The sequence below is a fragment of the Streptomyces sp. NPDC059564 genome (genome assembly GCF_042735575.1).
GTDB lineage: Bacteria > Actinomycetota > Actinomycetes > Streptomycetales > Streptomycetaceae > Streptomyces.
Genome location: NZ_JBHWBP010000006.1, coordinates 1 through 56,689, shown reverse-complemented (window position 1 = coordinate 56,689; position 56,689 = coordinate 1). Strand labels below are relative to the sequence as shown.

The window sequence follows — 56,689 nt, the reverse complement described above, 5'->3', positions numbered from 1 at the left end:
GTACACCCACGGCACCCCGTTCCGCCGCGCCGTCGAGGAGGGCATCCTCGACACCGAGGCGCTCTCCCACGTCGGCACGCGCGGCCCGCTGTACGGCAAGCAGGACCTGGACGACGACGCCAAGATGGGCTTCGGCATCGTGACCTCGGCGGACGTCTACCGCCGCGGCGCCGACGAGGTCGCCGACCAGCTGCGCCAGCGCATCGGCGACCGCCCGCTCTACATCTCCATCGACATCGACGTGCTCGACCCGGCCCACGCGCCCGGCACCGGCACCCCCGAGGCGGGCGGCATGACCTCCCGCGAGCTGCTGGAGATCATCCGGGGCCTGTCCTCCTGCAACCTCGTTTCCGCCGACGTCGTCGAGGTCGCCCCGGCGTACGATCACGCGGAGATCACCTCCGTCGCGGCCTCGCACACCGCGTACGAGCTCACCACGATCATGAGCCGGCAGATCTCTGCCGCCAGGCAGGGTCGATAAGCGCAGCGCCGCTGCGAAGGCGAAGGGCAACTAAGCACCGTGACGCACGACCACGACCTGGTACTCCGCCCCACCGAAGCCCAGACGGCGGCCGCCCTCGCGCCGCCACCGGGCCGCACGGGCGGGGACCTGGTCGTGGAAACGCTGCGCGGACTCGGCGCCACCACCGCCTTCGGGCTCCCCGGCCAGCACGCGCTGGCCCTCTTCGACGCCGTCGGCCGCTCCGACCTGCGCCTCGTGGGCCTGCGTACGGAGAACAACGCGGGCTTCGCCGCCGACGCGTACGGCCGCGTCACCGGCGAGGCCGTCCCGCTGCTCCTGTCCACGGGGCCGGGCGCGCTGATGTCCCTGCCCGCCCTCGCGGAAGCGGCGGCGGCCTCCGCGCCGGTGCTCGCGATCTGCTCGCAGGTACCGTCGGCGGGCCTGGGCGGGGGCCGGCGCGGCCACCTGCACGAGCTGCGCGACCAGTCCGCCTCCTTCCGCGAGGTGGTGAAGTCCGTCCACTGCGCCCGTACCCCCTCCCAGATCCCCTCCGTCATCGCCGAGGCCTGGGAGTCGGCCCTCACGGTCCCCTTCGGCCCGGTCTGGGTGGAGATCCCGGAGGACGTGCTCCGCGCGGAGACGGTCATCCCGCAGGTCACCGGCATGGACGCGACCCCGCACGAACTGGCGCCCCGCCCCGAGCTGACGGCCCTCGCGGCGCACTGGCTGTCGCACGCCTCCCGCCCGGTGATCATCGCGGGCGGCGGCGTGATCCGCGCGGACGCGGCGGGCAAGCTGAAGCAGCTCGCGGAACGCCTGAACGCCCCGGTCGTCACCACCTTCGGCGGCAAGGGCGCCTTCCCCTGGACCCACCCGCTCTCGCTGCGGTCCTGGCTGGAGGACCGGCACACGACGGACTTCCTGGAGGACGCGGACGTCGTCCTGGTCGTCGGCTCCGGCCTCGGGGAACTCTCCTCGAACTACCACACGTTCTTCCCCACGGGCCGGGTCGTCCAGATCGAGGCCGACCTCGGCAAGCTGGAGTCCAACCACCCGGCGCTCGGCATCCACGCGGACGCCCGCCTGGCCCTCCAGGCCCTCCTGGAAACGGTCTCCGAGCGCGAGGACCCGGGAGCCCCCGAGCGGGTCCGCCTCCTCCTGTCCTCCATCGAAGCCCGCCTCGCCCCCCAGGACGTCACCCTGGAACGGGACCTCCTGGCCGCGGTCCGCGCCGCCCTCCCGCCCCGCTCCCCGTCCTTCTGGGACATGACGATCCTGTCCTACTGGGCCTGGTCGGCCTTCGACCCCAAGCACCCGAACACCATGCACTCCGCCCAGGGCGCGGGCGGCCTCGGCTACGCCTTCCCGGCGGCCCTCGGCGCGGCCGTAGCCGAACCGGGCACCCCGGTCCTCGCGGTCTCGGGCGACGGCGGCGCGATGTACTCGATCGCCGACCTGGCCACCGCCCGCCAGCACGACCTGGACGTCACCTGGCTGATCGTGGACGACGGCGGCTACGGCATCCTCCGCGAGTACGGCTGCGCCACCGGCACCGACCTCACGGGCCCCGACTTCGCCGCCCTGGCCGCCTCCTTCGGCGTCCCGGCCACCACGACCACCCCGGAGTCCCTCCGAGCGGACCTCACCAAGGCCCTCGCCCAGCCGGGCCCCTCGGTGGTCATCCTCCCCACCACCCTCAAGATGTTCGCCCCGACGCACGTTTAGGAATGTGAACGGGGCTCGTTAGGGTGGGCGGGGTCGTGGTCGTGGTCACGTCCGGAACGAAGTCCGAGGGGGAGCAGTGGCGTTCGAGCAGGAGTGGGCCCAGCACAAGCAGGCGGCGGCCGCGGACCCGTCGCCCCAGACGCGGCTGAACCAGCTCCACGCCGACCCGGGCGGCGGCGAGGGACTCCTGGCCACGGCCGCTCCGGAGAAGAAGAAGGCGGCCAACACCATCCAGAACGTCCTGCAGCCCGGCACGACGAAGGCCGCGGACGCCGCCGACGAACCGACGAAGACCGCCGTCAAGGCCTTCAGCGGCTGGGCGACGGCGGCGGGCCTGACGAAGGCACACACGCAGTGGGACGACCAGGTGAAGCGCCTGATGGGTCGGCTGAACTCGGAGAAGACGGCCCTGCGCGGCGCGTCGAACCTGTTCACCGGGAACGACCAGCTGACGGGCCAGGGCTTCCAGCCGGTCCAGTCCAAGGTCGCGGGACTCTAGGGGAGCGGGGAGCGAGCCGTGCCGAACTACCACGAGGTCATGACCACGGACCTGTCCGCGCTCACCACGGCCGCCGACGGCTGGGCGTCCATGGCGAAGCAGTTCAAGACGCTCGAGGACGTCTACGAGAAGGAAGTCCAGAGCGTTTCCAAGGGCGACGGCTGGATCGGCAGCAGCGCGAACGTCTCCGCCAACAACTCCGCCATCACCCGGGGCGAGTTCGACGCGGCCCAGACCGAGGCGCTGGCCATGGAGTCGCTGCTCCGCGACGCCTTCGCCCGCTTCACGGAGCTCAAGGGCAGGGTCACCTCGGCCGTCTCGGACGCCGTCGCCGCCGGCATGAAGGTGTCGGAAGCGGGCAACGCGACCTACGACTTCAGCAAGACCGACCCGAACACCGCGAAGGCGATCCGCCACGACCCCGACCTCCCGGAGGTCGAGCGGTCCTGGTCGGCCAAGATCGCGGACGCGGTCAAGGCGGTCACGGAGTTCGACGAGGACGTCAAGACGGCCCTGCTCAACGCTTCGGGCGCGGACGGCACGGCCATGTTCGGCTTCAACTCCAAGGCCGTCAACGACGTCGAGGCGGTGGAGGCGCTCGCCCTCACCCACAAGATCCGCCACGGCGACGCCTCCCCCGAGGAGCTCAAGCACTACAACGACCTCCTCAAGCAGAACTCCGGGGACAAGCACTTCAGCGAGGCCTACCTCCACTCCCTCGGGGCGAAGGACACCCTCCAGCTGGCCGACCAGATGAACCTGGCGTCGAACGAGCGGGGCGCGTCGGCGGCCGACAAGAAGCTCTACGAGTCGATCAACACCGGCCTGGCGAACACGATCGCCTCCGGCACCAAGGACCCGGACGGCTACGCCTACAAGCCCTTCGTCAACGGGCTCAAGGAGCAGGGCCCCGAGCTGGTAGCCAAGGGCCTGCGGCCGACGTACGGCTACCAGACGCTGGTCACCCTCATGTCGAACGGCGGCGGCTACGGCAAGCAGTTCCTCAACGACATCGGCGACGGCATGATCGAGGCCGAGAAGTCGAAGCCGCACATGTACGACCACGCCTACGACTCCCAACGCCCCAACCTGGTCTCCGACCCCCTCGACGGCCTGCTCGGCATCATGGCCAAGGACCCGGACTCGGCGACGTACTTCCTCGACCCTCAGGCACCTCGCAACAAGAACGAGCACCTGAAGTACATGCTCACCGACCGGGACATGCCGGACCCCTGGATCTCGACGGCCGTCGGCCCGCCGATGGAGATGCACGGCGACAAGACGGCCGGCCTCGGCGCCGCCCTCCAGGCAGCCGCCACGGGCCACACGGACGGCGAGAAGCTGGGCCCGCCCGGCCCCCACACGGAGGGCCAGGCCCGCGTGATGCACCACGCGATCCGCTACCTGGACGACGAGATGGGCGGCGACGAGTTCCCGGACGACCTGCAGGGCTTGCAGCAGCCGATGGCGAGGGCGCTGGTCGACTACGTGGAGGACACCCACGTGATCCTCGGCGGCCAGAACTCTGACCTGGGGGGCATCAAGGGCAGCGACGCCATCCACGGTTCGGGGGACGAGGCCCATATCGCGGTCGGCCAGGGCAGTCTGATCCGTGTCATGCGCGGGATCGCGGACGACGGCCCGTCCTACGGCTTGTTGGTCAAGGCGGAGCAGGTGTACTCGGCGGAGCAGCTCGTGACGGCTGACCGTTACGAGGCCGACCCGCAGCGGGCCGGCGTTGACTGGGACAACCGTGCACATGACATCGGGGCGGCAACGGGTGCCCTCAACGGCATCGGGGCCGACGTCTACAAGGACAAGGAAGACGACCAGGTCAAGTGGGCTGAGGGCACGGCCGAGTACACGGCTGCCGGAGTGAACGGACTCATCGGGGAAATCCCGGTCGTGAGCACGATCGGAGGCTCGCTGATCGACGGAGCCAAGTACAACTGGGTCGAGGGCGTCAAGGACGCGGCCGAGGAGCAGAGCAAGCAGGATTCCAGCAACAACTACGCGGCGGGTATGGACGGGACCAACAAGCTGTTGGATGCGTGGAGAGATGAACGGAAAATGGCAGGCAATCTCGCGTTCGACCACGCCAAGGACGGGGCCGGTGACGCGTACTCCGCAGGTCGGGAGGCTGCCCGTGCGCACCTCCGGCCGTGACGTGCTCAAGGCTTTCGCGCGATCGACGACTGCCCTGCTCTCCATGGTGATGCTGGCGTCGTGCACGTCGGGGGAGCCCGAGGCGAAGAGCGAGCAGCCGTGTGGGATCAGCAGTTCCTCGGAGGAGGGCGTCCTCCTGCGGGGGATTCTTCGTGCGGAAGAGTTCGAGACTCTGATCTACAACAGCACGGGCGAAGTGGCGACGGCGCTGCGGCACGCACTGCTGGAGACGAGCCCGGAAAAGCGGCTGTATCCGAAGCCGACGTGCGCCCTGTGGGCGGCCGGCCAGAATGGCGGTGACCGCGTGACATTCAGTTTCGGATGGGTCTCGCGTGCCTCGAAGGATGTGGAACAGCCGCTGCCCAACGGCGTTCCGTTCGAGGCGGACGGCGGCGCCTTCGGCCAGGCCAACGACACCGATACGACGTTGTTCGTCGGTTGCGAGATGCCCGGCAAGCTCGGCGGGCCGTCGAAGTCGGCTTGGTTCAACGCGAAGGCTTCGCACAACGTCAGCCCCCCTCGGACGAACATCGACCAGACGGTCCGCGACCGGCAGACCGCCCTCACCTACCTCATGGGCCGCCGCGTCACCGAAGCCCTCGGCTGCGAGAACAAGCCCCTCGAGAAGCCCCCCGTGGTGAAGCAGCGCCCTACGCCCTGAAGGCGACGACGGACGTCTCGCCGACGAGCTTGAGGTTCAGCTCGGACTCCATGGCCCGCGCCAGGCGGGCCAGCATCGCCACGGTCGGTGTGATCACGCCGAGCTCCAGCCTGGACAGGTCCGCCTGCGTCATGCCGACCCGCCGGGCCAGCTCGGTCTGCGAGATCCCGAGCTCGGTCCGCCGGTCGTAGACGGCCTGGCCGACCGCGAAGGCGAGCCGGATCACGTCCCGGTGCTTCAGCATGCGGGTGCCTCCGGGGTCCAGCCGATCTCGGCCCAGACGGTCTTGCCGATGCCGTGCAGTCGGGGGCAGCAGCCCCAGCGCTCGGCCAGGGCCGCCACGATGGCGAGGCCGCGGCCCCGCTCGTCCCACTCCGCCACGACCTGCGGCGTGAGCTTGACGGCGGGGCCGGCGTCGGCGACCTCCACCCGTAGCACCCCGTCGTACCGGGCGATCCGGATCCCGATGTCCCGCCCCTGCGGAGCCCGGGCGTGCCGGACGGCGTTGGTGACCAGCTCGGAGAGCAGCAGTTCCGCCCTGTCGGCGGGCTCCGCGTCGACCGTCCACTCGGCGAGCTGCGCACGCAGCAGCGCGCGGGCCCGGCCGGGGGCGCGGAGGGTGCGGGGCACGATCCAGAAGACCTCGTGGGCATGGTGCGATGCCATGGAACCTCACTTATCTAGATACCTGAGAACAGTGAAGCGGGTCCCGCGATCCTGCCGCAAGAGGTATCTAGATATGTTCGATGCTGACGGGTAATGAGCGAAGCGCGCCCCTGGCGCCGTGACGCGCCCCCTAGGCTGGCGCGAGGTGATCCAGGAGGAGTGCATGCCGAAGGACGTCGCGGGGCGGCAGCCCAAGTACCAGCGCATCGCCGCCGCGCTCAAAGACGCCATCGCGTCCGGCGAGTACGGGCCCGGAGACCGGCTCCCGGGCGAGAGCGACCTGATGAGCCAGTACGGTGTCGCCCGCATGACCGCCCGCCAGGCGTTCGGGGTTCTTCAGGCCGAGGGGCTCACGGAGGCGCGCAAGGGCGCCGGGGTCTTCGTCCGGGAGTTCAAGGTCGTCATCCGGCGGCGGGGCATCCAGCGACTGGCCGTCGAGGTGTGGGGTGCGGGCGGATCCATCTGGGGCGTGGACGGGAAGGGGCGCGACCCCGTGGTCGAGTTCCTCGGCGTCGACGAGGGGGAGGCCCCGGGCCGGATCGCCTCCGCACTCGGCCTCGCCGCGAACGCCCCCGCCTGTATCCGCCGCCGCAGGTTCACGCTCGACGGGAAGCCCGTACTGCTCGCGACCTCCTATCTCGACGCCGCCCTCGTGGCCGGAAGCCCCATCGCGGAGCCCGACAGCGGCCCCGGCGGCATCTACGCACGCCTCGCGGAGCTGGGCCACAAGCCCGCTCGGTTCCGGGAGGAGATCCGGTCGAGGATGCCCGGTCCGGATGAGGCCGAGCGGCTGGCGCTGACCGCCGGGACGCCCGTCGTGCTGATCTGCCGGACGGCCCTCACCGCAGACGCCCGCGTGGTCGAGGTCAACGAGATGGTGCTGGACGCCTCCGCCTACGTACTGGAGTACGAGTTCGACGCCCCGTAGGACCCGAAGGGCCCACCCGTCCCCCGGACGGTCCACCCGTCGTGCGCCGCCCCGCGGAAACCCGTTCGATTGTTGCGGCGGGATGAAATCCGCCGGTCGGAGCGTTGGGGGTGGCGGCAGGACAGGAACGACGGGGAGGCATCACGTGACGGCGGCTGGGGAGAAACAGGGCTGGGGCAGGCGGCTTACGGCCTACACCTGGCGGTACAAGGTCAACGTGCTGCTCGCGCTCGGGTCCTCGCTGGCCGGGATGGCCGTCATGGCCCTCGTACCGCTGGTCACCCGCGTGATCATCGACGACGTCGTCGGCGACAAGACCAAGGGCATGGCCCCCTGGGCCGGCATGCTCATAGGCGCGGCCGTGCTCGTGTACGTCCTCACCTACATACGCCGCTACTACGGCGGCCGCCTCGCCCTCGACGTGCAGCACGACCTGCGCACCGACATGTACGACACCATCGCCCGCCTCGACGGGCGGCGCCAGGACGAGCTGTCGACCGGGCAGGTCGTCGGGCGGGCCACCAGCGACCTCCAGCTGATCCAGGGCCTGCTGTTCATGCTGCCCATGACCATCGGGAACTTCCTCCTCTTCGGGATATCCCTCGGCATCATGCTGTGGCTGTCCCCGCTGCTCACGCTCGTCGCGCTGCTGATGGCTCCCGCCCTGTGGTTCATCGCCAAGCGCAGCCGCAAGAAGCTCTTCCCCGCCACCTGGTACGCCCAGGCCCAGGCCGCCGCCGTGGCCACCGTCGTCGACGGCGCCGTGACCGGCGTCCGCGTCGTCAAGGGCTTCGGGCAGGAGGAGCAGGAGACCGGCAAGCTCCGCGAGGCCGGCCGCAAGCTGTTCGGCGGGCGGATGCGCACCATCCGCCTCAACTCCCGGTACACCCCCGCCCTGCAGGCCGTCCCCGCCCTCGGGCAGGTCGCGATGCTGGCCCTGGGCGGCTGGATGGCCACCCGGGGACACATCACCCTCGGCACCTTCGTCGCCTTCTCCACCTACCTCGCCCAGCTCGTCGGCCCCGTCCGCATGCTGGCCATGGTCCTGACCGTCGGCCAGCAGGCCCGCGCCGGCGTCGAGCGCGTCTTCGAGCTCATCGACACCGAGCCCGTGATCCAGGACGGCACCCGCGAGCTGCCCGCCGACGCGCCCGCGACCGTCGAGTTCGACGACGTCCGCTTCGGTTACGACCCCGAGCGGCCCGTCCTCGACGGGTTCTCCCTCTCCATCGCCGAGGGCGAGACCGTCGCCGTCGTCGGCTCCTCCGGCAGCGGCAAGTCGACGGTGGCGCTGCTCCTGCCGCGCTTCTACGACGCCGACCAGGGCGCCGTCCGCGTCGGCGGCCACGACGTCCGCGAGCTGACGTACGACTCCCTGCGCGCCGCCATCGGACTGGTCCCCGAGGACTCGTTCCTCTTCTCCGACACCATCCGCGCCAACATCGCCTTCGGCCGCCCCGACGCCTCCGACGAGGACGTCCGCGCCGCCGCCCGCGCCGCCCAGGCCGAGGGCTTCGTCGAGGCCCTCCCCGCCGGGTACGACACCAAGGTCGGCGAGCAGGGCCTGACCCTCTCCGGCGGCCAGCGCCAGCGCATCGCGCTCGCCCGCGCCATCCTCACCGACCCCCGGCTGCTGCTCCTCGACGACGCCACCTCCGCCGTCGACGCCCGCGTCGAGCACGAGATCCACGAGGCGCTGCGGGCTGTCATGGCGGGCCGCACCACCCTCCTCATCGCCCACCGCCGCTCCACCCTCGCGCTGGCCGACCGGATCGCCGTACTCGACCACGGGCGGCTCGCCGACATCGGCACCCACGAGGTGCTGGAGCGCCGCTCCGCCCTGTACCGCCGGCTGCTGACCGACCCCGACGCCCTCGGGGCGGCCTCGCCGCGCACCCCTGACGCGCCGGCCATGGCCGAGTTCGAGCGGGACATCGAGCGGGACCTGGAACTCGAAGCGGAGATCGACTCCGAGCAGGTCAGCGCCAAGCGCCGGGTGTCGGACGGGGTCACGCCCGAGCTGTGGCGCCGCGAGGAGAGCGGCAAGTCCGCCGCCCCGGCCGCCCCCGGCATGCCCGCCACCCCCGAACTCCTCGCCCAGGTGGCGGCCCTGCCGCCCGCCGACGACGAGCCGGCGGTGGACGAGGCCCGGGCCGCGGCCGCCGAGGAGAGCTACGGCCTGCGCCGCCTGCTGAAGGGCTTCTGGGCCCCCCTCGCCATCAGCCTCGGCCTCGTCGCCCTCGACGCGGGGTCCGGGCTGCTGCTGCCCGTCCTGATCCGGCACGGCATCGACAAGGGCGTCGAACAGGCCGCCCTCGGGGCCGTCTGGGTCGCCGCCGGGCTGGCCCTGGTCGTCGTCCTCGGCCAGTGGGCGGCACAGTTCGCCGAGACCCGGATGACCGGACGCACCGGCGAGCGCGTCCTGTACGCCCTGCGCGTCAAGATCTTCGCCCAGCTCCAGCGCCTCGGCCTGGACTACTACGAGCGCGAGCTCACCGGCAAGATCATGACCCGGATGACCACCGACGTGGACTCCCTGTCGAGCTTCCTGCAGACCGGGCTCGTCACCGCCGTGGTCTCCGTCCTGACCTTCTTCGGGATCCTGATCGCCCTGCTCGTCCTCGACGTCGAGCTCGCGCTGATCGTCTTCGCCACCCTGCCCGTGCTGGTCCTCGGCACGGTCGTCTTCCGCCGCAAGTCGGTCGCCGCGTACGAGCTCGCCCGCGACCGGGTCAGCGTGGTCAACGCCGACCTGCAGGAGTCCGTGGCCGGGCTCCGCCTCGTCCAGGCCTTCCGCCGCCAGTCCACCGGTGCCACCCGCTTCGCCGGGCGCAGCGACGCCTACCGCCAGGCGCGGGTCCGCGGCCAGTGGCTGATATCCGTCTACTTCCCCTTCGTGCAGCTGCTGTCCTCGGGCGCGGCGGCGGCCGTGCTGATCGTCGGCGCGGGCCGGGTGGAAGCGGCCACCCTCACCACCGGCGCGCTGGTCGCGTACCTGCTGTACATCGACCTGTTCTTCGCCCCGGTCCAGCAGCTCTCCCAGGTCTTCGACGGCTACCAGCAGGCCACCGTCTCCCTCGGCCGGATCCAGGATCTGCTGCGCGAGCCCACCAGCACCCCGCGCTCCGCCGCCCCCGCCCCGGTGCCCGCGCTGCGCGGCGAGATCGCCTTCGAGGACGTGCGCTTCCAGTACGGCACCGCCGAGGAGCGTGGCGAGAACGGCGAGGCGCTGGCCGGGATAAGCCTGCGCATACCGGCCGGGCAGACCGTCGCCTTCGTCGGCGAGACCGGAGCCGGCAAGTCCACGCTGGTCAAGATGGTCGCCCGGTTCTACGACCCGACCTCCGGCCGGGTCACCGCCGACGGCGCCGACCTGCGGGAGCTGGACCTGACGGCGTACCGCCACCGCCTCGGCGTGGTCCCCCAGGAGCCGTACCTCTTCCCGGGGACGGTCCGCGACGCCATCGCCTACGGGCGGCCCGCCGCGAGCGACGCCGAGGTGGAGGCCGCCGCCCGCGCGGTCGGCGCCCACGACATGATCGCCACCCTCGACGGCGGCTACCTGCACACCGTCGCCGAGCGCGGCCGCAACCTCTCCGCCGGGCAGCGCCAGCTGATCGCGCTGGCCCGCGCCGAGCTCGTCGACCCGGACGTACTGCTCCTCGACGAGGCCACCGCGGCCCTGGACCTGGCCACCGAGGCGCAGGTCAACCAGGCCACGGACCGGCTCGCGGGCAAGCGCACCACCCTGGTCGTCGCGCACCGGCTGACGACCGCCGCCCGCGCCGACCGGGTGGTGGTCATGGACCGAGGCCGGGTCGTCGAGGACGGCAGCCACCTGGAACTGCTGGCCCGCGGCGGCCGCTACGCCGAGCTGTGGCGGACCTTCGCCGGGGAGGACGAGCCCGCCGCGGCCGCGTAGGGCGGCCGGGGCGAGCGCTCAGAGCTCGCCGAAGAGCAGGTTGCCGGGGGCGTCCTCGTCGTCCCCGGTGTAGTACTCGCGTACGGCGTCGAGGAGTTCGTCCACCGACAGGTACCCGTCGTGGTTCTTGTCGATCTTCGCGAAGAGGGTGTCCGCGTCGGCGGGCTCCAGCTCGGTGTCGAAGGCCAGCTGCGCCTTGTGGAACTCCTCGGGGCTGATGTGCCCGTCCCCGTTGGTGTCGGCGACCGTCAGGATCGCCTTCATCATCGGGCGGAAGGACTTGTCGTACGCGGGCCCGCCGTCCTTGTAGAGCCGGGTCATGCCGTCCCGGTACTGCGCGGGCGTGAGCTTCTGGTCCTCGCCGACGCCCAGCTCGTTGAACAGGTCCACCCAGAAGTCCGTGAGACCGCGGAAGACCTCGGCCGCCTTGGGGGAGGTGGCGGGCTCGGAGAGCGCGGAGAGCAGGCGCGACCCGAGGGCGATCATGTCCTTCTCGTCGATCACGCCGTTGGAGTCGGCGTCCAGGTGCGCGAACGCACGCTCCAGCTTGCGGTCGAGGAGGTCGTTCGTCATGGCAGATGCCCTTCGCGGCTGATCGGAACTACGGTGAGCGTTTGCTCGGCCACCTAGCGTAATCTCCTCGTTGATCGCGAACTCCCGCTCTCCCGCAAGGAAGTTGTGGATGCACTCTTACGAGGTATGGGCGGCCGGCGCCGAGGAGCCCGGCTGGGCCCGCGTCCCCCTCGCCACCCGGCCGGAACTGCTGCACGGCGTCTGCCGGGCCGTCGCCGAACGCGCCGACGAGCTGACCGCCCTGCTGGTCGCGGAGGGGCATCCGGTGCGCCTCGCCACCGCCCTGCGCCCGAGGGGGGCGGTCTTCGACCACGCGGCCTCGGCGGCGCTCTGACCCCCGGGGCGGCCGTTGCCCCGTGCAACCTTCCGGCACACCCGGGCGTCGTACGTGCGTACGTGTTACGTACGACTGATCGGGGGGCCGTGGTGGTGTGGCAGGGGCGGAAGGCGCGGAGCGCGTGGCGGCGGACCGTGTCGCTCGGGGTGTTCGGGGCGGCGCTCTGGCTGGCGGTGGGAGGGGTGTTCGCGGCCGCCCCGGCGCACGCCGCGACCGGCGGGTGCGAGGGCAGGCTGGTCAAGGCGCTGCCCTTCGTCACCGGCGAGGTGCGGGTGTACAAGAGCCGGGACCGGGCGTGCGCGGTGACCGTCGCCCTGCGGGCCGGGGAACGCCGTCACATGTCGGTGAGCATTCAGCCGCGTGGCGGCGTACCGGTGGGCGATGCGGGGCAATTCACCCGCTACGCGGGCCCCGTCAGCGTGGGCGCGATCAACCGATGTGTGTATGTAAAGGGCGGAGTGGCGGCCGGATCCGTCGATTCCGGCTGGATCCTGTGCTGAGGGTGCGACCCAACTAGGTCTGTTCAGAGGCGTGTTGACCCGGCTAGGTTCACGGCGACCACAGTGAACTCAAGGGGAGGGTGAATGCGCAAGACGCTCGGATGGCTGCTGTCGCTCCTGGTGCTGATCGGCACCATGGGTGCGGCCGGCGCCACGGCACAAGCGGCCACCGCCGCGGGGCCGGCCGCCGCCACGGACATCAAGGACCAGATCCTCGGCATTCCGGGGATGAGCCTGATCGAGGAGAAGCCGTACCCGGGGTACCGCTTCTTCGTCCTGAACTACGAGCAGCCGGTCGACCACCGGCAGCCGTGGAAGGGCACCTTCAAGCAGCGCCTGACCCTGCTGCACAAGGACGTCTCCCGGCCCACGGTGTTCTTCACCTCGGGCTACAACGTCAACACCAGCCCGCGCCGCAGCGAGCCGACGACCATCGTCGACGGCAACCAGGTCTCCCTGGAGTATCGATTCTTCACCCCCTCCCGGCCCGACCCGGCCAACTGGGGGAACCTGGACATCTGGCAGGCCGCCAGCGACCAGCACCGCATCTTCACCGCCCTGAAGAAGATCTACCCCAAGAACTGGCTGGCCACCGGCGGCAGCAAGGGCGGCATGACGGCGACGTACTACGAGCGCTACTACCCGCGTGACATGGACGGCGTCGTCGCGTACGTCGCGCCCAACGACGTCGTCAACAAGGAGGACTCGGCCTACGACCGGTTCTTCACCAAGGTCGGCACCAAGGAGTGCCGCGACAAGCTGAACAACGTGCAGCGCGAGGCGCTGATCCGCCGCGAGCCGCTGGAGGCCAAGTACGCGGCCGCCGCCGCCGAGAACGGCTGGACCTTCACCACCGTCGGCAGCCTCGACAAGGCCTTCGAGGCCGTCGTCCTGGACTACTCCTGGGCCTTCTGGCAGTACAGCCTGCTCGCCGACTGCGCCGGCATCCCGACCGCCGCCACCGCGAGCGACCAGGAGATCTGGGACACGGTCGACACCATCTCCGGCTTCTCGGCCTACGCCGACCAGGGACTGGAGACGTACACGCCGTACTACTACCAGGCCGGTACCCAGCTCGGCTCGCCCGACATCAAGCAGCCCCACCTCAAGGGCCTGACCCGCTACGGCTACCAGCCGCCGCGCAACTTCGTGCCGCGCGAGATCCCGATGACCTTCCAGCCGGGGGTCATGGCGGAGGTGGACACCTGGGTCCGCAACAACGCCCACCAGATGCTGTTCGTGTACGGGCAGAACGACCCGTGGGGCGCCGAGCCCTTCCACCTCGGGTACACCACCCGCGACAGCTACGTGATGATCGCGCCGGGCGCCAACCACGGGGCCAACGTCGCCAAGCTCCAGGAGGGCGAGAAGGTCCTCGCGACCGCGAAGATCCTCCAGTGGGCCGGGGTCGCCCCCGCCCAGACCCTGTCCGGCCGGGCCCAGGCCGCCGCGCCGCTGGCCGCGCCGGACCCGGTGCTCGACCAGGTCGACCTGAGGCACGAGCCGCAGCTGCGGCCGTAGTCCCCGGGAGCTAGGGGGCCACGGGCGGGTACGACAGCCCGTGGCCCAGGGGGTAGCGGCCCGGGACGGGGACCGGGAGGCGGCCGGCGGGCCGCCTCGCACCCGTCAGCACCCGGGCCGCCGCCCGCATCTCCACGTCCGTCCAGGAGTACGTCGCCACCTCGGCCGCACACTCCGGCAGCCGCGCCGGGTCGTACGGATTGCGGATGGCCACCAGCACCACCGGCACGCCCGTCGCGACCAGCTCCGCCACCAGCGTGCGCTGCGGACTCTCCCCCTCCGGGACGTTGTACGTGCACACGAGCACCGCCGCGCGGCCCGCTGCCGCCGCCACCGCCCGCGCGGGCGGGAGCGCCTCGGCCCGGCAGCCCAGCGCCGTCAGCTCCCGCGCCAGGACCGTCGTAGGGGGTCCCGTGGTACCCGTGGGGGAGACCGGGTCCGTCCCGGTGACCAGCAGCTCCGGCCCGGCCGCCGCGTCCAGCGGCAGCAGCCCCTCCGGATTGGCCAGCAGGGTCGTCGTGGCCGCCGCGATCTCGTCGGCCGCCTCCAGGTGCGCGGCCGTGCCGACCAGCGCGTCCACCCGGGCCGCCGAGGTGAAGGGGTCCTCGAACAGTCCCCGGCGGGCCTTGAGTTCCAGGATCCGCAGCACCGACTCCGCGATCCGCTCCCGCGTCAGCTCGCCCGACTCCACCGCCGCCAGCACGCCGCGCTGCGCCAGGGCGAGATCGGGCGCGTTCAGCAGCTGGTCGCAGCCCGCCTTGAGGGCCAGGACCGGGACCCGGTCGTCCCCGTACTTCTGGCGGACCCCCGCCATGTCGAGGGCGTCGGTGACCACCACCCCGCGGAAGCCCAGGCGTTCGCGCAGGATGCCGGTGACGACCGGCCGCGAGAGGGTCGCCGGATCCCCCGAGGGATCGAGCGCGGGGAAGACGATGTGCGCCGTCATCACGGCGTCCACGCCCGCCTCCACCGCCGCCCGGAACGGCGGCTCGTCCAGCTCCTCCCACCGCGCCCGGGTGTGCCGCATCACCGGCAGCCCGACGTGGCTGTCGGTCTCCGTGTCGCCGTGCCCCGGGAAGTGCTTCGCCGTCGCCGCCACCCCCGCCTCCTGGTAGCCGCGCACCTGGGCCGCCGCCAGGGCCGCCACCGCGCGCGGATCCGCGCCGAAGGACCGTACGCCGATCACCGGATTGGCCGGGTTCACGTTCACGTCGGACACCGGGGCGTAGTCCTGCCGGATGCCCAGCGCCGCCAGCTCCGTACCCGCCACCCGTGCCGCGCGGCGGGCCTCGGCCGTGGAACCCCCCGCGCCCAGCGCCATCGCCCCCGGCAGCAGGGCGGCCGGCCTGCCGATCCGGGCGACGGCCCCGTGCTCCTGGTCGGTGGAGAGCAGCAGCGGGATCCCGGCGCCCGAGCCGCCCGCCGCCCGCTGCAGGCCGTTGGACAGCTCGGCGATCTGGTGCGGGTCACGGGTGTTGTGCGCCCAGCCGAAGTAGACGACCCCGCCCAGGTGGTAGCGGGCGACCACCTCGGCGGCGGTGCGCACCCCGAACTGGGCCAGGTTCAGCTCGGCGTCCGCCGCGTCGGGATCGGTCGCGCAGTGCCCGTAGGCCCGGGACACGAACAGCTGCCCCACCTGCTCGGGCAGGCTCATCCGGGCCACCACCGCGCGCAGCCGCACCCGGTCCGGCCGGCGGCCCGGCGGTCCCCCGGGGGAGCGGGAGTCGTCGGGCGCCGCGCCGCGGGAGCCCACGGCGGCGGAGGCGGCCCCGGCGGCCGTGACGGCGGCCATGGCTGCGGCGGCGAGCAGGGCCCTGCGGGAGGCGTGGTACGGCACCCGCCGGACCCTACTGGCGGGGCGTCGCCCGCACGCCGGGGACACTCGGGAGGTCCCCCGGAAGGGGGGCCGCACGGGACCAGTGCTCCTGGAGGGTGGCCACGGCCTCGGTGATCGCCGGGCGGCGGGCGGCCCCGGTCCGCCACAGGGCGTACAGCCTGCGTACGGGGCCCGGCTCCAGCGGTACCGCCACCGCGCCCGGCGGCAGCGCGCCCGTCCCCAGCCGGGGCACGACGGCGATCCCGAGTCCGGCCGCGACCAGGGCCACGATCGTGTGGTTCTCCTCGGCCACGTGCGCGATGTCCGGCTCGAACCCGGCCGTGCGCATCGTCCGCACCAGCCAGTCGTGGCAGACCCGGCCGGGCGGCTGGCACACCCACCGCTGGCCCCCGAGGTCCGTCCGCCGCACCACCCGCCGGGCCGTGAACGGATGCCCCGCCGGGACCACCAGGTCGCAGGGGTCGTCCCCGATCACCGCCTGCTCCACCCCCTCGGGGGCCGGCAGCGGGGCGATGTCCCAGTCGTGCGCCACCGCCAGATCGGTGACCCCGCGGGCCACCAGGTCCACCGAGAGGTGGGGGTCCACCTCCGTGAGGCGTACGTCCAGCGCGGGATGCCGCCGGGCCAGGTCGGCCAGCACCCCCGGCAGCAGGCCGCGCGCGGCCGAGGCGAACGCGGCCACCGTCAGCAGCCCGCTCGGCTGCCCGCGCCGCTCCTCCAGGGTGGTCTCGGCGCGCTCGACGATCGCCAGCAGCTGCTGCGCCGTGTCGGCCAGGTGCCGGGCCTCCTCGGTGAGCGCGACCCCGCGGCCGCGGCGTTCCAGCAGAGTGGTGCGGGTCTCCCGCTCCAGCTTGGTGATCTGCTGCGAGATCGCCGAAGGGGTGTAGCCGAGGGCGGCCGCCGCGGCCGCGACCGAGCCGTGGACGGAGACGGCGTGCAGGGCGCGCAGCCGGGAGAGGTCGAGCATGGCCCCATCGTAGGCGCGCTCCCCGCCGCGGATCAGTAAGCGATGCTTCATCCATCCCGGAAGAGATCGGTGCTGGTGCTACACGGTCGGAGCGCCGATCCTCGGAGCATGCGTCCCGTACACACCGCACTCGCCGTCCTCGTCGCCGCCGTCTGGGGCTTCAACTTCGTCGTCATCGAGATCGGCCTCGGCCACTTCCCGCCGCTGCTGCTCTCCGCCCTGCGCTTCCTCGTCGCCGCGCTGCCCGCCGTCTTCTTCGTGGGGCGCCCCACGGTCGCCTGGAAGTGGATCCTCGGGGTCGGGGCGGCCCTCGGCATCGCCAAGTTCGGGCTGCTGTTCACCGGCATGGCCGCCGGGATGCCGGCCGGGCTGTCCTCCCTGGTGCTCCAGATCCAGGCCGTCTTCACCGCCCTGCTCGCCGCCGTCGTCCTGCGCGAACGGCCCGGCCGGGTGCGGCTGCTGGGCATGGGGGTGGCCCTGGCCGGGATCGGGGTCGCCGCCGTGGACCGGGGCGTCTCGGGGCCCGCCGCGGGCTTCACCCTGGTCGTCGCGGCCGCCGCCTGCTGGGGTGTGTCCAACGTGCTGACCCGCAAGGCCGCCCCGCCGGACGCCCTCAACTTCATGGTGTGGGTGTGCACCGTCCCCGTCGTCCCGCTGTTCGCGCTCTCGCTGCTGCTGGAGGGCCCCGACCGGGACCTGGCCGCGCTGCGCGCCCTGGACTGGTCCGGGGTGGCCGTCATCGGCTACGTCGCCTGGGTGTCCACCGTCTTCGGCTTCGGCGCCTGGGGGTACCTGCTGCGCCGCTACCCCGCCTCGTCCGTGGCCCCGTTCTCGCTGCTCGTGCCCGTCTTCGGGATGTCCTCGGCCGCGCTGGTGCTCGGGGAGGGCGTGTCGGGGACGCGCTGGATCGCGGCGGTGCTGCTGGTCGGCGGGGTCGGGCTGACCTCGCTGGCCCCCACGCGCGTCCCGGACCGTACGGGGGTCGGTCCGGGCGTCAGCGCGGGGAGTTCTCCTGGAGCGGCAGCCGCCAGTCCTGCCCGGTGAGGGCGACGCCGTACGAGCGGTGCGGGCGCTCGGCGACCAGGGTGAATCCGGCGCGCTCGTACAGGGAGCGGGCCTCGCGCAGCACGTCGTTGGTCCACAGCACCAGCTCGCGGTAGCCGACCGAACGGGCGAACGCGATCACGGCGGCGACCAGCCGGGCGCCGACGCCGTGGCCGCGGCCCTCCGGGTCCACGAGCAGCAGGCGCAGCCGGGCGGTGCCGGGCGCGCCGTCCTCCCGTACGCACATCACCGAACCGACCGGGCGGCCCTCGTGCTCGGCGATCCAGACCCGCTCCAGATGGGGGTCGTGGTCCTCGGCGAAGTCCGCGACGATCCGGGCCACCAGGCCCTCGAACTCCTGGTTCCAGCCGTACTCGGCGGCGTAGAGCGCGCCGTGGCGCTGCACGATCCAGCCCAGGTCCCCGGGCTCCGGATCCCGCAGCCGCACCGCGTCGGCGGGGTGGTCGGCAGGGGGCTTCATGGCGCCCAATTTAGCGCGCGGGGCGGGCCCGGGGGGCCGCTCGTACGCCCCGGTCCGCCCCTGCGCCGTACGGGTCGACCCCCGCGGGCGGCCTACTTCTTGCCGCCGCCCAGGATCTGGCCCAGCAGGTCGCCGAGGCCGCCGCCGCCCTCGGCGGGAGCCGCGCCGGGGGCGGGTGCGCCTCCTGCGTTGGCCGCGCCCGCGCCCGCCTTGCCCGCCGCCGCGCGCTTGGCGAAGACGGCCAGCAGCACCGGGATCAATAGTTCGATGACCCGGGAGACGGTGGCCACCGGGATGCCGGTCTTCTTCGAGACCGCCGAGGCCACCGGCTTGCTCACCTTGGCCAGCACCCCGGCCATCAGCCCGCCGCCGAGCAGCCCGCCGCCGAGGGTGGCCACGCCCTGCAGCGGCGGTTCGGCGACCTCGGCGAAGGCCTGGCGGACCTCGTGGCCGTCGTCGTCATCGGTGTCGGCTTTCTCCTGGAGACCGCCGGTCATGGCCCCCACGGTCGTGGCCACCGTGTCGCGCGCGCCGTTCGCGTCGGTGCCGAGCAGTCCGGCGATCTCGGTGAGCCTGTCGTCGCCGAGCTCGTTCAGCACGTCGTCCTGGAATGAAGGTTCGCTCATGCCGGAAACGCTACTTGTGCGGCGATTTGGTGGCACCTCGGACCACTTCCGGACCCCTTTTTGGTAACGGAAGGGTAAAGCCCCGGTTCCGCGTGCAACCCTCCGGGCGGGTGGCGGGTCGTAGGGTGCGTCGGCACTTCCGGGAGGGGATCTGGGGGGATCGGGAAGTCCGACGAGGGAGGGGTAACCGTGAGGGGGTCCGGCCGGAAGGCCGGACCCCCTTTCGTTGGTCCGGGCGGAGTTGTCCACAGGCCCCGGCGGGCTGTCGGCGCCGGACGGTAGCTTCGTGCCATGACAACCAACGGGGCCGTGCAACTGGCGGTGGTCGAGGGGGTGCTGGAACGCATCACCTACGCCAACGAGGAGAGCGGGTACACCGTCGCCCGGGTCGACACCGGCCGCGGCGCCGGAGACCTGCTGACCGTCGTCGGATCGCTGCTCGGCGCGCAGCCCGGCGAATCCCTGCGCATGGAGGGCCGCTGGGGCTCGCACCCCCAGTACGGAAAGCAGTTCAGCGTCGAGAACTACTCCACGCTGCTGCCCGCCACCATCCAGGGCATCCGCCGCTACCTCGGCTCCGGCCTCATCAAGGGCATCGGCCCGAAGATCGCCGACCGGATCGTGGAGCACTTCGGCACCGACACCCTCGACGTCATCGAGACCGAGCCCAAGCGCCTGATCGAGGTCCCCGGCCTCGGCCCCAAACGGACCAAGATGATCGGCGCGGCCTGGGAGGAGCAGAAGGCCATCAAGGAGGTCATGGTCTTCCTCCAGGGTGTCGGCGTCTCCACCTCCATCGCCGTGCGGATCTACAAGAAGTACGGCGACGCCTCCATCTCGGTGGTCAAGAACCAGCCCTACCGGCTCGCCGCCGACGTGTGGGGCATCGGCTTCCTCACCGCCGACCGGATCGCCCAGGCCGTCGGGATCCCGCACGACAGCCCCGAACGGGTCAAGGCCGGGCTCCAGTACGCCCTGTCCCAGTCCACCGACCAGGGGCACTGCTTCCTCCCCGAGGAACGGCTCATCGCCGACGGGGTCAAGCTGCTCCAGGTCGACACCGGCCTCGTCATCGACTGCCTCGCCGAGCTCGCCGCCGATCCCGAAGGAGTCGTACGGGAACGCGTGCCGGATCCGCAGGGCGGCCCCGACCCCCTCACCGCCGTGTACCTGGTCCCCTTCCATCGCGCGGAGCTGTCGCTGGTCGGCCAGGTCCGCCGGCTCCTGAACGCCGAGGAGGACCGGATGCCCGGCTTCCGGGACGTGGACTGGGAGAAGGCGCTGGGCTGGCTGGCCGGCCGCACCGGCGCCGCCCTCGCCCCCGAACAGCGCGACGCCGTCCGGCTGGCCCTCACCCGCCGGGTCGCCGTCCTCACCGGCGGGCCCGGCTGCGGGAAGTCGTTCACCGTGCGCTCCATCGTGGAGCTGGCCCGCGCCAAGAAGGCCAAGGTGGTGCTCGCCGCCCCCACCGGGCGGGCCGCGAAACGGCTCTCGGAGCTGACCGGGGCCGAGGCGTCCACCGTGCACCGGCTGCTGGAGCTCAAGCCCGGCGGGGACGCGGCGTACGACCGGGACCGGCCCTTGGACGCCGATCTCGTCGTGGTCGACGAAGCCTCGATGCTGGATCTGCTGCTGGCGAACAAACTCGTCAAGGCCGTGGCCCCCGGCGCACATCTGCTGCTCGTCGGCGATGTGGACCAGCTGCCCTCCGTCGGTGCGGGGGAGGTGCTCAGGGACCTGCTGGCCGAGGGCGGTCCGGTGCCCGCCGTCCGGCTGACCAGGATCTTCCGCCAGGCCCAGCAGTCGGGCGTGGTCACCAACGCGCACCGCATCAACACCGGGGTCCCGCCCATCACCGACGGGCTGCCGGACTTCTTCCTCTTCCCCGAAGAGGACACCGAGGCGGCCGGAGTCCTCGCCGTGGACGTGGCCGCCCGTCGAATTCCGGCCAGATTCGGCCTGGACCCGCGGCGCGACATCCAGGTGCTGGCGCCCATGCACCGGGGCCCGGCCGGCGCCGGGAACCTCAACGGACTGCTCCAGCAGGCCATCACCCCGGCGCGCCCGAACCTGCCCGAGAAGCGGTTCGGCGGCCGGGTCTTCCGGGTCGGGGACAAGGTCACCCAGATCCGCAACAACTACGAGAAGGGCGCCAACGGTGTCTTCAACGGCACCGTCGGCGTGGTCACCGACCTTGACCTGGACGAACAGCGGCTGACCGTGCGGACGGAGGAGGATGAGGAGGTGGGGTACGAGTTCGCGGAGCTCGACGAGCTCGCCCACGCGTACGCCGTCACCATCCACCGTTCCCAGGGGAGTGAATACCCGGCGGTCGTGATCCCCGTCACCACCGGGGCCTGGATGATGCTCCAGCGAAATCTTCTCTACACGGCGGTGACCAGGGCGAAGAAACTGGTCGTCCTGGTCGGGTCCCGGAAGGCTCTCGGCCAGGCGGTGCGTACCGTTTCCGCAGGCAGGAGGTACACGGCCGTCGCTCCTCGGCTTTCCGGCCGGATACCGGTGGGAAACATCACCTAGATGATCGATCATTTGGGCTATCCCCACCGGTGGGCAGGGGGCAGGATGAGCAGCTTGAAGGCACTCAGTGCCGTCAAAAACACCAAACCCCGACCCCGAGTGCACTCACCTGTGCCAAATGGGGGAAGGTAGAGGCAGTCAGGGCACCTCGAAGAAGAGGCACTACGTCGGTGAGGGATGACGTGAGCGACAACTCTGTAGTACTCCGGTACGCGGACGGTGAATACACCTACCCGGTGGTCGAGAGCACCGTCGGTGACCAGGGCTTCGACATCTCGAAGCTCCGGGCCCAGACCGGGCTCGTCACGCTGGACAGCGGCTACGGAAACACCGCCGCCTACAAGTCCGCGATTACCTACCTCGACGGCGAGCAGGGCATCCTGCGCTACCGCGGCTACCCGATCGAGCAGCTGGCGGAGCGCTCGACCTTCATCGAGGTCGCCTACCTGCTGATCAACGGTGAGCTGCCGACCGTCGACCAGCTCGCGTCCTTCCGCAACGAAATCACCCAGCACACGCTGCTGCACGAGGACGTGAAGCGCTTCTACGACGGCTTCCCGCGTGACGCGCACCCGATGGCGATGCTGTCCTCGGTGGTCAGCGCGCTGTCGACGTTCTACCAGGACAGCCACAACCCGTTCGACGAGAAGCAGCGCCACCTCTCGACGATCCGGCTGCTGGCCAAGCTCCCGACGATCGCCGCGTACGCGTACAAGAAGTCGGTCGGCCACCCGGTGGTCTACCCGCGCAACGACCTCGGCTACGTCGAGAACTTCCTGCGCATGACCTTCTCCGTGCCGGCCCAGGAGTACGACCTGGACCCGGTCGTGGTCTCGGCGCTCGACAAGCTGCTGATCCTGCACGCGGACCACGAGCAGAACTGCTCGACCTCCACCGTGCGTCTGGTGGGCTCCTCGCAGGCGAACATGTTCGCCTCGATCTCCGCCGGCATCTCCGCCCTGTGGGGCCCGCTGCACGGCGGCGCCAACCAGTCCGTCCTCGAGATGCTGGAAGGCATCAAGAACGACGGCGGCGACGTCGACGCCTTCATCCGCAAGGTGAAGAACAAGGAAGACGGCGTCCGCCTGATGGGCTTCGGGCACCGCGTCTACAAGAGCTTCGACCCCCGGGCGAAGATCATCAAGGCGGCGGCGCACGACGTCCTGTCGGCGCTCGGCAAGAGCGACGAGCTGCTGGACATCGCGCTCAAGCTGGAAGAGCACGCGCTGGCCGACGAGTACTTCGTCTCGCGCAACCTCTACCCGAACGTGGACTTCTACACCGGTCTCATCTACCGGGCCATGGGCTTCCCGACCGAGATGTTCACCGTGCTCTTCGCGCTCGGCCGGCTTCCCGGCTGGATCGCCCAGTGGCACGAGATGATCAAGGAGCCCGGCTCCCGCATCGGCCGTCCGCGCCAGATCTACACCGGCGAGGTCCTGCGCGACTTCGTCCCCGTCGAGGCCCGCTGACAGCGAGCCCCGCGGCCTGGGCTTACGAAAAGCGCCCCGCCGTCGATCCCCCCACGGGTCGACGGTCGGGGCGCTTTCCTTTTCCCCGGCGGCGGATTCCCCCCACGGGACCCGCGCCGGGGCGTCGGTGTGTGCCGGGACCCGTTCGGGTCGGGAGGGCCGCTCAAAGCTTCCCGAGGGCACGCGTCCCGGCCGGCAGATGCCGAGGACGTCCCCCAAGACCTCCTGAAACGTCCCCCAAGACGTTTTCGGCATCGCCCCATTAGACCCGTGCCGACCCCGGATGGTTACGTTGCGATCACTGTGATCTGCGTCTCCCGTGAAGGAACTGTGGAGGCTACGGGGAGGGGCTCTACTAGCGGAAGGACCGCAACCGCAGGCTGTTGGTCACCACGAAGACCGAGGAGAAGGCCATCGCGGCCCCCGCGATCATCGGGTTGAGCAGGCCCGCGGCGGCCAGCGGCAGCGCCGCGACGTTGTAGCCGAAGGCCCAGAAGAGATTGCCCTTGATGACGGCGAGGGTCCGGCGGGAGAGCCGGATCGCGTCCGCCGCCACCCGCAGGTCGCCCCGTACGAGGGTCAGGTCGGCGGCCTCGATGGCCGCGTCGGTACCGGTGCCCATGGCCAGGCCCAGGTCCGCTTGGGCCAGCGCGGCCGCGTCGTTGACCCCGTCGCCCACCATGGCGACCGTACGGCCCTCGGCCTGGAGCCCGCGGACCACGTCGGCCTTGTCCTCGGGGAGCACCTCGGCGATGACCCGGTCGATGCCGACCTCGCGGGCCACCGCCCGGGCCGCGGCCTCGTTGTCGCCGGTCAGCAGGATCGGGGTGAGGCCGAGGGCGCGCAGCAGGGTCACGGCCTCGGCGCTGGTCTCCTTGACCGCGTCGGCGACCGTAAGCACCCCGCGGGCGGCCCCGTCCCAGGCCACCAGCACGGCCGTGCCGCCCGCGGCCTCGGCGGCGGCCTTGGCGTCGGCGAGCCCGGCGGGCAGGGTGACCGACCGGTCGGCCAGCAGCCGTTCGCGCCCCACGAGGACGGCGTGGCCCTCGACGGTGCCCTCGACGCCGAGGCCGCCGTGATTGCGGAAGCCCTCCGGGACCGCCAGGCCGCCGGCGAGGTCCGCGGCCCCCGCCGCGACGGCCCGGGCGATCGGGTGCTCCGAGGCGTGCTCCAGGGACCCGGCCAGGCGCAGCAGTTCGTCCGCGTCGACGCCCTCGGCGGGGTGGACGCCGGACAGGGTCATCCGGCCGGTGGTGACGGTTCCGGTCTTGTCCAGCACGACGGTGTCCACCCGCCGGGTGGACTCCAGCACCTCGGGGCCCTTGATCAGGATGCCGAGCTGCGCTCCCCGCCCGGTGCCGACCATCAGCGCGGTCGGGGTGGCCAGGCCCAGGGCGCAGGGGCAGGCGATGATCAGGACGGCCACGGCGGCGGTGAAGGCGGCGGTGGGGTCGTCGGTGATGAGCAGCCAGGTGACCCAGGTGCCGAGCGCGAGGAGCAGGACGACCGGCACGAAGACCGCGGACACGCGGTCGGCGAGCCGCTGCACCTCGGCCTTGCCGTTCTGCGCGTCCTCGACCATCTTCGCCATCCGGGCGAGCTGGGTGTCGGCCCCGATCCGGGTGGCCTCGACGACGAGCCGGCCGGAGGCGTTGACCGTGGCGCCGGTCACCGGGTCGCCGACGCCGGTCTCCACGGGGACGGATTCGCCGGTCAGCATGGAGGCGTCCACGGCGGCGGAGCCCTCGACGACGGTCCCGTCGGTGGCGATCTTCTCGCCGGGCCGCACGACGAACCGGTCGCCGACGGCGAGGGCGCCCACGGGGACGCGGACCTCCCGGCCCCCGCGCAGCACGGCCACGTCCTTGGCGCCCAGCTCCAGCAGGGCCTTGAGGGCCGCGCCCGCCTTCCGCTTGGAGCGGGCCTCCAGGTAGCGGCCGAGCAGGATGAAGCTGACGACCCCCGCCGCGACCTCCAGGTAGAGGGCGGAGGAGCCGTCGCTCCGCGAGACGGTGACGTCGAAGCCGTGCCGCATGCCGGGCATGCCCGCGTGCCCGAAGAACAGGGCCCACAGTGACCAGGTGAAGGCGGCGAGGGTGCCCAGCGACACCAGGGTGTCCATGGTGGCGGCGCCGTGCCGGGCGTTGGTCCAGGCGGCCCTGTGGAAGGGGAAGGCCCCCCAGACGGCCACGGGCGCGGCCAGGGTCAGCGAGAGCCACTGCCAGTTGTCGAACTGCAGGGCCGGAACCATCGAGAGCAGGACGACGGGCAGCGCGAGGGCGGCGGACACCAGCAGCCGCTGGCGCAGCGCGGCGAGTTCCGGGTCGCGTACGGCGGCGTCGGGCTCCGCCCGGGCCTGTGCCGGGGGCGGCGGGGGTGCGGGCTCCTCGGCGGTGTACCCGGTCTTGACGACGGTCGCGATCAGGTCGGCGACCCGCACGTCCCCGGTGTAGGAGACGTGGGCCTTCTCGGTGGCGTAGTTCACCGTGGCCTCGACGCCGTCCATCCGGTTGAGCTTCTTCTCGATCCGGGCGGCGCACGAGGCGCAGGTCATCCCGCCGATCGTCAGCTCGACCGCCGCTATGGGCGCTTCGTGGACTGTGCTGGTCATCGTTCCGGCTCCAGGGGGAGGGCCGGTCCGTACGGGACCAGTATGAGCTGGCCGGCACGGACCGGCTGGGCGCTGCGAGGGGGAGGGCGGGGCTCAGACCCGGCCGGCGAGCTCGTAACCGGCCTCGTCCACGGCGGCGCGGACGTCGGCCTCGGCGAGCGGGGCGGCGGAGACCACGGTGACCTCTCCGGTGGTGGCGACGGCCTTGACCGAGGTCACGCCCGGCAGGGCGGTCAGCTCGGCGGTCACGGCGCCCTCGCAGTGCCCGCAGGTCATCCCGGTGACCTTGTACACGGCGGTGGTCTGGGTGTCCGTCTCGGCGGTCATGTCGTTCTCCTTCTTAGGGTGTCTCTCTGCTCCCAGATTATACCCCTAGGGGGTATTGAGCGAGTATCTGGCGGGACTTGGCGGGATCTCAGTGAAGCGTGCGGTGGGCAAGATCGCCAAAATCCCGGCACATGCCGCAGATTGCGCATACAGGGACGCTCGTGGCGGTCTCAGTCCTCGCGGCGTCCCCGGTTGCCGGGGCGGCGGGCCACCCACGCGCGGATGGTGTCGGCGTACCAGTAGGGCTTGCCGCCCTCCACGTGGTCGGGCGCGGGGAGCAGCCCGTGCTTGCGGTACGAGCGCACGGTGTCCGGCTGGACCCGGATATGGGCGGCGATCTCCTTGTACGACCACAGCGTTCGGTCGCTCATCGACGACACCTCCTGGTCCACGCCGCGGGGCCGGCCGGAAGGCCGTCGGGGGAGCCGGCGCGTGGACACTGACGATCACTCGGGGTTGTGCCCGGAGAACGACGTCCGGTGAGTGCGAGGGAGGGCCTGTCGACCTCCTGTGACGGAAAACCCGTGTAATGCGGACATGCGTGACACGAAGGGGACTCCTGTGACAGAAGGGCCACATGAGTCCCCCTCGGGCGGGGCCGCCCGGCGCGTGCCGGACGGGGCCGCTCAGCGTGCGTACAGCTCCGGCCGGTCCACCAGCCGCACAGCGGTCCGTACGCCGCTGCGCGAGGCCGCCAGTCCCGCCTCCGAGACGGCCGCGGCCGCGTACCCGTCCCACACGTCGGGCCCCGCCACCCGCCCGCGCGCGGCCGCGGCCACCCACCGCCGGACCTGGCGGTCGTAGGCGTCGGCGAACCGGGTCGTGTAGTCCTGGACGATCTCCCCGCCCCACCGGCCGCCCGACTCGACGACCATCGCCCGGCCGTCCCCGATGTGGGCGCTGCCGGACTCGCCGACCGCCTCGCACCGCACCTGGTAGCCGAAACCGCAGTTCACGAAGATCTCCACGTCGACGATCGCGCCGCCCGAGGTCTCCAGCAGCACGAAGCGGGGATCGCCCAGCCCCTCCGGAGCGGCCGAGGTGGGCGTGGGCGCGAGCACGGTCACGGCGGTGACCTCCTGGCCCAGCAGCCAGCGGGCCGCGTCCACCTCGTGCACCACCGAGTCGGTGATCAGCATGTCGCCGGTGAAGAAGGAGGGCGAGGACGCGTTGCGGTGGCGGCAGTGCAGGAAGAGCGGCCGCCCGATCCCGCCCGCGTCCAGCAGCTCCTTGAGCCGCTCGTACTCGGCGTCGAAACGCCGCATGAACCCCACCTGCACCAGCCGCCGCCCCAGGCGCAGCTCCGCCTCCATGATCCGCAGGGCCCCCGCCGGATCCGGGGTCAGCGGCTTCTCGCAGAGCACCGGCAGCCGCCGGTCCAGAGCGTGCAGGATGGCCTCCTCGTGGGCCGGCCCGGGGGAGGCGATCAGTACGGCGTCCACCCCGGGAGCCGCCATGGCGGCCGCCGGATCCGTGTACGCGCCCGCGCCCTCCAGCCCCGCCGCGACCTCCTTGACCCGGTCCCCGTCCGGGTCGGCCACGGCCACCACCCGTGCCCCGCCCACCGTGGTGCCGATGCGCCGGACGTGATCGGAGCCCATCCTCCCGGTGCCGATGACCGCGATGCCGAGCGTGCCGCTCATGTGTGTCTCCTCCAAGGGGTCAACGGGCGCCGCAGGAGCGCAGGTAGGCCCGGGTGCGCCGGGCGATGGGCAGCGGCCGGTCGGGCGGGCACGGGTACATGTCCTGCTCCACGATGGCGAACAGGTCCACCCCGAGCCGCTGCGCCGCCGCCAGTACGGGTTCCAGCGCGGGCACCCCGGACGGCGGCTCGCACATCACCCCGCGCCCCACCGCCGGGCCGAAGGGCAGCCGCTCCGCCACCACTTCGGCGAGGATCCGCGGGTCCACCTGCTTGAGGTGGAGGTAGCCGATCCGCTCGCCGAAGGTCTCGATCGCCCGGACGCTGTCCCCGCCGCAGTACGCGTAGTGCCCGGTGTCCAGGCACAGCGAGACCAGCTCCGGGTCGGTGGCGTCCAGGAAGCGGGCCACGTTCGACGGGGTGTCGATGTGGGTGTCGGCGTGCGGGTGGACCACGATCCGCAGCCCGTACCGGTCCCGCACCTCCCGGCCCAGGCGCTCGGTCTGGGAGGCCAGTTCACGCCATTGGTCCGGGGTCAGCACCCGGTCCTCCAGCACCTCGCCGGTCTTGTCGTCGCGCCAGAAGGAGGGGATGACGACCAGGTGGTCCGCGCCCATGGCCCGGGTGAGCGCCGCGATCCGCGACACGTGCTCCCAGGTCTCCTCCCAGACGGCGGGCCCGTGATGGAGTCCGGTGAAGACCGTCCCGGCGGACACCTTCAGGCCCCGTTTCGCGGTCTCGTCGGCGAGGCGGGCCGGATCGGTGGGGAGGTAGCCGTAGGGGCCGAGTTCGATCCACTCGTACCCGGCGTCGGCGACCTCGTCGAGGAAACGCTCCCAGGGGGTCTGGTCGGGGTCCTCCGGAAACCAGACACCCCAGGAGTCCGGAGCCGAACCGACACGGATACGGGTCAACGCGGGTGGGGAGGAGGTCATGACGGCCACCTTAGGGTGCGAGGCTCGAAGCGACGGGGAAGACGGGTGGGACGGGTGCGAGGAGCGGGAGGAGAGGACGCAGTGGCGGGAGTGCCTGGTGAGACGGGCAGGGACGGGCTCGCGTACGCGGGGTCCGGCGACGGCGGGCCGCCGGACGGCGGGTCCGTGTACGACCTCATCACGATGGGGCGGATCGGGGTGGATCTCTACCCCCTGAAGGCCGGTGTACCGCTCGGCGAGGCCGACACCTTCGGCAGGTTCCTCGGCGGCTCGCCCGCCAACGTGGCCGTCGCCGCCGCCCGGCTGGGCCGCCGCACGGCCGTGATCACCCGGACCGGGGCCGACCCCTTCGGGGCGTACCTGCGGGCCGAGCTGCGCGGCTTCGGCGTCGACGACCGGTGGGTGGGCGAAGTGGACCGCTACCCGACCCCCATCACCTTCTGCGAGATCTTCCCGCCGGACCGCTTCCCGATCTACTTCTACCGGCTTCCCAAGGCCCCCGACCTGGAGATCGAGCCCGACGAGGTGGACCTCGAAGCGGTGCGGGCGGCCCGGGTCTTCTGGATGACCGGCACCGGGCTCAGCGCGGAGCCCAGCCGCAGCGCCACCCTCGGCGCGCTGGAGGCCCGCTCGAAGTCCGGTACCACCGTCTTCGACCTGGACTGGCGGCCGATGCTGTGGGAGGGGCCGCCGCAGCCCTGGTACGCGCGGGCGCTGGCCCTCGCGACGGTCGCCGTCGGCAACGCCGAGGAGTGCGAGGTCGCCACCGGCGAGAGCGAGCCGTACGCGGCCGCGCGGGCGCTGCTCGCCGCCGGAGTGGAGCTGGCCGTCGTCAAACGCGGACCGGAGGGCGTGCTGGCCGTCCACCGCGACGGGCGGGCAGTGGAGGTGCCGCCGGTGCCGGTGACCGTGCTCAACGGGCTCGGCGCCGGGGACGCCTTCGGGGGCGCGCTCTGCCACGGGCTGCTGGCGGGCTGGGACCTGGAGCGGGTGCTGCGCCACGCGAACGCGGCCGGGGCGATCGTGGCCTCCCGGCTGGCGTGCTCGTCGGCGATGCCGTTCGCCGACGAGGTGGAGGAGGTGCTGGCCCGTGCCGGTGGTGTCTGAGTCGGGGATGGAGTTCACCCGCCTGCGGATCCTGGAACTCGCGCCGGGGGAGACGTACGCCTTCGCCTGCGGCGACGCGGAATGGATCGTGCTGCCGCTGTCGGGCGGCTGCCGGGTCCGCTGCGCGGAGGCTTCCGAGGTTCCGGGGCCGGAGCCGCGCCTCGGCGCGCCTCACGACACGGCGCTCCGCGCCCGCGCCTCACACTCCCCCAGCTACCGCTGGGAGGTGCCCCCGGGCGAGGCTGGGTTGCCCACCCGGCAATCCAGCAGTGCCGGCGAGGCTGGGGTGCCCTCCGGGCAGCCCAGCCCGCCGGGCGTGGCCCCGTCCGGGCAAAATCCAGCCCCGCCCGGGGGTCCCCCCGGACGGAGTCTGGGGGAGTTTGAGGCGCGGGGGTCCGGGGGCGGAGCCCCCGGGAGCGGACCGCAGGTCTTCGAACTCAGGGGACGCACCGGGGTGTTCGACGGCCCCACCGACTTCGCGTACCTGCCCCGGGACGGGCGTGCAGAGGTCACCTCGGCGGCGGGCGGCCGCTTCGCCCTCGCGGGGGCGCGCTGCGAGAACAGGCTGCCCGCCCGGTACGGGCCCGCCGCAGACGTACCCGTCGAGCTCCGCGGCGCCGGCACCTGCTCCCGCCAGGTCAACAACTTCGCCGCCGCCGACGCCTTCCCCTGCGACCGCCTCATCGCCGTCGAGGTGCTCACCCCCGGCGGGAACTGGTCCTCGTACCCGCCCCACAAGCACGACGAGCACCACCCCGGCGAGGAATCCCGCCTGGAGGAAATCTACTTCTTCGAGATCGCCCCGCACGGCGACGTCCCCGGCCTCGGCTACCAGCGTGTCAGCCCCTCCCCGGCGGGGAAGACCGACATCCTCACCGAGGTGCGGTCGGGCGACACCGTCCTCATCCCGGACGGCTGGCACGGCCCCTCCATCGCCGCGCCCGGCCACGACATGTACTACCTGAACGTGATGGCCGGCCCGGGCGCCACACGGGAGTGGCTCATCCGCGACCACCCCGACCACGGCTGGATCCGGGACACCTGGCCCGCCGCGGCCGTCGACCCCCGGCTGCCCTTCCCCCGTACGGAGGCCGATGCATGAGGCTCACCACCGCCCAGGCCCTCGTCCGCTTCCTGAGCGCGCAGTACGCCGAGCGCGACGGCCGCCGCCACCGGCTGATCGCCGCCACCTGGGGCATCTTCGGGCACGGGAACGTCGCCGGGATCGGGCAGGCCCTCCTGGAGAGCGGGCCCGAGGCCATGCCCTTCCTCCAGGGGCGCAACGAGCAGGCGATGGTGCACGCCGCGGTCGGGTACGCCCGGCAGAGCGGGCGGCTCTCCGCCCACGCCGTGACCACCTCCATCGGGCCCGGCGCCACCAACCTCGTCACGGGGGCCGCCCTCGCCACGATCAACCGGATCCCGGTGCTCCTGCTGCCCGGGGACACCTTCGCGACCCGGCCCGCCGATCCGGTGCTCCAGCAGCTCGAAGTCCCGTACGCGGGCGACGTCTCCGTCAACGACACCCTGCGGCCCGTCTCCCGCCACTTCGACCGGATCACCCGCCCCGAGGCCCTCGTCCCGGCCGCCCTCCAGGCGATGCGGGTGCTCACCGACCCCGTCGCGACCGGGGCCGTCACCCTCGCGCTGCCGCAGGACGTGCAGGCCGAGGCCTACGACTGGCCCGAGGAGTTCTTCGCCGAGCGGGTGTGGTCCGTACGCCGCCCCCGCCCCGACCGCGCCGAGCTGGCCGCGGCCGCCGAGGCGGTACGGGGCTCCGCGCGGCCCCTGATCATCGCCGGCGGCGGGATCCGGCACTCCGCCGCCCAGGGCGCCCTCGCCGCCTTCGCGGAGGCGACCGGGATCCCGGTCGCCACCACGCAGGCGGGCAAGGGGGTCCTCCCGTACGACCACCCCGCCGAGGTGGGCGGCGTGGGGCACACGGGCACGGCCACCGCCGACGCGCTGGCGCGGGAGGCCGACCTGGTCATCGCCGCCGGGACCCGGCTCACGGACTTCACCACCGCGTCCGCGACGCTCTTCCGGAACCCTGAGGTCCGCTTCGTCGGCCTCAACCTCGACCCCTACGACGCCCACAAGCTCGCCGCCCTGCCGCTGGTGGCGGACGCCCGCGAGGGCCTGGCCGAGCTCCAGGGCGCGGTCGCCGGGCACCGGGCCGGGCCCGCGTACGAGGCCGCGTACACCGCCGCGAAGGCGGACTGGGAGGCACGCGTCGACGCCGCGTACGCCGTGCCCGTCTCCGACGAGGACCGGCCGCCCACCCAGGCCCAGGTCCTCGGGCTCCTCGACGCCCTCGTGGACGGCAGCGACATCCTGATCAACGCCGCCGGCTCGCTCCCCGGGGACCTCCACAAGCTGTGGCGGGCCCGCTCGGCCGACCAGTACCACGTCGAGTACGGCTACTCCTGCATGGGCTACGAGATCCCCGCCGCGATCGGCACCGCCCTGGCCGCGCCCGGCCGCCCGGTGTGGGCGCTGGTCGGCGACGGGACGTACCTGATGAACCCCACCGAGATCGTCACGGCCGTCCAGGAGGGCGTCCCGCTGCGGCTGGTGATCCTCGACAACCACGGTTACGCCTCCATCGGCGGCCTGTCGGGGGCGGTGGGCGGCGAGGGCTTCGGCACGGCGTACCGCTTCCGGGGGCCGGACGGCGCGTACGACGGCGCCCCCCTCCCGGTGGACCTCGCCGCGAACGCCGCCTCGCTCGGGATGGCCACCATCCGCACCCACACCCTCGGTGACCTGCGAAAAGCCCTCGCCGAGGCCCGTCTGGCGGACCGGCCCACATGTGTCTACGCACAGACCCGAACACCCGACACTGTGTCGGGCCCACCCCCGGCACAGGCGTGGTGGGATGTTCCTGTGGCCGAGACCGCGACCCGTGCGTCGGCGGCCGAGGCCCGTGACGAGTACGACCGGCAAGCCGCGCAGCGACGTCGCCATCTGTGAAGGAGCAAGCATGAAGACCGTCAACCACTGGATCGGTGGCAAGACCGTCGAGGGCGCGTCGGGCAACTTCGGCCCGGTCACCGACCCGGCGACGGGCGAGGTCACCACGCAGGTCGCCCTCGCCTCGGCCGAAGAGGTCGACGCCGCCGTACGCGTCGCCCAGGAGGCCTTCCTCTCCTGGGGCCAGTCCTCGCTGGCCGCCCGCACCAAGGTGCTGTTCGCCTACCGCGCCCTGCTGGACGCCAACCGCGACGCCATCGCCGAGCTGATCACCGCCGAGCACGGCAAGGTGCACTCCGACGCGCTGGGCGAGGTCGCGCGCGGCCTGGAGATCGTCGAGCTGGCCTGCGGGATCACCACCCAGCTCAAGGGCGAGCTGTCCACCTCGGTCTCCAACCGCGTGGACGTCTCCTCCATCCGCCAGCCGCTGGGCGTGGTCGCGGGCATCACCCCGTTCAACTTCCCGGCGATGGTCCCGATGTGGATGTTCCCGCTGGCCGTGGCCTGCGGAAACACCTTCATCCTCAAGCCGAGCGAGAAGGACCCCTCGGCCTCCAACAAGCTGGCCGAGCTGATGACCGAGGCCGGTCTGCCGGCGGGCGTCCTCAACGTCGTCCACGGCGACAAGGTGGCCGTCGACGCGCTCCTGGCGCACCCCGGCATCTCCGCCGTCTCCTTCGTCGGCTCCACGCCGATCGCCCGCCACATCCACACCACCGCCTCCGCCAACGGCAAGCGCGTCCAGGCGCTGGGCGGCGCCAAGAACCACATGCTGGTGCTCCCGGACGCCGACCTGGACGCCGCCGCCGACGCGGCCGTCTCGGCGGCCTACGGCTCCGCCGGCGAGCGCTGCATGGCGATCTCCGCGGTCGTCGCCGTCGGCTCCATCGCCGACGAGCTCGTCGAGAAGATCCGCGAGCGCGCCGAGAAGATCAAGATCGGCCCCGGCAACGACCCGACCTCCGAGATGGGCCCGCTGATCACCGCCGCCCACCGCGACAAGGTCGCCTCGTACGTCAAGGGCGCGGCCGCCCAGGGCGCCGACGTGGTCCTGGACGGCACCGGCTACACGGTCGAGGGCAACGAGAACGGCCACTGGATCGGGCTCTCGCTGCTGGACAACGTCAAGACCGACTCCGACGCCTACCGCGACGAGATCTTCGGCCCGGTGCTGTGCGTGCTGCGCGCCGAGACCTACGAGGAGGGCGTGGCGCTCATCAACGCCTCGCCGTTCGGCAACGGCACCGCGATCTTCACCCGCGACGGCGGCGCCGCCCGCCGCTTCCAGCTGGAGATCGAGGCGGGCATGGTCGGCGTCAACGTGCCGATCCCGGTGCCGGTGGGCTACCACTCCTTCGGTGGCTGGAAGGACTCGCTCTTCGGCGACCACCACATCTACGGCAACGACGGCATCCACTTCTACACCCGCGGCAAGGTCGTCACCACCCGCTGGCCGGACCCGGCCGACGCCCCGGCGGGCGTGGACCTGGGCTTCCCCCGCAACCACTGACGCCTTCCCTCCCGCAGACCCGGAACCCCTCGGCCACCCTCACCGGCCGGGGGTTCCTGCTGTCCCGGGCCGTCCGGGACCTGGCTTTATGCGACTACGCGAATATTGGCGAGACCGCATGGACGGCGGACCGCACCCCCTCGTACCGTCATGGTCACCAGCCCAACCGGGCTGCCCGACAAGGGGGTTTCACCATGGCTCGTGAGGAACTGACCCGACTCACCGGCAACGGGAACGGGAACTGTAGTAAGAACGACTGCCCCAACGTCTACGTCTCTCCGAGCGGCTCGATCATCGTCCAGGGCGACGTGTCCGACGCCTTCACCCCGCCGACCGGGGAAGGGCTCGTGGAGATCCCCGAAGCAGTGCTGAGGGAGGCGTTCCGTGCTCTTGGATGGTGACGAGTGGGCTGCCCGGTTCGAGCGGTTCACCCTCGAAGCGTGGAGGCTTGAGACCCTTCCGCAGTACCTCGTACCGCAGGAGGAGGAAGAGTTCGAGGCGTTCAAGGCCGGAGCCCGCATCGACCCGCACACCTACTCCAACGAGTACACGGATGACCTCAAGCGGGTCCGCCGAGAGGGCAAGAGCAAGGGGCGCGTACACATCGTGTCCCGCCCCCTTTCCGACTACCTCCGCTACGAGTTCATGTCCTACCTGCCGCACGCTTGGGCGGGCGAGGACATCCGCATTCTCGACGTGACCGACCGGGACAACCCGCTTGAGGGCGTGCAGGACTTCTGGATGTTCGACCACTCCGAAGTGGTCCTGATGAACTATGGGCCGGACGGGCGGCAGATCAGCCGCGAGGTCTACGAGGGCGACCTCGCCCCATTCATCGAATACCAGCGCATCGCTATCACCGAATCGGTGCCCTTCGAGGAGTACGTGAAGGGCATTGACGCTTGACCCGCAGCAGCTAGGAGAGTCAAGAGCCGACCTAGCGCAAACGCTAAAGACGCTACGGAAGCGGGCCGGGTGGACTCAGACCCGGCTCGCTCAGCGCTGCAACATGTCACAGACGAAAGTCAGCAACATTGAGAGCGGGAAGCTAACCCCCGCTCTCGTGGACGTGGAATTAATCCTCCGGGCACTCGACGCGCCCACCTCTCTTGTAACCGAGGTGATGGCGCTAGCACGGATGGCTAACACCGAATGGAAAGACGACTGGTCTTCCCGCCGTAGGGGCTTGGATAAGCGACAGAATGAGTTGGCCGGCTTCGAGAAGTCGGCTACAGAGTTCCGCTACTTCCTACCGACGATGATCACAGGACTCCTGGCCACGCCGGAGTACGTGCGGGCCAGCATCGCGGGCGTTCCAGGGGATCACGGCAAGACCGTTGCGAAGAAGCTTGAGCGTCAGGCCGTCCTCTATGACAGGTCGAAGCAGTTCACGTTCATCCTCACGGAGCAGGCCGTCAGGTGGCCGCTCGTTCCGCCGGATGCCTTGGCTATACAGATGGACCGGCTTGCTTCGTTGACGCGCCTACCAAACGTGCGCATTGGGGTAATCCCTATCGGGCCCGTGGTGATGCCGGGCCCGCTGAATGTCTTCACCATCTACGACGACCGGATCGCCACGGTTGAAACGTCTACCGGTGTGATGGTCTTCCGAGATCACCGGGACGTGTCGGCATATCTCGACGAGTTCGCGACCTTCGAGCGTCACGCCCTGTTTGGCGAGCAAGCCCGAGAACGCTTGAGCGAGTGGTCGATCGCCTTTACCCGACAACGCGAATAAACCTTCAGTAGGCCCGCCCCGGGGTCGAAGATTGTCGCGGACCGAACGGCAATCGGGAGGGGCGCAATGGCAAGCATTGAGACGAGGACCATCAGTCCGGAGGTAGCCCGCCTCTTCATGCCTGCGTGGCCCCAGGCCCCCGCCGACTGCTCGAAGTGCCAGAAGTGGGCCGAGGAGCGCTCGGCGGCTACGGGTCCTTTGGCGGGCACGGTCGTGAGCGACAAGAACGTGCTGATCCGGCACCACGCTGCGCGGGGGCACGAATGACCATGACCCTCCGCGTCTCCCACGACGGCGGCCGAACCTTCGGCGGCGAGGTCATCTATCCGACCGACCGCGCGGAGAAGCCGCTTACCCCCGCCGCGTCGGCCCGGTGGCCGCCGTGCCAGTGCGAGCGCTGCCGCACGACGGCTCCCGCATCGGCCTGAGAGGAGGTGCAGCGATGACCGATCCCGGAGAGAAGTTCCCGCCCCCACCCGCAGCCTGATCCGAGAGGAGCACCATCAATGACGACGATGCTGGAAAGCCCCGTTGCCTTACGGCACGGGCGGGACCTCATCAGTCCCGAGCTGTTCGAGAAGGTCTCTGAGTTCTGCGCGGAGGAGTACGGACACGAGCTGTCCACCGCCCGCCGGATCGTGGACCAGGCCCTTGCCTTCCTCAAGGTCATGGGCGACACCCGAGCGTTCGACATGACCCCGTCCGATGCGGTCGATCCCGGCTGGCACAGCTTCGTACTCCACACCCAGGCCTACGCCACGTGGTGCGACGAACAGTTCGGGTTCTTCCTCGGCCACGAGCCCAAGGCCACCGTCCGCACCCGCCCGCTGATCGGTTCCGTGGTGGACCGGGTCAGGGCCGCCGGGTTCCACGTGGACGACCGGCTGTGGGGCTCCGCGAAGGACTGCAACCCCCCGGCCTGCTGCGGTGACGGCGACGGCTGCTGATCAACCCGGGAGATGAGCCCCGGGTGCGGCCAATGCGCCCGGGGCTCACCCATGAACAGAGGTTAGTCCCCATGGCAGTTGATGAGACTTTGGCCGGACAGGGCAGGGTCACCGTGTTCCGTATGTTCGGCACAGTCTTCGGCTACACCACACACTCCCTCGACGGCCGGAACCTGGGGGAAGTGGCCGTGGTCGGCCCCCTGACTCCCGGTGTCGAGTGGGGGAGGCTATGGCAAATGGCTAGGACGATGTGCCGTCCGTCCGAAGGGGATAGCGAGCACGCCCGATGGATCATGGCGCAGGCAAACCGCTCGTTCACCTGCGGCAGCGACGTAGTCGTCAAGTTCCCCCGGGGCACGTGGAAGCTGGCACGCGGCAAGCGGGCCGACCTTGGTGGGTACTGCATGCGTGATCACCTCTGGACGGGCGCCATAACCGTTGAGGAGGTCACCCCGGACCAGGTGGCCGCATACGAGCCGATCTACAGGGCGTAGTGCCTGCCACCTTGGAAATTCCCAAGGTCCCTGTTGCGAGTTGAGGGCCCGACTTACCCAAACCCACAGGTCACGGAGTCGCCGGCACAGCCCAACTCGATACACGAAAAGGCCCCGACCTCCCCGGCAAGGGAAGCCGGGGCTTCGTTCGTCATCAGATCGCTCGTCCTTCGTTCACGCAGGACGCACAGGCCCCGCGTCGGGTTGGGTGTGCGTGCCTGTGGAAGCTGCACCAGCCCTCTGGGTAGGTCCGGGCTGGCGGCCAAATGCGGATGGAGGCCGGGGTGTTGCCAGGCACCACGTAGCGGAATTTCGGTTGATGGACGAGGAGCTCGTCCCTCCCCGTGGGGGCTGGTCCGCGCTTAGCCATGGGGGTACCTCCTTCAAGGTCGGGATGTGGGTGAAACGGCCCTGCCGGAGGCTGGGGCCATGGAGAGACGCGTAGTCGTGTACCCGCCGGACGAACGCGGGTGGCGGAAGGTCCGGTATGACGGGCAGATCCTCGGACTGCCTACCAGGCGAGTGACGTGGTCGAGTTCCTCCGGGAGGCCGGACACCCGGACCCGGATGCCGTTGACCTCACGGACGAAGCGCTCTTCGAATGGCGCGGAGGAGGCCCGGAGACTTGGGCTGACTCCCCGCCGTGACCGGGGTCAACCTTGATCGCACTCTCCGCCGGGTCGGCAGGCTCCGCATCCTGTGATGCGGTAATCCAGTGACCTCGGGTTCCCCCGCAACCACTGACGCCTTCTCTCCGGCAGACCCGGAACCCCTCGGCCACCCTCACCGGCCGGGGGGTTCCGCCGCTGCGGGGCGTTACAGGAGGGCCGGCCAGACGTCGGCCGGGGCGGTGGGGGCCCAGACCACGTCGGCGTGGCCGTAACCCGGGGCGACGGTGAAGCGGACCCGGTCGTTCCCGCCCGCGCGGATGAGCTCGGCGCCGCGCGGCTCGTCGCCGCGGCCCAGCTCCGCGTTGACCCAGACCACCTCGGCGCGGATCCGCTCCCAGGCGATCCGGTACGTGTCCCCGTCGCCCGCCCAGACCGCCGCGAGGTCCCGCATCAGGGCCGTCGGGACCAGCCCGCTGCCGAGGGCGGCGGTGGCCGCGTGCCAGGTGCCCAGCGTCGTGCGGGACAGGGCGAAGCGGTCTTCCGCCGGGGTGGCGCCGAAGGCGTACGTGCCCGCGCTGTGGCCCTGGCGGTAGATCCAGTTCGCCGGGCCGGGGAGGGCGGAGGTGCGGATCAGCGCGTAGTGGGCCAGGCCCGCGTGGGTGAAGCGCCGCTCCGGGTCGGGCGGCCAGGGCACGGCGCAGGCGCCCCCCGGGTCGGCCACGGCGCGGGCGACCAGCCCCGCGAGGCCCGGGTCGGCGGCGTGCACGCCCCGCGCGAGCTGCTCCGCGTACGCGTCCCGGGTCGCGGCCGCCCGGAGTGCGGCCGGGCCCGTGCAGGGGCCGGTGGTGTCCAGGACCAGCACCCGGCGCAGCCGCGGCGAGGGGTCGTGCGAGGCCGCGTCCAGTGCGAGGGCGGCCCCGGCGGAGTGCCCGGCGTACGCGTACGGCAGCTCCAGTACGCGGTCCAGCGCGGCCACCACCCCCGCCAGGTCCCGGCGGTGTGCCGCGAGCCCCATCCCGGCGGTGACCTGCCCGGCGTCGGCCGCGTCCTCGCGCGGGGTGACGCCGACGACCAGCAGGCCCCGGCGGCGCAGGTGGTGGGCCAGGCTCTCGCCGCCGGGGGTGCCCGGGGTGAGGAAGTCCGCCGCGAAGTTCAGGCCGCCGCCCGGCAGGAGGTACGCGACCGCGTGCGGGGGCCGCGCCGTGTCCGCGAGCACGTCCACCGTGACGGGGGCCGGGCCGCCGTCCTCCAGCGCGGCCGTGAGCCGGATCCAGCCGTCGCCGTGCAGACGGGCGGCGTTCCCCGAGCCGCCCAGGGCCCGCTCGGCCAGGGTCAGGGGATCGGCGTGTTCTCGTACCGTCATGTCCGTCTCCCCCTCGCCGGGACGGTCACGCGCCGCCCTCCGGGAACACCCTTTCCCGTCAGCGCGCCCCCGCCAAGTCCGGTGCGGTCCGCGCCGGCTGCGGACCGGAGCGGCGGCGCCGGCGCAGCACCAGCGCGGCGACGGCCGCCCCCGCCAGCACCAGGGCCGCGCCCGCCGCCGGCCAGGGGACCGCGAGGAAGTCCGCGGCGGACTCGGAGGCCAGGTCGGGGTAAGCGGCCGCGGCCGCCGAGACCTTGACGGTCACCCAGTCCAACTGCGGGGCGTCCGGCCACGGTTCGGTCAGCTCGACCCGCTGCCCCGGCAGCAGCACCAGCTTCGGCTCCCGGCCCGGCCGGTCCAGCACCCGCCGTCCGAACAGCCCCTGCGCGGACAGCGACACCTTCGGCTCGACCACCACGTTGCCCCGGTTGACCAGCGCGTACGAGACGGTGGCGCGGGCGTCCTTCACCCAGGGCAGCAGCGGAGCGCCCCGGCTGACCCGGACGTCCTCCACGCTCAGCCCCGGGGTCAGCGGCCCCGGCACCCGGAAGTACAGCCGGGCGCCCACCGAGCGCTTCACCCCCACCTGCACCTTGCCGTCCTTCCGCACCCCTTCGACGGCGGTGTTCAGGGCCACGATCCCGCCGACGTGGTCGCCCGGGGTGGCGTCCTGCGGCACCTTCACGGTGAACGGGATGTCGGTGCGGCCCTTGGGCGGCACCGTCACGGTGGTCGCCGCCTGCGGCGCCAGCGCGATCCAGGCGCCGACGTCCTCGGGCCTCGTCTCGACGGGCAGCAGCGCGAAGGCGCCCCCCGACGGGGTGTTCAGGGCGTCGGTGGCGAAGACCTGGAAGGTCAGCTCCTTGTCGGAGGAGTTCAGGATCGTCGCGCTGTCGCTGACGGTCGTCCCGGCGGCGCCCTGGTGGAAGAAGTACCCGCGGTCGGTCATCGCGGCACCGGCCGGGGGCGTCGGGAAGACCCCCCAGGTGCCGTTGTCCGCGGCCGTGGCGGGGGCGGCGGACAGGGCGGGGAGCAGCAGCAGCCCGCACAGACCGGCGAGGAGGGCGTGCGGGAGGGAGCGGAGGCGCATGGGCGGGGTTCTCCAGTCGCGGCGCGGGAAAAGGCGGGTGGTGCGGCGCCGGAGCACCGCACCACCCTGGGCCGGTCAGGGCCCGGTCGGGGCCCGGTCGGGGCCCGGTCAGGCGATCGAGAAGGTCACGACCGACTGGTAGGTGTCGGCGAACATGAACGGCGGCAGCTGGAGCATCGCCGCGCCGCCCACGGCGAACTCGCCGCCGGTCAGCTCGTCACCGCCGGCCGCCTGGGAGGCGACCTTCATCGGGGTGCCGGTGATCGCGCCCGGCGCACCGGCGGTGCAGGTGCTCGGGCTGTCGGGGTTGGTGACGGTGCAGGACGGCTGGATGCCGATCTGCGCCTTCGCCATCGAGTGGCCGGTCGTCTGGTTCAGGAACGGCGTACGGGTCGCCGTCACGTCCCAGCCGAGGCTGCCGCCGCGGAAGTCCTGGACGGTCGCGGCGTTGAACGCGCCGAACACCGACTGGGCCTTGCCGTTGATGGTCACCGCGCCGAAGCTGACGGCCGGCTGGCCGTCCTTCGGGCCGAGGGCCAGCGGCCCGGGCAGCACCTCGACGTCCACCGGGTTCCGCACGCCCGCCTGCTCCTCGACGAACACGAAGGGCTTGGCCGCGGGCACCGAACCGTCGATCTTGATCGCGTCGGCCTTCTTGGTGACGGTGATGGCGCAGGTGGCGGCGCCCGACGCGTCCGCCGTGCCGGTACCGGTGTCACCGGTCGCCGCGCCCGCGAGGAGGGCGGAGCAGGTGACCGGGCCGGCCGGGAAGTTGGCGCCGGTGGCGGTGACGGCGGTGCCCGCCTTGCCGCTGTTGGGCGTCAGCCTGGTCGTGACCGGGTCCTTCGGGAGGGCCTCGACGGCGATCGAGCCGACGGAGGCGCTGGGGCGCGGTTCCGGCGTACAGGTCGTCGTGTAGACCGTGCCGCCGAGGTTGGCGTCCGTGATCACCTGGTCGACGGTGATCTGGATCGTGGTGCCCTCGGTGCCGTCCGGGATGGTGATGTTCCCGCTGAAGGCGGGCGGGTCGGCCTTCTTGCCGGCTTCCTGGTGGCTGGGGACGGCCGCGCTGGTGACGGTCTGCGCGACCCCGCCGACCAGCAGCTTCGCCTTGATCGTGTTGACCGTGTCGATGGTGAACATCGGGACCACCGGGGTCTCACCGGGGTCGATGGTGATCGGCACGCTCTGGCCGGCCTTGGCCGTGTCCGGCACCGTGACCGTGTAGTCCTGGTTGCCGTCGGCGCCCGGCTGGGGCGCGGGGGCGACGCACTTCATGAAGACCGGGGTGGTCTTGGTCGCGGCCTGCGCCGTCCCCGTCAGGGCCACCACACCGCCCGTCAGGGCCAGGGAAAGGGCGCCCGCCCCGGCCAGAACTCTTCGTCGGAACGTTGTACTCACTGGGTCGCGACTCCTTCGTCAGACGAACCCCTCCCCCCACCCGCTGTGGGGAGGAGGCCGAGCCGGTGCGGAGGCCGTCATTGACGCGTCGCGGTGATGAGAAGTCAATGGATTGTTTTCGCCCGAAGCACACAGACATTGATGTCCCATCAGGCCTGGTCCGATGGGACATCGGATACCGACTGGTCGGTGGCGGGTGCCGGTGGGGCGCAGGGGGTTCAGCGGTCCGTGGGGACGTGGAGCAGCAGGTTGACGGTTCCGGCCGGGAGGCCCGTGATGCGGTCCGACACGGCGCCGCGCACCAGGGTCTGGCGCACCTGCTCCGGGGTCCGCGCCCCGCCGTCCGCCAGGATCAGCGCGGCCACGCCCGCCACGTGCGGGGCGGCCATGGAGGTGCCGGTGGCGCGGGCGAGGGCGGTCGTGGAGCCCTTCCAGGCCGAGGTGACGGACACGCCCGGCGCGGAGATGTCCACGCAGGAGCCGTGGTTGGAGAAGGCGGGGCGGTGGTCGGCGGCGTCCGTCGCGCCGACCGTGAGGGCCTGGGGCACGCCCGAGGGGGAGCCGGCGCAGGCGTCCTTGCCGGCGTTCCCGGCGGCCACGGTGACGGTGATCCCGGAGGCGACGGCGCGGGCCACCGCCGCGTCCATGGCGCGGCTGCGGGTGCCGCCCATGCTCATGTTGGCGACGACCGGTGCCCCCTTCGCGGCGTTCTTGGCGACATCCTTCACCATCCAGTCCAGGCCGCGCAGGATCCCCGACAGCCGGCCGTCGCCCCGGCAGTCGGCCACCTTCACACCGACGAGGGACACCCCCTTGGCCACCCCGTACGTCGCCCCGCCGACGGTCGCCGCGACGTGCGTGCCGTGCCCGTTGCAGTCGGCGGCGCCCTCCATGAACACCGCGTTGTAACCGGCGCGGGCGCGGCCGCCGAACTCCTGGTGGAGGGTGTTGATCCCGGTGTCGACGACGTACACGGTGACGCCCTGAGCCCGGGTGGCGTACGCGTACGCCCCGTCGAGCGGCAACTCCCGCTGATCGATCCGGTCCAACCCCCAGACCACCGGCCGCTGCACACCGACACCGGGGTCGGCGACGGGGTCGGGCGCCGGGGGCGCCACCGGGGTCGGGGGTGCTACCGGGGCCGGGGTCGGCACCGGGGTCGGCGTCGCTACCGGGGTCGGGGTCGGCGTCGCTAGCGGGACCGGCGTCGCTAGCGGGACCGGCGTCGGGACCGTCACCGGGGCCGGGACCGGGGCCGGTACGGGTGTCGGGGCTGTCACCGGGGCCGGGGTAGGTGCCGGGACGGGCGTCGGGTTCGTCACGGGGACCGGGACCGGCGCGGCGACCGGTGCGGGGGTCGGAACCGGGCTCGGAACGGCGACCGGTGCGGGGGTCGGAACCGGGCTCGGAACGGCGACCGGTGCGGGGGTCGGGACCGGGCTCGGAACGGCGACCGGTGCGGGGGTCGGGACCGGAGCCGGGGCGACGACCGGCGCGGGCACGGGCGCGGGCGCTAGGGCTGGGACCGGCGCGGGGACGGGTGTGGGTTCCAGCGGGTCGGAGATCCGGTACAGCGCGTCCGGTTCCACGAAGGCCACCCGGGGGTCGGCGGCGAGTTCGGCGGCGCGGGCCGCGGTGGTGCGTACGGCGAAGCCGTTGAGGGCGGTGTCGTAGACCGGTCCGACCTGGTCACCCGCCTCCGCCGCCTCGGCGGCCAGCGCACGGGCCGGGGCGCGGGGGGTGGCGTCCTTGAGGACGACGACGTAGGGGGCGATGGGTGCGTCGGCGGCGCTGGCGGGGTGCGGCGGCAGGACGGTGGCCGCCGCGAGGAGGGCGGCGGCCGGAAGGAGCGCGGTCATGGCGGTCATGTCGCCGATGCTCGGCCGGTCCCGGCGACGGCGCGCGGAGGGTGCTCCGAGTGGCCGCACGACACGCCACCCCGGACGGCGCGCCGCCGCACCCCGCCCGGGCCTTCGCCGCCGACCCACGCCGACCACCACGGACCGCGGCGCCGCACCCACCCGAGCCCTCGCCGACTACCACGAGCCGTCGCCTCCGGCCCGCGCTGCGCGCCACGGGCCGGGGAAACCGCGCCCGCCCGAGCCTTCGCCGTCGGCCTGCGCCGGGGCGTCACGGGCCGCAGCGCCGCGCCCGATCGGGCATTCGCCGTCGGCCCGCGCTGCGCGCCACGGGGTACGGCTCCGCACTCCGCCGGGCCTCCGCCGTCGCCCCGAGCCGATCGCCCTGGGCCGCAGCGCCGCACCCACCCGAGCCGTCGCCGGTCGCCCCGGGCTGCTGAACTGCGCCTGCCCGAGCTGTAGCCGTCGGCCTGCGCCAGGGCGCCACGGGCCGCAACGCCGCGGCCGAGCCGTCGCCTTCGGCCCGCGCCGACCACCACCGGGCGCAGTGCCGGACCCGCCCGGGCTCTCGCAGGGCGCCCCGGGCTGTGGAACCGCACCCGGCCCGGCGGTCGCCGTCGGCCCGCGCCGGGGCGTCACGGGCCGCGACGGCGCGCCCGGCCGAGCCGTCGCCTTCGGCCCGCGCCGACCACCACCGGGCGCCGTGCCGCACCCACCCGAGCCCTCGCCGGGCGCCACGGGCTGCGGAACCGCACCCGGCCGAGCTGTCGCCGTCGGCCCGTGCCGGGGGCGTTACGGGGCGGCGGGCGCTCCGGGACCCAGGGTCCAGCCGCGCATCGAGAAGACGCCCTCGTCCTCGGCGTCCGCCGCCGCGTACGTGGCCAGGGCCGCCTCGTTGTCGGTGTCGACCCCCACCCACATGCCGTAGCAGCCGCGCGACTTCGCCTCGTCGACCAGGGCCAAGGTCAGGGCGCGGCCGATCCCGCGCCGCCGGTACCCCTCGTCCACGGAGAGCTCGTAGAGGCACATCTCGGTGCCCTTGTCGGGGTGGGTCATCTCGATGCCGGAGACCATGCCGGCGGGTACGCCGTCGACGTAGGCGATGAGCATCAGGTGCCCCGGCGAGTCGAGGAAGCGGCGGGACCACTCCTCCCGGGCGGGACCGTCGAAGAGCCCTTCGGCGGCCAGGAGTTCGGCGGGGGTGCTGGCGCGGCGGATGTCCATGGCGGTGAGACTAGGGGGTCGGACGGTGTGAACACGCGGACATGACGGGCCGCAAGGGCGGAGAGTTCGACGAGGCGTCGCGGGCCGCGCCGCAGGCGGTGCGGCGGGCGCCGGCACTGGCCTACGAGGCCCTTCCCACCAGGGGCTTGGCGGTTGGCGCGGCCCTCACAGCCCCGGCGAGCCGGAGATCCTGGCCCGTCACCGCACCGCGGAACCGGAGACGCCTTCCCTCCACGCCGAACCGCCGGGCCCCGCGCCGGCGCTGGCATGGCTGGCGGGACTGTGCCCGGACCTGGACCGTGCGGAGTGTGCCCGACCGCGCGGGTGGGGTGGGGGGCAGGGGCCCGGCTCAGGTGGAGGACCGTGCCCCCGTTCGGCGCGCGTGGGGTGACGGGCCGGGGCCCGGCTCAGTTCGCGCTGCGTGCACCCGTGCCGCCGGGCCCCGCGCCGGCGCTGGCGTGGCTGGCGGGACTGTGTCCGGGCCTGGACCGTGCGGAGTGTGCCCGACTGTGCGGGTGGGGTGGGGGGCAGGGGGCCCGGCTCAGGTGGAGGGCCGTACGCCCGACCGAGGGCGTGCAGTGACGGGCCGGGGCCCGACTCAGATGGCGCGGAGTGGCCCGACCACGCGCGGGGGGTGCGGGGCCGGGGCCCGGATCAGGGCGTGCGGAGGGCCAGGGCGGCGGCGTAGGCGGTGGGGGACGGTAGGTCGCGCAGGGTCCAGCCTGGCACCGGGGCCGGGGTGGACGCCGAGCCGACGTACGGTTCGGCCAGGCCCAGCGCGAGCCCGGTACCGGTGGCCTTGAGGTAGGCCTCCTTCCGGGACCACACCCGGGCCAGCGCCGCCGGACGCTCCGCCGGAGGGAGGCCGGAGAGCTCGGCCGTCTCCGCCGGATGCAGGGTGCCGAGGACGTCGTCCACCGCGCTGGCGCCCGGCAGCCCCTCGATGTCCACGCCGACCGGAACCCCCGCGAAGGCGAAGTACGCCATGTCGTCGCTGTGCGAGAGCGAGAAGTGCACCGCGCCCCCGGCCACGGCGGGGCGGCCGTGCGGTCCGCCGCAGCAAGGGCAGTCCTCGCGCACCAGCGAGACCTTCTCCGGCGCCAGCCCCAGGTACCCCCCGAGCAGCAACCGCAGCCCCAGGTGCGAGGCCAGGTAGCTGCGCCGGTCGCCCGCGCGCAACAGCCGCGAGACGCGGTCCTGTTCGGCCGCGTCCAGCAACGCGGCCGCCCCGGCGACCTCGTGGCCGCCGATCACCTCGCGCGTGGTGTCCAGCGACCACACGGCCACGGCGGCGCCGACCGGGAGCGCGCCAGTCCGAGGCGTGGCCCCGTCGAGTTGGTTCACGTACTCGATCACCTGATGAGAGTAGACGAGCCCCTGGCGGACCCGGTTACCCTCGGGCCGGATCGATCTTTCTCGACGTCAGGGGGAACTCGTCGTGCACAGTGCCGTGGTCACGCCGGAAGGCGACCGGATCCGATGGGTCGAATTCCCCGGGGAGGGACCGGCCCGCGTCTATCTCCACGGGCTCGGCTCCACCTCGCCCGCCTACTTCGCGGCCTCGGCCGTGCACCCCCTGCTGGCCGGGCGGCGCTCGCTGCTGGTGGACCTGCTGGGCCACGGGCACAGCGACCGTCCCGAAGGGTTCACGTACACCCTGGAGGCGCACGCCGACGCGCTGGCGCAGGCGCTCACCGAGGCCCGCGCCGAGGGAGCCGAGGTGATCGCCCACAGCATGGGCGGCGCGGTGGCCATCGTGCTGGCCGCCCGCCACCCCGAGCTGGTCTCCCGGCTCGTGCTGGTCGACGCCAACCTGGACCCGGTCCCGCACGTCCGCCGCGCGCCCGGAAGCAGCGGGATCGCCTCCTACACGGAGGAGGAGTTCCTGGCCGGAGGCTGGTCCGAGGTCCGCGACCGGGTCGGCGCGCACTGGTGGTCGACCATGCGGCTGGCCGGCCGCACCGCCCTGCACCGCACCGCCGTCCACCTCGCCGCCGGGAGCACGCCCACGATGAGGGAGCTCCTGCTCGACCTGAAGATCCCGCGCAGCTTCCTCCACCCTGAGGCCGACGGCTCGGTCCCCGGCGCCGAGGCGCTGGAGGCCGCCGGGGTCGCGGTCGTCGCCATTGCGGACTGCGGGCACAACATCATGCTCGACAACCCGGAGGCCTTCGCCCGCGCCACCGCCACAGCCCTCACCCGGACCACCTCCTAGACCCGGCCCGGGCCCGCGAGGACCTGGCGGCCGGCCCCGCGGCCGACCCGGCGGGGCGTCAGGGCCGGCCGGCCGGGACGGCGGAGGCCGGCGCGAGGGTGGGCTTGCCGTCCTGTATTCGCGCCCCCGGCGAGGGCGTGCCGTCGGTCCACGCGTAGACCTTCTTGCCGCGCACCGCGACCTGGTATTGGTGCGGCCCCCGGCACTCGGGCCGTTCCTCGGCCCGGGTGTCGCCCGGCCACCAACGGGCCTTCAGATGGGGCCCGCCCGCCTTCGCCGGCGCGCTGACGGCGCACTGCGGACCGTCGAGCGGGGTCTTGCCCAGGGTGAACCGGATCAGCCGGGCATCGCCGGTGGTGCGCACCCGTACCCGAACGTCGGTGGCGTCCTTCGGTATCCAGCTCGGCAGCACGAACGCCAGGTCACCGCGTGTGGGCGCATCGGCGGCGGTGGCGAAGTGCCTGCCCTTCTCCTTGAAGAACCGGTCGTTGAGGGTGTCCGTGACCGGGTTGGGCGGAAGGTTCGGCAGGGCGAGCGCCGCGGTGGCAAGGACTCCCACGGTGGCGGCGGCGATGACGAGCGGACGGCGGTTCATACCTACAAGTGTTCGGGGCGAAGGCCGTTCGCGCGTCCCTCCGCAGTACGAATCTCGGCTCTGTCTGAAGTCGCATACGGCGTCATACCTGAGTGCTGCTCCGGCGGGCCGGCATAGGCCCGAAGTCCTTGTCGGGGCGCGCACCGGGACCGGATCCGCCGCCGCACCCGCCGCACCCGCCGCACCCGCCGCGCCCGCCGCCGCGCCCGGCCTGCGTCACGGCCGTCGCCGGACGCCGTTATAGAAGCCGTGGGGCTCGGAGATATGGCCCGCCCGGAGAGTGAACCCCGAAGCCGCACCGGCGAGTTCGCCGGACGGCCCGCCACCGCTCCGCCACCGCTCCGCCACCGCTCACCGGCCCGCTCACCGGTTCCCCACCCCCGCCCCGGAGGAATGCCATGCGTCTTCGTCTCGCTCCCCTGCTCGCCTCCGGAGCGGCCGCGGCCCTGCTCGCCCTCGCGACCCCCGCGTCGGCGGCCCCGGCGGACAAGCCGCAGGTGCTCGGCAGCTGGACGCAGACCAGCGCGGCCAGCTACAACGCCTGGCTCGCGGCGCGCGGGAACCAGTCCAACTGGTCCGCGTACGGCTTCGACTGGTCCACCGACTACTGCTCGTCCTCCCCGGACAACCCCTTCGGCTTCCCGTTCCAGACGGCCTGCGCCCGCCACGACTTCGGCTACCGCAACTACAAGGCGGCGGGTTCCTTCTCCGCCAACAAGTCCCGGCTGGACGACGCCCTGTACGCGGACCTCAAGCGGGTGTGCTCGCAGTACTCGGGCGTCAAGAAGGGCTCGTGCGACAGCACGGCCTGGACCTACTACCAGGCCGTCAAGGCCTTCGGCGTCTCCCCGCAGGACGTCCCCGCGCAGGACGGCTCCCCGCAGAACGCGGCCCCGCAGGACGCCTCCCCGCAGGACGCCCCGGCGGCCTGATCCCCCCGATCCCCGTCCCGCCCGCACCCCCGTCGGGCGGGACGGACTCCCTTCCCCGCGCGGAGCCCGGCCGGTGAACGGGCTGCCTCAGCCGCGCCACCAGCCGTCCAGCGGGGTGACCGGAACGGTCCGCTTGTGCCGGGTCGCGAGGTACACCGACTCCACCTTCGCCGCCACCTCGGGCGCGACCTCGCCGCCCTCCAGGTAGTCGTCGATCTCGGCGTACGTCAGCCCCAGCGCCACCTCGTCGGGCAGCGCGGGCCGGTCGTCCTCGAGGTCGGCGGTCGGCACCTTCTCCCACACGCTCGGCGGCGCGCCCAATTCCTGGAGCAGGGCGGCACCTTGGCGCTTGCTCAGGCCGGTCAGCGGGGTGATGTCGACACCGCCGTCGCCGTACTTGGTGAAGAATCCCGTGAGCGCCTCGGCCGCGTGGTCCGTGCCCACGACGAGCAGGCCCAGCTGACCGGCGATCGCGTACTGGATCACCATGCGCTCGCGGGCCTTGACGTTGCCGCGCACGAAGTCCCGCAGCCCGGCCCCGTCGCCCAGCAGCTCCCGCAGGCCGAGCGCCGTCTCGGCGCCGACCGCGTCCGCGCTCGGCTTGACGTTCACCGCGACCGAGCGGTCCGGCCCGATGAACTCCAGCGCGATCTGCGCGTCGTGCTCGTCGGCCTGTACGCCGTAGGGCAGGCGCACCGCGACGAAGGTGGCCTCGTGGCCCTCGGCCCGCAGTTCCTCGGCGGCGATCTGGCAGAGCCGGCCGGCCAGCGAGCTGTCCTGGCCGCCGCTGATCCCGAGCACGTAGCCCTTGGCCGGAGTGGTCCTCAGGTAGTCCTTGAGGAAGTCGATCCGTCGCCGGATCTCCACCTTGGGCACGATGGTCGGCTGGGCGCCGAGTTCGCCGAGGATCTGCTCGCGTAGGTTCGCCATCCGCGTACTGTACCGGCGGCGGTGTGCGGGAAACCGTGGGGCCCCGGGCCTCCGGCCCTCCCGTGGGAGGGGCCGGACGAGCCTGGCGCAAGCGCCCCCGGCAGGACTCGAACCTGCGGCCAAGCGCTTAGAAGGCGCCTGCTCTATCCACTGAGCTACGGGGGCCGGAAGGTGACCGTGGTGGCCTGGAGCCCCTTGGTGGGGGTGGGACTGCGGTCCGTGCCGGGTCAAGGATAGGGCTCCGGTCGCCTTGTCCCGGTTGCTTCACTCGCGTGCCACGATGTGGAGGTTCGGTGAAGCGGTCCCGATAATCGCAGGCAGGTGCGATTCTCGCATCGCTTTTGCGCCGCGTCGGCCTGGGTGTTGTGCACTCGTTATGCCTGCGTCCCACTCGTCCGCCGTGTCCAGGATGTCCCGCTGGAGTCGCGGTCGGCGCGCAGAGGGCGTATAAGCTTCAAAAATGGTCCCAAATTGGGCATTCTTCGCATGTGGTGACCTTGGATGTTCGGCCTCAGCTGCTCGATGCCCTGTCCGCCCTGCGCGACCGGGTCGCGTCCGTGCGTCTGCCGCTGCCCCTGCCCGGCGCCCCGCGCGCCCGCCAGACCAGAGCCGAGCTGCTCGCGCAGCTCGACGACTACCTCGTACCCCGGCTGAAGGCGCCCGAGGCGCCCTTGCTCGCCGTCGTCGGCGGGTCCACCGGGGCCGGTAAGTCCACCCTCGTCAACTCCCTCGTCGGACGCCAAGTGAGTGAAGCCGGGGTGCTGCGGCCGACGACACGCACCCCCGTACTCGTCTGCCATCCGGATGATCATCACTGGTTCGCCGGGATGCGCATCCTCCCCGACCTCATGCGCGTCTGGGCCCCCCAGGGGGACGACGAACTGCTCCCCGCGCCCAAGAGGGGCGCCCCGCGCGGACCGAACCAGCGGACCGCGACCCGCGAACTGCGGATCGAGACCGTCGCCACCCTGCCGCGCGGCCTCGCCGTCCTCGACGCCCCCGACATCGACTCCCTCGTGGTCGAGAACCGGACACTCGCCGCGCAGCTGATCTGCGCCGCCGACGTCTGGGTCATGGTCACCACCGCCTCGCGCTACGCCGACGCCGTCCCCTGGCACCTGCTGCGCACCGCCAAGCAGTACAAGGCCACCTTGATCACCGTCCTCGACCGGGTCCCGCACCAGGTGCTCGCCGAGGTCTCGCGCCAGTACGGAGCCCTGCTCACGCGGGCCGGGCTGGGCGACGTACCGCGGTTCACCGTGCCGGAGCTGCCCGAGTCGGCCGGCGGTGGCGGGCTGCTCCCGGCCAGCGCCGTCGCGCCGCTGCTCGCCTGGCTCACCCACCACGTCCAGGACCCGGCCGCCCGGCAGTACGCCGTCGGGCGGACCGCGCTGGGCGCGCTCGACTCCCTCGGGCGCCGCATGCCCGAGCTCGCCTCCGCCGTCGCCGCGCAGCACGCCGCCGCCGTACGGCTGACCTCGGCCGTCGAGGACGCGTACAAGCAGGAGGGCAAGCGGGTACGGGGCCGCCTCGACCGGGGCGCCGTACTCGCCGGGGACGCGCTCACGCGGTGGCGCGGCTACCCCCTCGACACCAGCGCCGACGAACTCCTCGACTCCCTCGCGGAATCCCTCGCCGCGCTGCTCCAGTGCGCCGTGGCCGCCGCCGACGAGCGGATCGCCGCGGCCTGGCGGCGCGAGCCGGCCGCCGGAGCCGTCACCCTGCCCGCGCCCGACAGGGAGGCGGCGGAACGTATCAGCGTGGCCGTCCGGCGCTGGCGGCGCGTGCTGGAGGAACTCGCCGAGGAGGAGGTCGCCCGGCTCGACAAGCAGCCCGCGCCCGACCCCGACGGCATCGCCGCCCTCCTCGTCGCCGCCCTCCTGGGCGGCAAGCGGGCCCGCCCGGCGGGCGAGAAGCTCGCCGAACGGATCGGCGTACAGGCCGCCGTACGACTGCGCGACCGGGGCGGGGAGCTGGTCGCCGAGCACCTCGACCAGGTGCTGCGCGCCGAACGGGACCGCAGGCTCGCCCCGCTGGAAGCGCTCGAAGTGACCCCGGAACCGCAGGCCGAGCTGATCGCCGCGCTGTCCCTACTGCAGAAGGAGAGGTGACGCGGTGACCGCCCTGACCGACCGCGACCGCACCGACGACCGCTGGGACGACGGCTTCATCGCGCGCTCGCGCCACCGGGCCGCCCGCAGGGGGGCCCGCGGATCCGGCGGCGGATCCGCGGCCGGATCCGGGGTCCGTGACGCGCTCGACGACCTCGACCCCCTCGACGACGAGCTCGACGAGGACCTGGACGACGAACAGCGCGAGGGCGACGAGGCGCTCGTGCGGGCCGTCTCCGGCGCCGGCAGCGACGGCGGCAAGGCCCCCTCGCCGCCGCTCAGCCCCGAAGCGCAGGCCCTGCGGACGCGCCTCGACGCCCTGCGCCAGCTCGTCGGACTGTCCCGCACCCGCCTGGACGGCAAGACCCTCGCCGAGGCCGGCCGGGTGCTGGACGAGGCGGCGGCGCGCCGCGGCCTGTCCCCGCAGCACACGGTCGTCGCCATCGCCGGAGCCACCGGAAGCGGCAAGTCCACGCTGTTCAATTCACTCGCCGGGGTGCAGATCTCCGAGACCGGGCTGCGCCGCCCGACCACCGCCGCGCCGATCGCGTGCAGTTGGTCGGACGGGGCCGCCGGGCTGCTCGACCGGCTGGAGATCCCGGGACGGCTGCGCCGCCGGCCCCGCGAGACCTCCGAGGCGGAGGCGCTGCGCGGGATGGTCCTCGTCGACCTGCCCGACCTGGACTCGGCGCTCGGTGTGCACCGCGACCACGTGGACCGGGTCCTGGCGCTGGTCGACGCCGTCGTGTGGGTGGTGGACCCGGAGAAGTACGCGGACGCCGTCCTGCACGAGCGCTACCTGCGGCCGCTCGCGGGGCACGCCGAGGTGACGTTCGTGGTGCTGAACCAGGTGGACCGGCTGCCCGGCGAGGCCGCCGACCTCGTCCTGGACGACCTGCGCCGGCTCCTCGACGACGACGGCATCGCGCTCGGCGAGCACGGGGAGCCGGGGGCCACCGTGCTCGGACTTTCCGCCCTGACGGGTGAAGGCGTCGGGGAACTGCGCGAGCTCCTCGGACAGTTCACCCAGGAGAAGGGCGCCGCGACCCGGCGGATCTCCGCCGATGTCGACCGGGCCGCCGGGCGCCTGCGGCCCCTGTACGTCGCCGACGGGCACGCCGGGCCCGAGATCGGCGAGGGGGCCCGCGCCGAGTTCGAGGACCGGCTCGCGGAGGCCGTCGGGGCGTACGCGGCGGGCCTCGCCGCCGAACGGGCCTGGCGGCGCAACGCCGGCAAGGCCTGCGGCACGCCCTGGCTGCGGCTGTGGCGCTGGTACGAGAGCCGACGCGCCCCGCGCACCCTCGCGGGCCTGGCCGCCCTCGCCGCGATCGGCCGCACCCCCGCGGCGTCCGCCGAAATGCCGGTCGAGGAGGAGGTGACCGCCCGGCAGCGGGTCGAACAGGCCGTACGGGCCGTCGCCGACGAGGCCGTCATCGGGCTGCCCGACCCCTGGGCGCAGGCCGTACGGGAGACCGCCGTGCGCGGCGCCGAACGGCTGCCGGAGGCGCTGGACGAGCTGGCGGTGACGCTCGGCGCGGCCGTCGCGGTACCCACCGCCAAGCCGCCGCGGCCCACCTGGTGGCCGGCCGCGGTGCTGGCGCAGGCGGCCATGACGCTGGTGCAGATCTTCGGCGGGCTGTGGCTGGTCGGGCAGATCGTCGGGGTCCTGGAGCCGAAGCTGCTGCCGCCGGTGCTGTTCATGGTGGCGGGCATCATCGGCGGGCCGCTCGTCGAGTGGGCCTGCTCGATCGCCGCCCGGGGCCCGGCGCGGCGCTACGGGCAGGACGCCGAGCGCAAACTGCGGCAGGCGGCGGCCGGGTGCGGGCGGGCCCGGGTGCTGGAGCCGGTGGCGGCGGAGCTGCTGCGCTACCGCGAGGTGCGGGAGCAGTACGCGACGGTCGCCGCAGGGGGGACGAAGTTGTCCACAACCCGCCAGTAATCCACAGGCCGGAGCGGGCGGCGGCGCCCCGCGCCAGCATGTTCGTACCCCGTGCGGACGGTCCGGGCGGGTACGGGACGTGGGGAGGCGGCCGGGATGAACGACACCCTGGTGACGCTGGTCGGATACGTGGCGACGCAGATCGACTTCAAGGAGACGGCGACCGGGCCGTCGGCGCGGTTCCGCTTCGCGGTGACCCCGAGGTACTTCGACCGCCGCACCGAGGCCTGGACGGACGCCGCCACCAGCTTCTACACGGTCTGGGCGCGACGGGTGCTGGCGGTGAACCTGGCCAGTTCCGTCGCGGTGGGGGAGCCGCTCGTGGTCCACGGGCGACTGCGGGTCCGGGAGGATCCGCCCGACGGCGACGGCGTCCGGTGGTTCTCGGCGGACATCGACGCGGTGGCCATCGGACACGACCTCAACCGCGGAACGGCGGCCTTCCGGCGGGTGGTCAAGACGGACACCCCACTGATGGGCCCTCAGAAGGCGGCGGTGGTCTGAGTGTTCGAGGCAGCTAGGATTCCCCGGTACTCACGGGCACCTGGGTCTTTGGCCCGAAGGGGAAGACTGTGTCGATTGCTGTTCCCGCGTCCTCTGCGTCCTCTACCTCCTGCGAATCCGCCACGCCCCGCGCCGAATCCGCCGCGTCCGCGGGCGAGTCCGAAGCCGGGCCCGCCGCCGGGACCGCGTGCGGACCGGCCCGCGCGTCCGCCGCGCCACCGGCCGTCGGCGCGGCCCGGCCGGCGGTTCCGCTTCCTGCCGGGTCCGCTGCTCCCGGCGCTGTCCCGGGGGGTGTCGCGGAGCCTGCGCCGGATCCTGCGCCGGATCCTGGCGCCGCTGCCCGACCAGCCGGCGGGGGCGCGGTACGGGGCTCCGTGCGGCGGCCCCTGGCCGTGGCCCTGCTCACCGCGGCCGCCCTGGCCGGCGGCCCGGGGGTGCGCGCCTCGGCGGACTCCGACCCGGCCGCGGGCCGGTCGGCCGGGGGCGCGAGCGCCGTGCTGGACGGGCTGAAGACGTACGGGAAGGCGGTCCTGCGCGGCGGCGACGGCTCGCTCCGGCAGATCCCGGCCGGGCTCTACGAGATGCGGGTCGACGGCGGCGGCATGCTCCAGACGTACGGAGTCGGGATCGCGGGCTACGCGCAGCCGCAGGCCCGGTACACGGAGAGCGGCTGGAACGGCAGTCTCCTCGCCGGGAACGCCGAGGCCGGGCGGATCCGCTGGGTGCTGGAGCACTCCTACCCGCAGCACAACGACCTGGCCGGGCTCGCGAAGGAGGCCGGGGCCGGGGCGCTGACCGCGGAGAGCGCGGCCGCCGGGACCCAGGTGGCCATCTGGCGGCTGGCCGACGGGGCGCAGGTGGAGGCGGCCGACCCGGAGGCGGAGCGGCTGGCCGACTACCTCCAGCGGGAGGCGGGCCGGCTGCCGGAGCCGCCGGCCTCGCTGGACCTGGACCCCGGCCGGGTGTCCGGGACGGTGACGGGTCCGGCCGGGACCCGGCTCGGTCCGGTGACGGTGCGGACGGGGGCGCAGAGCGTGACGGTGACCCCGGACGCGGCGGCCGTGGCCATGGGAGTGCGGGTGGTGGACGCCGAGGGACGGCCGGTCACCTCCGCGGCGAACGGGAGCCCGCTGTACTTCGAGGTACCGGCGGGCACCCCGGACGGGACGGCCTCGGTCGTCGTGCAGGGCTCCACGAAGGTGCCGGTCGGGCGGGTCTTCACCAGCGGGATCCCGGCCGAGGCGCAGATCGTGGCCGGCTCCAGCGACGCCGCGGCGGCCGCCACCGCCACGGCGGTCTGGCCGCAGCCGGCGGCGCAGGCCCCGGCGGGGACGGTGGGCACGCTGGCCGGAGCCGCCGAGCTGGCGGCCGCCGGTGCGGCGGCGTCGGTCACGCCGGAGGAGTCCCCTGACGGGGAGCGGCTGGCCATCAGCGGCAGCTCGGCGGCCACGCCGGTGATCGCTTCGCTGGCGGTGGGGCTGGTGGTACTGGGCGGCATGGTGGTCCTGCTGCTGCGCAAGCGGCCGCTGGAGGACGAGGAGGACATGGTGGGGCCCGGGGGAACGGAGGGCTGATTCCGGATCTGTGTCCCGGGGTAGGCGCCGGGGATGGCTGATCAGGAACTGACCTGGCGGGGCGCGGTCGCGCGGTGGGACCGGTGGCTGTTCGACGAGGTGGCCCGGCGGCACTGGCCCGGGGCCGACCGGGTGCTGCCGCGGCTCGGGCGGGCCGCGAACCACGGCGTGCTGTGGGGCGGGACCGCGCTGGCGATCGCCGCCCTGGGTTCGGCCCGGGGCCGCAAGGCGGCGCTGAGCGGAGCCGCCTCGCTCGCGCTGGCCTCCGCGACCGTCAACACGGTCGGGAAGTGGTCCGTGCGCAGGCCCCGGCCGCTGCTGGACGGGGTGCCGCTGGTGCGGCAGCCCGCCGTGCCGCCGTGGACGACCTCGTTCCCGTCGGGGCACGCGGCCTCGGCCTTCGCCTTCACCGCCGGGCTGGCGCTGGAGTCCCCCGGGTGGGGGGCCGTCGTGGCGCCCGTGGCGGCGTCGGTGGCGTTCTCCCGCGTCTACACCGGGGTGCACTACCCGTCCGACGTGCTGGTGGGCGGGGCGCTCGGGGTGACGGCGGGGCTCGTCGTACGCCGTCTCGCGCGGGGTGCGCAGGAGGCGCGGGTCGCGCCGGGCGACGAACGGCCGGCGGCCGGGGTCCCCGCGCTGCCGGACGGGGCCGGGCTGACGGTGGTGGTGAACACCGGGTCGGGGACGGCAGGCGCGGCGGGGCTCGACGTACTGCGGGAGCGGCTGCCGCGGGCGGAGGTCGTGGAGTGCGCCGGGAGCGAGCTGGAGGCCGAGCTGGCCGCTGCCGCCGCCCGCGCCACGGTGCTCGGGGTGTGCGGGGGCGACGGCACGGTCAACGCGGCCGCCACCGCCGCGCTGCGGGCCGGTCTGCCGCTGGCGGTGTTCCCCGGGGGCACGCTGAACCACTTCGCGCTGGACCTCGGCCTCGCCGGCCCGGAGGACACCTGCCGCGCCGTGGCGGCGGGCCAAGCGGTCCGCGTCTCAGTGGGCCGCTTCACCCCACCCCCCACCCGCCCCGCACCCCCGACCTCGCCCGCTCCCCCCACTCCGGCCCGGGCCTCGGCCCCCGACCCCGCCGGGTCCCTGGCCTGGGCCCCCGCCGCGGCCCCCGGCCCCGCCGCGGCCACCGGC

General features: G+C 72.9%; 48 protein-coding genes, 1 tRNA gene and 1 pseudogene (1 of these 50 cut by a window edge). 29 read left to right on the top strand and 21 right to left on the bottom strand.

The window, feature by feature from the left end; all coding sequences use genetic code 11:
• The 5 genes from speB to ACFV0Q_RS02905 form a co-directional block, all read left to right on the top strand.
• A protein-coding gene (gene speB / locus ACFV0Q_RS02925) for an agmatinase (RefSeq protein ID WP_384999476.1) crosses the window boundary here: on the top strand, window positions 1–481 show its end. It extends 485 nt beyond the left edge of the window; the window shows 481 of its 966 coding nt (coding positions 486–966); its start codon lies beyond the left edge, outside the window; its stop codon occupies window positions 479–481.
• 39 nt (window positions 482–520) lie between these two features.
• Window positions 521–2,188, top strand: a complete 1,668-nt coding sequence (locus ACFV0Q_RS02920; protein WP_384999473.1) for a thiamine pyrophosphate-binding protein — start codon at window positions 521–523, stop codon at window positions 2,186–2,188.
• A gap of 76 nt (window positions 2,189–2,264) precedes the next feature.
• A complete protein-coding gene (locus ACFV0Q_RS02915) occupies window positions 2,265–2,687 on the top strand; it encodes a hypothetical protein (RefSeq protein WP_384999470.1) in 423 nt (140 codons plus the stop codon).
• Between the two features lie 18 nt (window positions 2,688–2,705).
• Window positions 2,706–4,853 carry a hypothetical protein gene (locus ACFV0Q_RS02910; RefSeq protein WP_384999467.1) on the top strand — a complete coding sequence of 716 codons (2,148 nt, stop codon included), beginning with the start codon at window positions 2,706–2,708 and terminating at the stop codon, window positions 4,851–4,853.
• On the top strand, window positions 4,834–5,514 hold the full coding sequence (locus tag ACFV0Q_RS02905; protein WP_384999464.1) for a hypothetical protein: 681 nt from the start codon (window positions 4,834–4,836) through the stop codon (window positions 5,512–5,514). The genes ACFV0Q_RS02910 and ACFV0Q_RS02905 overlap by 20 nt, the downstream gene beginning before the upstream one ends.
• On the opposite strand, the gene ACFV0Q_RS02900 is transcribed toward ACFV0Q_RS02905, so the two are convergent.
• Together ACFV0Q_RS02900 and ACFV0Q_RS02895 are read right to left on the bottom strand one after the other, a co-directional pair.
• A complete protein-coding gene (locus tag ACFV0Q_RS02900) occupies window positions 5,504–5,758 on the bottom strand; it encodes a helix-turn-helix domain-containing protein (protein ID WP_384999461.1) in 255 nt (84 codons plus the stop codon). The genes ACFV0Q_RS02905 and ACFV0Q_RS02900 overlap by 11 nt on opposite strands.
• Window positions 5,752–6,180, bottom strand: coding sequence for an ATP-binding protein (locus tag ACFV0Q_RS02895; protein WP_384999458.1), 429 nt, complete (start codon window positions 6,178–6,180; stop codon window positions 5,752–5,754). Before ACFV0Q_RS02895 ends, ACFV0Q_RS02900 begins: the two co-directional genes overlap by 7 nt.
• Before the next feature lie 163 nt (window positions 6,181–6,343).
• On the opposite strand from ACFV0Q_RS02895, the gene ACFV0Q_RS02890 reads away from it, so the two are divergent.
• Both ACFV0Q_RS02890 and ACFV0Q_RS02885 read left to right on the top strand, forming a co-directional pair.
• Window positions 6,344–7,108, top strand: coding sequence for a GntR family transcriptional regulator (locus ACFV0Q_RS02890; protein ID WP_384999530.1), 765 nt, complete (start codon window positions 6,344–6,346; stop codon window positions 7,106–7,108).
• An 82-nt stretch (window positions 7,109–7,190) separates the two neighbouring features.
• A complete protein-coding gene (locus ACFV0Q_RS02885; protein WP_384999455.1) occupies window positions 7,191–11,030 on the top strand; it encodes an ABC transporter ATP-binding protein in 3,840 nt (1,279 codons plus the stop codon).
• A gap of 18 nt (window positions 11,031–11,048) precedes the next feature.
• Here ACFV0Q_RS02885 and ACFV0Q_RS02880 read toward each other — a convergent pair whose 3' ends face one another.
• The gene (locus ACFV0Q_RS02880) at window positions 11,049–11,603 is read right to left on the bottom strand and encodes an EF-hand domain-containing protein (protein ID WP_384999452.1); all 555 of its coding nucleotides are present in this window, start codon (window positions 11,601–11,603) and stop codon (window positions 11,049–11,051) included.
• A 109-nt stretch (window positions 11,604–11,712) separates the two neighbouring features.
• Here ACFV0Q_RS02880 and ACFV0Q_RS02875 point away from each other — a divergent pair, with 109 nt between their 5' ends.
• The 3 genes from ACFV0Q_RS02875 to ACFV0Q_RS02865 all read left to right on the top strand — a co-directional run bounded on the left by ACFV0Q_RS02875 (window position 11,713) and on the right by ACFV0Q_RS02865 (window position 13,961).
• Entirely contained in the window at window positions 11,713–11,937 is a 225-nt protein-coding gene (locus ACFV0Q_RS02875) for a hypothetical protein (RefSeq protein WP_384999449.1), read from the top strand.
• 137 nt (window positions 11,938–12,074) lie between these two features.
• Window positions 12,075–12,440 (top strand): hypothetical protein, encoded by a 366-nt coding sequence (locus tag ACFV0Q_RS02870; RefSeq protein ID WP_384999446.1) that lies wholly within the window; start codon window positions 12,075–12,077, stop codon window positions 12,438–12,440.
• Window positions 12,441–12,524: 84 nt separating this feature from the next.
• Complete coding sequence (locus tag ACFV0Q_RS02865; RefSeq protein ID WP_384999443.1) at window positions 12,525–13,961, top strand: aminopeptidase; 1,437 nt, start codon at window positions 12,525–12,527, stop codon at window positions 13,959–13,961.
• Between the two features lie 10 nt (window positions 13,962–13,971).
• Here ACFV0Q_RS02865 and ACFV0Q_RS02860 read toward each other — a convergent pair whose 3' ends face one another.
• Window positions 13,972–15,753 carry a glycoside hydrolase family 3 N-terminal domain-containing protein gene (locus tag ACFV0Q_RS02860; protein ID WP_384999527.1) on the bottom strand — a complete coding sequence of 594 codons (1,782 nt, stop codon included), beginning with the start codon at window positions 15,751–15,753 and terminating at the stop codon, window positions 13,972–13,974.
• A gap of 55 nt (window positions 15,754–15,808) precedes the next feature.
• Window positions 15,809–16,765: a LysR substrate-binding domain-containing protein gene (locus ACFV0Q_RS02855; RefSeq protein ID WP_384999440.1), complete on the bottom strand. Its 957-nt coding sequence runs from the start codon at window positions 16,763–16,765 to the stop codon at window positions 15,809–15,811.
• Window positions 16,766–16,873: 108 nt separating this feature from the next.
• Here ACFV0Q_RS02855 and ACFV0Q_RS02850 point away from each other — a divergent pair, with 108 nt between their 5' ends.
• Window positions 16,874–17,809 (top strand): EamA family transporter, encoded by a 936-nt coding sequence (locus tag ACFV0Q_RS02850; protein WP_384999437.1) that lies wholly within the window; start codon window positions 16,874–16,876, stop codon window positions 17,807–17,809.
• Here the strand turns inward: ACFV0Q_RS02850 and ACFV0Q_RS02845 are convergent.
• Both ACFV0Q_RS02845 and ACFV0Q_RS02840 read right to left on the bottom strand, forming a co-directional pair.
• Window positions 17,760–18,425 (bottom strand): annotated as a pseudogene (locus ACFV0Q_RS02845) (GNAT family N-acetyltransferase); the annotation flags it as partial. The gene ACFV0Q_RS02850 and the pseudogene ACFV0Q_RS02845 overlap by 50 nt on opposite strands.
• A complete protein-coding gene (locus ACFV0Q_RS02840) occupies window positions 18,383–18,916 on the bottom strand; it encodes a DUF937 domain-containing protein (RefSeq protein WP_384999435.1) in 534 nt (177 codons plus the stop codon). The pseudogene ACFV0Q_RS02845 and the gene ACFV0Q_RS02840, both read right to left, overlap by 43 nt.
• A gap of 291 nt (window positions 18,917–19,207) precedes the next feature.
• Between ACFV0Q_RS02840 and ACFV0Q_RS02835 the strand changes: the two genes are divergently transcribed.
• Together ACFV0Q_RS02835 and ACFV0Q_RS02830 are read left to right on the top strand one after the other, a co-directional pair.
• A complete protein-coding gene (locus ACFV0Q_RS02835; protein WP_384999432.1) occupies window positions 19,208–21,454 on the top strand; it encodes an ATP-dependent RecD-like DNA helicase in 2,247 nt (748 codons plus the stop codon).
• Between the two features lie 182 nt (window positions 21,455–21,636).
• Window positions 21,637–22,926: a citrate synthase gene (locus ACFV0Q_RS02830; protein WP_030229520.1), complete on the top strand. Its 1,290-nt coding sequence runs from the start codon at window positions 21,637–21,639 to the stop codon at window positions 22,924–22,926.
• Window positions 22,927–23,281: 355 nt separating this feature from the next.
• Here the strand turns inward: ACFV0Q_RS02830 and ACFV0Q_RS02825 are convergent, their stop codons facing one another.
• The 5 genes from ACFV0Q_RS02825 to ACFV0Q_RS02805 all read right to left on the bottom strand — a co-directional run bounded on the left by ACFV0Q_RS02825 (window position 23,282) and on the right by ACFV0Q_RS02805 (window position 28,441).
• Window positions 23,282–25,537 carry a heavy metal translocating P-type ATPase gene (locus ACFV0Q_RS02825; protein ID WP_384999428.1) on the bottom strand — a complete coding sequence of 752 codons (2,256 nt, stop codon included), beginning with the start codon at window positions 25,535–25,537 and terminating at the stop codon, window positions 23,282–23,284.
• Between the two features lie 93 nt (window positions 25,538–25,630).
• On the bottom strand, window positions 25,631–25,864 hold the full coding sequence (locus tag ACFV0Q_RS02820; protein WP_384999426.1) for a heavy-metal-associated domain-containing protein: 234 nt from the start codon (window positions 25,862–25,864) through the stop codon (window positions 25,631–25,633).
• Window positions 25,865–26,034: 170 nt separating this feature from the next.
• Window positions 26,035–26,235 carry a helix-turn-helix transcriptional regulator gene (locus ACFV0Q_RS02815; protein WP_384999423.1) on the bottom strand — a complete coding sequence of 67 codons (201 nt, stop codon included), beginning with the start codon at window positions 26,233–26,235 and terminating at the stop codon, window positions 26,035–26,037.
• Between the two features lie 255 nt (window positions 26,236–26,490).
• Window positions 26,491–27,507: a Gfo/Idh/MocA family protein gene (locus tag ACFV0Q_RS02810; protein ID WP_384999420.1), complete on the bottom strand. Its 1,017-nt coding sequence runs from the start codon at window positions 27,505–27,507 to the stop codon at window positions 26,491–26,493.
• Between the two features lie 19 nt (window positions 27,508–27,526).
• The gene (locus tag ACFV0Q_RS02805; RefSeq protein ID WP_384999417.1) at window positions 27,527–28,441 is read right to left on the bottom strand and encodes a sugar phosphate isomerase/epimerase family protein; all 915 of its coding nucleotides are present in this window, start codon (window positions 28,439–28,441) and stop codon (window positions 27,527–27,529) included.
• A gap of 165 nt (window positions 28,442–28,606) precedes the next feature.
• Between ACFV0Q_RS02805 and iolC the strand changes: the two genes are divergently transcribed.
• The 9 genes from iolC (at window position 28,607) to ACFV0Q_RS02760 (ending at window position 37,210) form a co-directional block, all read left to right on the top strand.
• Window positions 28,607–29,548, top strand: a complete 942-nt coding sequence (gene iolC / locus ACFV0Q_RS02800) for a 5-dehydro-2-deoxygluconokinase (protein WP_384999524.1) — start codon at window positions 28,607–28,609, stop codon at window positions 29,546–29,548.
• Window positions 29,532–30,650: a 5-deoxy-glucuronate isomerase gene (gene iolB / locus ACFV0Q_RS02795; RefSeq protein ID WP_384999415.1), complete on the top strand. Its 1,119-nt coding sequence runs from the start codon at window positions 29,532–29,534 to the stop codon at window positions 30,648–30,650. The genes iolC and iolB overlap by 17 nt, the downstream gene beginning before the upstream one ends.
• On the top strand, window positions 30,647–32,521 hold the full coding sequence (gene iolD, locus ACFV0Q_RS02790; protein ID WP_384999412.1) for a 3D-(3,5/4)-trihydroxycyclohexane-1,2-dione acylhydrolase (decyclizing): 1,875 nt from the start codon (window positions 30,647–30,649) through the stop codon (window positions 32,519–32,521). The genes iolB and iolD overlap by 4 nt, the downstream gene beginning before the upstream one ends.
• A gap of 10 nt (window positions 32,522–32,531) precedes the next feature.
• Window positions 32,532–34,031: a CoA-acylating methylmalonate-semialdehyde dehydrogenase gene (locus ACFV0Q_RS02785; RefSeq protein WP_384999409.1), complete on the top strand. Its 1,500-nt coding sequence runs from the start codon at window positions 32,532–32,534 to the stop codon at window positions 34,029–34,031.
• A 194-nt stretch (window positions 34,032–34,225) separates the two neighbouring features.
• Window positions 34,226–34,432: a hypothetical protein gene (locus ACFV0Q_RS02780; protein WP_384999406.1), complete on the top strand. Its 207-nt coding sequence runs from the start codon at window positions 34,226–34,228 to the stop codon at window positions 34,430–34,432.
• Entirely contained in the window at window positions 34,416–34,937 is a 522-nt protein-coding gene (locus ACFV0Q_RS02775; protein ID WP_384999404.1) for a DUF6879 family protein, read from the top strand. Before ACFV0Q_RS02780 ends, ACFV0Q_RS02775 begins: the two co-directional genes overlap by 17 nt.
• Window positions 34,927–35,769 (top strand): Scr1 family TA system antitoxin-like transcriptional regulator, encoded by an 843-nt coding sequence (locus ACFV0Q_RS02770; RefSeq protein ID WP_384999401.1) that lies wholly within the window; start codon window positions 34,927–34,929, stop codon window positions 35,767–35,769. The genes ACFV0Q_RS02775 and ACFV0Q_RS02770 overlap by 11 nt, the downstream gene beginning before the upstream one ends.
• 506 nt (window positions 35,770–36,275) lie before the next feature.
• A complete protein-coding gene (locus tag ACFV0Q_RS02765) occupies window positions 36,276–36,716 on the top strand; it encodes a hypothetical protein (protein ID WP_384999398.1) in 441 nt (146 codons plus the stop codon).
• A gap of 71 nt (window positions 36,717–36,787) precedes the next feature.
• On the top strand, window positions 36,788–37,210 hold the full coding sequence (locus ACFV0Q_RS02760) for a hypothetical protein (protein ID WP_384999395.1): 423 nt from the start codon (window positions 36,788–36,790) through the stop codon (window positions 37,208–37,210).
• An 816-nt stretch (window positions 37,211–38,026) separates the two neighbouring features.
• Here the strand turns inward: ACFV0Q_RS02760 and ACFV0Q_RS02755 are convergent.
• The 6 genes from ACFV0Q_RS02755 to ACFV0Q_RS02730 form a co-directional block, all read right to left on the bottom strand.
• Window positions 38,027–39,184, bottom strand: a complete 1,158-nt coding sequence (locus ACFV0Q_RS02755) for a hypothetical protein (protein WP_384999392.1) — start codon at window positions 39,182–39,184, stop codon at window positions 38,027–38,029.
• A gap of 58 nt (window positions 39,185–39,242) precedes the next feature.
• Window positions 39,243–40,274: a WxL protein peptidoglycan domain-containing protein gene (locus ACFV0Q_RS02750; RefSeq protein WP_384999389.1), complete on the bottom strand. Its 1,032-nt coding sequence runs from the start codon at window positions 40,272–40,274 to the stop codon at window positions 39,243–39,245.
• A 108-nt stretch (window positions 40,275–40,382) separates the two neighbouring features.
• On the bottom strand, window positions 40,383–41,675 hold the full coding sequence (locus tag ACFV0Q_RS02745) for a hypothetical protein (RefSeq protein ID WP_384999386.1): 1,293 nt from the start codon (window positions 41,673–41,675) through the stop codon (window positions 40,383–40,385).
• A 218-nt stretch (window positions 41,676–41,893) separates the two neighbouring features.
• A complete protein-coding gene (locus tag ACFV0Q_RS02740; RefSeq protein ID WP_384999383.1) occupies window positions 41,894–43,543 on the bottom strand; it encodes a S8 family peptidase in 1,650 nt (549 codons plus the stop codon).
• 783 nt (window positions 43,544–44,326) lie between these two features.
• The gene (locus ACFV0Q_RS02735; RefSeq protein WP_384999380.1) at window positions 44,327–44,758 is read right to left on the bottom strand and encodes a GNAT family N-acetyltransferase; all 432 of its coding nucleotides are present in this window, start codon (window positions 44,756–44,758) and stop codon (window positions 44,327–44,329) included.
• A gap of 654 nt (window positions 44,759–45,412) precedes the next feature.
• On the bottom strand, window positions 45,413–46,114 hold the full coding sequence (locus ACFV0Q_RS02730; protein WP_384999377.1) for a 4'-phosphopantetheinyl transferase family protein: 702 nt from the start codon (window positions 46,112–46,114) through the stop codon (window positions 45,413–45,415).
• An 82-nt stretch (window positions 46,115–46,196) separates the two neighbouring features.
• On the opposite strand from ACFV0Q_RS02730, the gene ACFV0Q_RS02725 reads away from it, so the two are divergent.
• A complete protein-coding gene (locus tag ACFV0Q_RS02725) occupies window positions 46,197–46,973 on the top strand; it encodes an alpha/beta fold hydrolase (RefSeq protein ID WP_384999374.1) in 777 nt (258 codons plus the stop codon).
• A 58-nt stretch (window positions 46,974–47,031) separates the two neighbouring features.
• Here the strand turns inward: ACFV0Q_RS02725 and ACFV0Q_RS02720 are convergent, their stop codons facing one another.
• Window positions 47,032–47,568: a hypothetical protein gene (locus ACFV0Q_RS02720; protein ID WP_384999371.1), complete on the bottom strand. Its 537-nt coding sequence runs from the start codon at window positions 47,566–47,568 to the stop codon at window positions 47,032–47,034.
• Between the two features lie 398 nt (window positions 47,569–47,966).
• On the opposite strand from ACFV0Q_RS02720, the gene ACFV0Q_RS02715 reads away from it, so the two are divergent.
• Window positions 47,967–48,500 (top strand): phospholipase, encoded by a 534-nt coding sequence (locus ACFV0Q_RS02715; RefSeq protein ID WP_384999367.1) that lies wholly within the window; start codon window positions 47,967–47,969, stop codon window positions 48,498–48,500.
• 87 nt (window positions 48,501–48,587) lie between these two features.
• On the opposite strand, the gene nadE is transcribed toward ACFV0Q_RS02715, so the two are convergent.
• Window positions 48,588–49,430 (bottom strand): ammonia-dependent NAD(+) synthetase, encoded by an 843-nt coding sequence (gene nadE, locus ACFV0Q_RS02710; RefSeq protein WP_384999364.1) that lies wholly within the window; start codon window positions 49,428–49,430, stop codon window positions 48,588–48,590.
• Window positions 49,431–49,522: 92 nt separating this feature from the next.
• Window positions 49,523–49,595 (bottom strand) — tRNA-Arg (locus tag ACFV0Q_RS02705).
• A 323-nt stretch (window positions 49,596–49,918) separates the two neighbouring features.
• On the opposite strand from ACFV0Q_RS02705, the gene ACFV0Q_RS02700 reads away from it, so the two are divergent.
• The 5 genes from ACFV0Q_RS02700 to ACFV0Q_RS02680 form a co-directional block, all read left to right on the top strand.
• A complete protein-coding gene (locus tag ACFV0Q_RS02700; RefSeq protein WP_384999361.1) occupies window positions 49,919–51,541 on the top strand; it encodes a dynamin family protein in 1,623 nt (540 codons plus the stop codon).
• Between the two features lie 4 nt (window positions 51,542–51,545).
• Window positions 51,546–53,480, top strand: a complete 1,935-nt coding sequence (locus ACFV0Q_RS02695; protein ID WP_384999358.1) for a GTPase — start codon at window positions 51,546–51,548, stop codon at window positions 53,478–53,480.
• 96 nt (window positions 53,481–53,576) lie between these two features.
• Window positions 53,577–53,984, top strand: coding sequence for a single-stranded DNA-binding protein (locus ACFV0Q_RS02690; RefSeq protein ID WP_384999355.1), 408 nt, complete (start codon window positions 53,577–53,579; stop codon window positions 53,982–53,984).
• A 374-nt stretch (window positions 53,985–54,358) separates the two neighbouring features.
• Complete coding sequence (locus ACFV0Q_RS02685; RefSeq protein WP_384999352.1) at window positions 54,359–55,558, top strand: TQXA domain-containing protein; 1,200 nt, start codon at window positions 54,359–54,361, stop codon at window positions 55,556–55,558.
• A 33-nt stretch (window positions 55,559–55,591) separates the two neighbouring features.
• On the top strand, window positions 55,592–56,689 hold a 1,098-nt coding region (locus ACFV0Q_RS02680; protein WP_384999349.1), incomplete at its 3' end, for a bifunctional phosphatase PAP2/diacylglycerol kinase family protein.

Excerpts from the sequence above, each read along its gene's own strand:
- iolD (WP_384999412.1), top strand. The coding sequence starts at position 30,647 with ATGAGGCTCACCACCGCCCAGGCCCTCGTCCGCTTCCTGAGCGCGCAG.
- ACFV0Q_RS02755 (WP_384999392.1), bottom strand. The coding sequence starts at position 39,184 with ATGACGGTACGAGAACACGCCGATCCCCTGACCCTGGCCGAGCGGGCC.
- ACFV0Q_RS02865 (WP_384999443.1), top strand. The coding sequence starts at position 12,525 with ATGCGCAAGACGCTCGGATGGCTGCTGTCGCTCCTGGTGCTGATCGGC.
- ACFV0Q_RS02895 (WP_384999458.1), bottom strand. The coding sequence starts at position 6,180 with ATGGCATCGCACCATGCCCACGAGGTCTTCTGGATCGTGCCCCGCACC.
- ACFV0Q_RS02785 (WP_384999409.1), top strand. The coding sequence starts at position 32,532 with ATGAAGACCGTCAACCACTGGATCGGTGGCAAGACCGTCGAGGGCGCG.
- ACFV0Q_RS02750 (WP_384999389.1), bottom strand. The coding sequence starts at position 40,274 with ATGCGCCTCCGCTCCCTCCCGCACGCCCTCCTCGCCGGTCTGTGCGGG.
- ACFV0Q_RS02860 (WP_384999527.1), bottom strand. The coding sequence starts at position 15,753 with ATGGCCGCCGTCACGGCCGCCGGGGCCGCCTCCGCCGCCGTGGGCTCC.
- ACFV0Q_RS02850 (WP_384999437.1), top strand. The coding sequence starts at position 16,874 with ATGCGTCCCGTACACACCGCACTCGCCGTCCTCGTCGCCGCCGTCTGG.
- ACFV0Q_RS02720 (WP_384999371.1), bottom strand. The coding sequence starts at position 47,568 with ATGAACCGCCGTCCGCTCGTCATCGCCGCCGCCACCGTGGGAGTCCTT.
- ACFV0Q_RS02760 (WP_384999395.1), top strand. The coding sequence starts at position 36,788 with ATGGCAGTTGATGAGACTTTGGCCGGACAGGGCAGGGTCACCGTGTTC.
- ACFV0Q_RS02765 (WP_384999398.1), top strand. The coding sequence starts at position 36,276 with ATGACGACGATGCTGGAAAGCCCCGTTGCCTTACGGCACGGGCGGGAC.
- ACFV0Q_RS02890 (WP_384999530.1), top strand. The coding sequence starts at position 6,344 with ATGCCGAAGGACGTCGCGGGGCGGCAGCCCAAGTACCAGCGCATCGCC.
- ACFV0Q_RS02840 (WP_384999435.1), bottom strand. The coding sequence starts at position 18,916 with ATGAGCGAACCTTCATTCCAGGACGACGTGCTGAACGAGCTCGGCGAC.
- ACFV0Q_RS02820 (WP_384999426.1), bottom strand. The coding sequence starts at position 25,864 with ATGACCGCCGAGACGGACACCCAGACCACCGCCGTGTACAAGGTCACC.
- ACFV0Q_RS02835 (WP_384999432.1), top strand. The coding sequence starts at position 19,208 with ATGACAACCAACGGGGCCGTGCAACTGGCGGTGGTCGAGGGGGTGCTG.
- ACFV0Q_RS02885 (WP_384999455.1), top strand. The coding sequence starts at position 7,191 with ATGAAATCCGCCGGTCGGAGCGTTGGGGGTGGCGGCAGGACAGGAACG.
- ACFV0Q_RS02875 (WP_384999449.1), top strand. The coding sequence starts at position 11,713 with ATGCACTCTTACGAGGTATGGGCGGCCGGCGCCGAGGAGCCCGGCTGG.
- ACFV0Q_RS02735 (WP_384999380.1), bottom strand. The coding sequence starts at position 44,758 with ATGGACATCCGCCGCGCCAGCACCCCCGCCGAACTCCTGGCCGCCGAA.
- ACFV0Q_RS02810 (WP_384999420.1), bottom strand. The coding sequence starts at position 27,507 with ATGAGCGGCACGCTCGGCATCGCGGTCATCGGCACCGGGAGGATGGGC.
- ACFV0Q_RS02805 (WP_384999417.1), bottom strand. The coding sequence starts at position 28,441 with ATGACCTCCTCCCCACCCGCGTTGACCCGTATCCGTGTCGGTTCGGCT.
- ACFV0Q_RS02690 (WP_384999355.1), top strand. The coding sequence starts at position 53,577 with ATGAACGACACCCTGGTGACGCTGGTCGGATACGTGGCGACGCAGATC.
- ACFV0Q_RS02825 (WP_384999428.1), bottom strand. The coding sequence starts at position 25,537 with ATGACCAGCACAGTCCACGAAGCGCCCATAGCGGCGGTCGAGCTGACG.
- nadE (WP_384999364.1), bottom strand. The coding sequence starts at position 49,430 with ATGGCGAACCTACGCGAGCAGATCCTCGGCGAACTCGGCGCCCAGCCG.
- ACFV0Q_RS02780 (WP_384999406.1), top strand. The coding sequence starts at position 34,226 with ATGGCTCGTGAGGAACTGACCCGACTCACCGGCAACGGGAACGGGAAC.
- ACFV0Q_RS02740 (WP_384999383.1), bottom strand. The coding sequence starts at position 43,543 with ATGACCGCCATGACCGCGCTCCTTCCGGCCGCCGCCCTCCTCGCGGCG.
- ACFV0Q_RS02715 (WP_384999367.1), top strand. The coding sequence starts at position 47,967 with ATGCGTCTTCGTCTCGCTCCCCTGCTCGCCTCCGGAGCGGCCGCGGCC.
- ACFV0Q_RS02815 (WP_384999423.1), bottom strand. The coding sequence starts at position 26,235 with ATGAGCGACCGAACGCTGTGGTCGTACAAGGAGATCGCCGCCCATATC.
- ACFV0Q_RS02855 (WP_384999440.1), bottom strand. The coding sequence starts at position 16,765 with ATGCTCGACCTCTCCCGGCTGCGCGCCCTGCACGCCGTCTCCGTCCAC.
- ACFV0Q_RS02900 (WP_384999461.1), bottom strand. The coding sequence starts at position 5,758 with ATGCTGAAGCACCGGGACGTGATCCGGCTCGCCTTCGCGGTCGGCCAG.
- ACFV0Q_RS02880 (WP_384999452.1), bottom strand. The coding sequence starts at position 11,603 with ATGACGAACGACCTCCTCGACCGCAAGCTGGAGCGTGCGTTCGCGCAC.